Source organism: uncultured Umboniibacter sp. (genome assembly GCF_947497555.1).
Classification (GTDB): Bacteria; Pseudomonadota; Gammaproteobacteria; order Pseudomonadales; family DSM-25080; genus Umboniibacter.
Genome location: NZ_CANMGY010000013.1, coordinates 1 through 57474, shown reverse-complemented (window position 1 = coordinate 57474; position 57474 = coordinate 1). Strand labels below are relative to the sequence as shown.

The following is a 57474-nucleotide window of genomic DNA, read 5'->3' as shown; positions in this document are numbered from 1 at the left end:
CGATGGTGCCTGCAGAGGAAACCCGGGACCGGGAGGTTGGGGAGCGGTTTTACGCTTTGGGCAGCACGAAAAGAAGTTACATGGCGGTGCGCGCGAAACGACGAATAATCGTATGGAACTAACCGCTGCGATTGAAGGCTTGAACGCGCTGAATGAACAATGCGCGGTGCAACTTTATACCGATTCCCAATATGTCCGTAAAGGCGTTTTGGAGTGGCTGGAAGGCTGGAAGAAACGCGGCTGGAAGACGGCTGCAAAGCAGCCGGTTAAGAATAAAGATCTTTGGCAACTGCTCGATGAGGCCATTCAACGGCACGACATTGAGTGGCACTGGGTGAAGGGACATTCGGGTAATGAAGGGAATGAATTAGCCGATGAACTCGCCAATCTTGGCACTGACGAAGTGATGGGGAAATAGTAACGTGCGGCAGATAATACTCGATACAGAAACTACTGGCTTTGATCCTAAACAAGGCGATCGTCTTGTTGAGATTGGCTGCGTAGAGATGGTGGACAGAAAGATTACCGGCAAGACTTATCACCAGTACGTTAATCCTCAGCGCGACGTGCCCGAAGATGCTATCGCCATTCATGGACTCACGAATGAATTCCTAGAAGATAAGCCAATATTTTCTCAGGTTGCGGATGATTTCTTCAACTTCGTTAAAGGTGCGGAATTAATTATTCACAATGCACCGTTCGACTTAGGCTTTTTAGATTTTGAACTAAATGTGTTGAATAGGGGATACCCTAATTTAGCAAGTGTCTGTTCGATAATTGATACGCTGGTCATGGCACGAGAGATGCGACCAGGGCAACGAAATACATTGGATGCTTTGGCCAAAGAATACCCCACCTACTCGGTGAATCGTGACCTTCACGGAGCACTGTTAGACTCAGAGATTCTTGCCTACGTCTACCTGGCGATGACCGGCGGACAAAAGTCATTAGAGCTAGCTTCCAGTGATGGCTCTTCGTCTGACTCGCTAATGCAAGTCACTCCGATTGACCGGGATCAGAAGCATTTAGCTCTTCCGGTTCATCGACTTACTCCCGTTGAGCGCCAAGCTCACTATGACCGTTTAGAGGCAATTAAAAAGGCCTCTGGTGGGATAGTGGTATTTGAAGATCTGGGCTCTGCGTGAGTACCTCGCTAGTAGGCAGTGAGCAGTACCTGCATGTCATCAGCAGCTAACCGGTTAGGATTTGCCCGGTAGTTAGTATGGCTGGCGAGGTAACGAATTATCTTATCGATGGGTAAGAACGCCTGAATCGCTCTTCCGTTTGGTCATTTAGCGTTTTTTACCGCAAAATTGTGTCTGTTGCTGATAATCGGACTGAAATCATAATTTTCGGGTTTGCTTTAGATGCGGCTCTCGCGCCGACTCGGTTTTGTGTTATAAATGTAGAACAATAAGAGAACTGTTTTGCGGAGGGCAATGTGCCTCAGAATTTCCAAATCGCGTCACTCGCACTAGTGAAGGAACAAATGCTCGCTACCTTACATGGAGCGGCCAATCACCTCGATGAGTGGATTGAAGATGACAGTTTGACTGAATCCTTAGAGTTGGCGATGAATGAGCTTTCTCAGTTGGCTGGAACGGCAATAATTCTGTCGCTGGATGGTTTAGCAAGCTTTTACGGTGTTGCGCATACGGCGCTCGCTAACGGTTCTTTGGCGGCTTCGTCGGATGCTAAGAAAGCGGATTACGCCACATTGATTCTAAAAACCGAACGCTACCTCAATTTTCTAGAGGAAGATGGGCTTGCCGCGCCTGAGGTTCTCCATGCAGACATTTTGAAGCTTGAGCGGTTGGCGAACGAGAAACCTAGTGACATTTTTCAATGGCGGGACGACCTCCTAAATGCGGTAGAGCTCAACGAATATCAGTATGATGACGCAGCGCTCAGACGCTTTCGTACAATGTTTCAAACCGGATTACTCGCGTTGTTAAGCGATGAGCCGGGCAGAGCGGTTCTGCTTATGGATCGAGCTGCACAGCGTTTACGGAAAGGAGCTGTTGACGCCGATGAGCTTCTTTGGCAGATGGCTTCGCAGCTTATCGCCACTTACGATACTGACATCGTTCCGACGGTTGCTAAACGTCAGTTAACTTATTTAGATAGATATCTTGCTGCTCGAATCCGGGGGAGCGGTGAGTTAAATGCTTATAACCGTGCGCTAGGGGCTGTTTGTTGGTCATCCTCGGTTCAGCGTGCATCAGGTATTAGTTTGGAAAGCTACCCATACAACGCCGTCGCCAATTTTAGTTGGGCTGATTTAGCCAATGCGCGAGCAAAGTTAGAGGGTATTGCTGCGGATACGTTAACGTCGGTAGCGGAATTAGTTCGTGAAGACTTACGACAATCTCGTGAGCTGTTGGAGCTGATGTCGAGTGACGATCATTGCCGGGATAATGCTCGAATTGATCAGCTCGTTGGACAATTCAAAGGTGTAGCGAATACTCTTGAGATTATTTCACTTGGATCGTTAGCCGTGTTGCTTAGAAATCAAGCGCACAGTCTAGTGGAAGCCAGTGCGGGCACCTCTTTAAGCAATACACTACTCGAGGATACTGCCGATTGCTTGCTTTATGTAGAGTCGTGTCTAGAGACCATTAATAGTTCCGACGGCGATTCACTCGACATCTTTAACGACGAACGTCGTAAGTCTATCATTGCAGAAAACCTATTCCAGAGCGCGCGAGAGCTAGCGCTTGACGAAGCGAAGACTATGGTGGGAGCGTTAAAACTCTCACTTAACGAATTTGTTGAGAGTGGTTTCGACGTTAGTGTCGTTAATGACGCAACTGAACAACTCAGCTGTATCGCGGGTATTATGAATGCACTGAATCTGTCGCGGCCCTTAGCAGTCGTTCAGTCGGCCCAGTCGTTCGTTTCCGAGAAGGTACTTAGTGATCATCTTGATGGTGCAATTGAACCAATGCTAGAAACGTTTGCAGATGCGTTGATTGGTCTGGAATATTTCTTGGATCGTGTTTCTTTCGATGAAAATACCGACGAAGGTATTTTAGATATGGCATCAGAAAGTTTAAAGGCAGTGGGCTATTAATGTGAAAACTAATCGCTGGATAGTAACGGACGGCCACCACGTTTTTACTCAGAACAATTTATTCTATACCTCTAAAGTGCCCATGATCGTGGGTGATGAAATTTTGATTCGCGAAGATCATGGCGTTAATTGGTATGTTTTGGTGCCGCACGAGCCTATTAGCGGAGAAAACCTTCGAGAGTTGTTATTAAGTTACTCACTTGAAGATCAGCAATACCTCAGCGCGGCAGCGGAAGTTGCTAATTGGTATAAAGATCACAGCTATTGTCCACGATGCGGTCACCGAACTCGTCGTTTAAACACCGAGCTGGCAATGGTGTGTGATAAGTGCCGCTATCGAAGTTATCCAAGGCTATCACCCTGTGTTATCGTCCTAGTGGAAGACGGTGATCGAATACTTTTGGCGCACCACCACCGCAGTAATAATCCGGTTTATACGGTTTTAGCTGGGTTTGTTGAAGTAGGGGAGTCTGCTGAACAAGCAGTGGTTCGTGAAGTTAAGGAAGAGGCTGGTGTTCACGTCAACAATATTCGTTATTTGGGCAGTCAATCTTGGCCATTCCCAGGGCAAATGATGCTTGCTTATCTCGTCAGCTACGAATCGGGTGAATTAAATCGTGATGAAGATGAACTGAGTGATCTTCGCTGGTTCAGTAAAGACGATTTACCAATATTGCCACCACGGGGTACCATCTCTGAATCTATGATCTCCCAATGGCTAGCTTCTCGCTAGTGCTCTCGCCAACCGCAGAGTAACCACAGCGCAGAGCTTCAATGATACAATTCGAGCGCTTCGACCAGCGAGATTTGGATACCTCGCTGGTATCCAAATCCACTTAGGCTTAAATAAGCAAACCACCATCAACATTCAACGCTAGCCCTGTGGTGTAGCTAGAAGCATCCGAAGCCAAGTAGAGTAGAGCTGGAGCCATTTCGTCCGGCTGTGCAGCACGTCCCATAGGAATACCTTTCAGGGCCTCTGGCTGCTCGGTGAGTGCACCGGCAAATTTGGTGGCGGTAAGGCCGGGTAATAACGCATTTACGCGGACTTTGTCTTTGACACACTCCTTTGCAAACGCTTCGGTCATATTCACTACACCTGCTTTAGTGATAGAGTAAACACCTTGCCAAAGACCTGGTGACTTGGCGTTGATACTGGCTACATTCACGATACTGCCGCCGCCATTCGCTGACATGAGTTTGACTGCATTGGCGGTCATATAAAAATAACCCTTTAGATTAACCTCAACGATTTTATCAAAAGCCGATTCCGGAGTGTCTTCGATCGGACCGAAGTAGGGGTTCGTTGCGGCATTGTTTATGAGGATGTCTAGGCGACCGTGATGTGAACTGAGCCATTCAAACGCTGCAGTGATATCCTCCATCTTACCGACATGAAGTTCTCGCGCTTCGGCACTGCCTCCCGCTGCGGTAATGTCGGCAACGACTTTTTCACAATCTGCTACTTTTCGGCTGCTAACGATAACGTGGGCACCATGTTGAGCAAATAACTTAGCGGTGGCTTCACCAATTCCGCGGCTAGCTCCGGTGACGAGAGCAATTTTTCCCGAGAGGTCAAAGGTGGTGGTCATTTTTATGATAACTCCTGAGTGATTATTATAATTTCGTTGCAATAGTTTACTGTAGCTTCACTGTGATAGCGAACGAGAAAAACCGCAATTGAATTGCTAGTCGAAGGGCCTAGCGTGAGGCATAATATGGCTAATTATTGGAGGATTAAGACTTGGAATTCTTAGCAGAGTACGGATTGTTTTTAGCCGAGGCAGTCACGGTGGTAGTAGCTATCGCCGTGGTTATCGGCCTTATCGCCAACACTGGCGCACGGAAAAGTAGTAAGAAGGGAGAGATTACCGTCACGGATTTGAATAGTCATTTTGACGAGCTCGAGGAAGCTGTTTTCGCTGCAACAGCCAATGATGAGCAGATTAAACGCCGTGAGAAAGAATTAAAGAAGACAAAGAGCTCTGAGAAGAAAACGGCCAAGCAGGCTGCCAAGGCGGCCAAGCAGGCGGCGAAAAAAGATACTCAAGAAGGTGATTCAAATTCAGCAATCACCACTAAAGCCAAGCGCTATGTCATTGACTTCGATGGTGACGTCAAGGCCTCGGCTGTGGAGAACCTCCGTGAAGAGGTCTCGGCAGTACTCATTGCGGCGGAACCTAGCGACGAGGTTGTTGTAAGATTAGAAAGCCCTGGGGGAATGGTTCATGCCTATGGTCTTGCTGCTGCTCAGTTAGAACGAATCAAGGCTAATAACTTGCAACTCACTATCTGTGTCGATCAAGTCGCCGCAAGCGGTGGCTATATGATGGCCTGTTTGGCGGATCGGATTGTGGCCTCTCCATTTGCACTGCTTGGTTCTATCGGTGTAGTAGCTCAGGTACCCAATATTCACCGGCTATTGAAGAAAAATCATGTTGATGTGGAGCTACACACCGCGGGTAAATTCAAGCGAACATTGACCATGCTTGGTGAAAACACCGATGAGGGCAGAGAAAAATTTCAGGAGGAGTTGGAAGAAGTTCACCGGCTATTTCGAGATATGGTAGCCGAAGCTCGTCCTAAGCTGGATATCGATTCGGTAGCGACAGGCGAGGCTTGGTATGGCAAGCGCGCACTGGAACTCAATCTAGTTGATGAATTACAAACATCAGACGACTACCTTTTTAACGGGCGTAAGAGCTTTGACCAGTATCTTGTGCAGTGGTCCCGTAAGAAAACCGTCGCTGACAAAGTAGGTTTAGCTGCTCAGGCAGCGTTAACAGCGAGTTACGATAAATTGCTAGGGCTTGCTCATCGGCGCGACTTCTAACGCTAATCAACTGTCTCAGTTGAGTAAATCCAAAGGGGGGCTGTACGGCTCCTTTTTTGTACCCGTCAGCTAAGGCTTTGAGCCGAGGATAGCCGGATGGATTGACATAGCAACTGATCTCTTAATTCGTTTTTTAATTTGCTTATTACTTCACTAGTCATTGCTTTCAATCGTCACTTAGTGACTCACCCTATGAGACCAGTTTAATCGCGCCGCAATGAGTCCTTCGGCGATAGAGGGTTACTCAAATTAAATATGACCAAGTAGCTGGATACTAGGAAGGTTAGAATCGCCGCGCTCTGTACAGTAATTGACGCGGCCTCAGAAAGGAGACCAGCATTAATTGCTACAAAGACCACTAGTAGCGAGAATTCGCTAATTTGCCCTAAACGGATACCTAGATCCCAGGCTAATCGATTTGATTCCGACTGTTTTCGCAGTAAGGTTCTAAAGGTGATGGGTTTAATTACCAGAACAATAATCGCGAGAAGACTACTGACTAACCAGACTTGCTCCAACAGGGCGAAATTATATCCTGCTCCCAGCGCGAAGAAGAACGTAACCAGGAAGAAATCTCTAAGCGGTTTCAGGCTTAATGCGATGTATTGCGAAATGGGTGAACTCGCTAGGCTTACTCCTGCGAAAAATGCACCGATCTCCCGGGACAAGCCAATTAGCTCACTAACTTCAGCCACGCCTAGGCACCAACCAATACTTAGCAGGAAAATATACTCCTGAAAACGGTCGAACTTGGCGAGTAGAGGTAGCAGAATGTAGCGAACCGCGATAAGCGAACCACCGGCAACTAGTGGAATCATTGCCAGGATGTAAAGGGCTGCGGCGAAGGCATTATCCGTGCTGTCTGTGCCCTGCAGGAGACTTATTAGAATGATGGCAATAATATCTTGGACGAGCAGAATACCCACAAGTAGCTCACCAATATGGCGGTGGTGAAGGGCAGTGGTGGGCAGCAGTTTGATGCCAATGATAGTGGAAGAAAACATACAGCATGCGCCAATTATTAGCGCATCCGTAAGTGTGAATGAGAAACTGTAAGCGAGAGCCGCGCCTAAGCCAGCAAAGACAATTGAGCTAAGGATGACGACGATGGTGGATTTACGCAAGGTTGCTAACAGTGCGCTGGGCTGCATATCTAGGCCAAGAAGAAAGAGAAGGAAGATAATCCCAATATTACTAATTTGGCGCAGTAATTCTAAGTCGGAGACAAAGGAAAAACCGAATGGGCCGAGTAGCATGCCAACCAGAATATAGGCAACAATAAGTGGTTGTTTACCCCAGAGAGCTAGGGTCGCCACCACAGCAGCACTTGAAAAGATAATGAAAAAACTTTGAAAAATATCGGTCACGTAAATCTCCTTTCAACGAATAAATAGTGGCGGAGTAGCGTGAATTACGCAAGCGAACAACCTTAAAGTTGTCGCCTACGTGCAGAGATTCATTGACGGATGACTAAGCGCCGATTTTTTCCTTAAAGTGATAGCTATCAATTCGGGCTGCAAGAAGACGTTCTACTTCTTCTTGTTGGTCTTTATTGTTTACAAGAAAGGTTGATATCCCGCACTGGGATAGATAGCCCACTTGATCGACGATAAAATTACCCGAAACAATGATTTCCCCAGTAAAACCTAGGTAGCGGAGTTGTTTGCTGATGCTGAACACTTTGCCGTCAGTGAACACTGGGACTTCAATGATCACCGAACTCGGCGCATTCGCCACTAATGCAATAAGATCTGTATTTTCGTCGATTGCTGCACTTGCACTACTTCGTTGTGCAAATTCTGTGGATATAAGAATATTGGTGTTAGGCATGAGTCCGGCCCTCCGAACTCGTTATATCGTTATTTGTATAGGCGGCAGTTTTAAATGGAGCGTGACCAATACGATGGTAGGTATGAGAAAATCTTTCACCCTCTAACCGGTTTTCTAGGAACACATTGAGTAGTTTCTGCAGCACGCTCGTGATATCTTCCTGGGCAAAAGAAGGACCTAGGATTTTACCGATGGTGGCCGCTTCGTAACCGGCATTTCCACCTAGAGATATTTGGTAAAATTCTTTGCCTTTCTTATCTACCCCAAGAATACCAATATCACCAATATGATGATGGCCGCAGGCATTCATACAGCCAGATATATTGAGGTCAAGATCGCCAAGATCATAGAGATAATCATAGTTATCGAAGGTTGTTTGAATATCGTGAGCGACTGGAATTGACTTAGCGTTAGCTAACGCACAAAAGTCCCCACCAGGACAGCAAATGATGTCGGTCAGAGTGTTGATATTAGGTGTTGCGAAACCGGCAGTTAACAGGACCTGATAGAGTTCATAAAGTTGATTTACTGAAACGTCCGCCAGCACAATATTTTGCTCGTGGGTCATGCGAGCTTCAGAGAAACTATACTTATCGGCTAAGTCCGCCACAAGATCTAGCTGATCCGCTGTTAGATCGCCCGGTGGCGTTCCGGTCTTTTTCAGCGAAAGCGTTACGGCTCGATAGCCAGCAACTCGGTGCCGACTGACATTGCGTCCCAACCAGAGGCCAAAATTCGTATCGGCCTCTTGTTGCGGATATAACTGGGCTTGAGCATCAAGTTCATCGATGCCACGCTTATAGTTCGGCTCACTAAAATAGGATTCAAGTTCGCTTAATTTTTTGGCCACGTGCTGCTCGTCGTAGCTTCCTACTACGGGAAGCTTTGCTAGTACCGCTTCTCTGAACGCCTCCACGCCCATGGCTTTAACCAAAATTTTAATGCGCGCCTTGTATTTATTGTCTCGCCTCCCGTTAAGGTTATAGACGGTTAAAATAGCCTCAAGGTAATTAAGCAATTGACTAAGCGGTACCCAATTGAAGACGGATTGTCCAACGATCGGGGTTCGGCCTAAGCCTCCACCGACAAAAATTTCTACTCCTAGTTCACCGGAATTATTATGTGCCAGCTGAAGGCCAATATCATGGAAGCGGATAGCAGCTCTATCGGATTCGGTACCTGAGACGGCAATTTTAAATTTTCGCGGTAAGAACGCATACTCAGGATGCATAGTGCTCCATTGACGGATGAGTTCACAGAGTGGCCTCGGATCAGCTAATTCGTCACTTGCAACACCGGCGAAGGCATCAGTTGTTGTATTTCGAATACAGTTGCCAGATGTTTGAATTGCATGCATCTCAACCTTCGCTAGCTCAGCTAAAATATCCGGTACATCCTTGAGTTCTGGCCAGTTGAGCTGGATGTTTTGACGCGTCGTAACGTGTACATAGGAGCGGTCGTAGCGCCTACTGACATCCGCTAGACAGCGTAGTTGGCGGCTGTTAATCATTCCGTATGGAACAGCCACTCTTAGCATGGGTGCGTGACGTTGGATGTAGAGTCCGTTCTGTAGACGAAGTGGTAGGAATGCCTCTTCGGAGAGCTCACCCGCTAAATATCGCGAGGTCTGGTCTCGAAATTGACTAACTCGTTGGTCAACCACTGATTGGTCGAAGGCTTGGTACACATACATTTTCAGTCACTCCCTGAAGTACTGATTACTGCAGCTAACCTAACAGTTTTTAGTTATTTCAAAAAGAACAGTAAATTCATACTCTTATTACCTATAGTTATATCCACTCGAGAGCCGGCCTCAAGCCAGCTAGAATGGGTGTTTCTACGGGTTGTCGGTGGTGTTAAGTAGTGGGTATACTATAAATAGCCGAGGCTGTTATGGATCGGTCAATTTAATTGATTTTCATAACATGGGGATTTTCGAAGTGACAGAATTAACAAATAGCTCAAATGATGCAAAAGTAGATGCCGCTGCCGCAGTAATTTTAATTGCGATTTTCGTAACTGCGGCTATCGTTTGGTTACAAGGTTTAGCATAGATGCTAGCTTGGTTCGCTTACTGGTGAACCTAAACTTCTCGAATAGTTTGCTTTAGGTACTTATTTTATGAGTTCAGAGTCGTCAAATATGGAATTACATAGCAGTTCAATTTATTGGCTAGGTCGCCTAGCCACCCAGATGCAAGAAGCCTTTAATGGTGCCGTTGCTCAATATGGGGTGAGTTGGGCTCAGTGGATGGTATTGAATGCAGTCTACTACCAACGAGCCAAAACTCCGGCGCAAATTGCCCAACACATTGGTGTTGATCGATCGGCAATAACACGCTTGGTTGATCGATTGGAGGCCAAGGGGTTAGTGGAAAGAAGTCGCGAGAATGCTGATAGACGTTCAATCAATATTGAACTGACGACGAAAGGCAAGAATTTGATCCCAACGCTATTGGAATCAGCCAAGTCGCATGAAAAGCAGTTCATTGAATTGTTAGATGAGCGTGAGAAATCGAATTTCTTCCGCGGACTAAGCGTTCTGCTTGCAGCGACAGGAAATGACGATACTCCGTTTCATTAAGTTGCCCGGTCTAACTCAAGAAAGCATTCAGTTCAGCACCATGTTGACGATGACGACTAACGTTACGACGAAGCCTACGGTTAGTATTAGGCCCATTACAATGAAGGGTAGTGGGCTACTCCCCTGAAAATCTTCCTCAAGCACTTTACTTGATTGCACACCAAAAAATGCAGCGCCGGTGCTCTTAGCTATGCGTAACCACTTTCGCCAGCCTTTATTATTGACTTTGCTGTTCATAAATAACCCCTTAACATTTGTTGTTTTTATCGCCTCAGCTTTGGCGTAGAATACGCCCAAATTGCTGGAGAATTTCAACCATGTCTAATGTAACCGTAACCCCATCAGCTCACGACTATCTCGCAGATCTATTAAGTAAGCAAGATGTTGAGGGTGTAGGAGTGCGCATGTTTGTTCAAGCTCCGGGTACGCCGTCTGCAGAAACCTGTATCGCCTATTGTCGTCCTGGTGAAGAGCAAGAGGGTGATGTAGAGATGCCGCTAGAGCGCTTCAGCATGTGGTTTGACCAGCGCTCGCTCCCATTTCTAGAAGACGCCATGGTTGATTTCGCTGAAGACCGCATGGGTGGACAGCTAACTATTAAAGCGCCAAACGCTAAGATGCCGCGTGTTAGTGATGACAGCCCGCTTGAAGATCGGATTAATTATGTCCTATACAACGAGGTCAATCCGGGCCTAGCGTCCCACGGTGGCCAGGTCTCTCTGCGAGAAGTTGACACAGAAGGCTTCGCCATTCTTGAGTTTGGAGGTGGTTGTCAGGGCTGTGGCATGGTTGACGTGACCTTACAGCAAGGCGTCGAGAAGACACTACTTGAAAATATTCCAGAACTGAAAGGCGTTAAGGATTCAACCGATCACTCAGATACGTCGAACGCATACTTCAAGTAAGTCTTCTTCCTGCGACGCTTGGTGACTAAGTCCACTCGCGTCAGCCCTATCTAAAAAGGCCCGATATAGTTATCGGGCCTTTTTTGTTGTCGCTAAAGATTGATGCATTTAGCGCGCCGATTGCGAGTCTGAAAGCTTAAGATCGAGTTCGCGCTGGGAGAACGTTACGCAGTTTGTCGGCCATCTCGCGAAGGCAACTCTCAGTAGTTTCCCAGTTAATACACGCATCGGTGATGGATACGCCATATTCAAGCTGAGCACGGTCGGAATTAATCTTCTGGTTGCCACTGTGCAGATTTGATTCGATCATCATCCCCATTATTGAAGTGTTACCTTCAGCAATCTGGTTACAGACGTTATCGAGCACGAGTGGCTGAAGATTGTGATCCTTGCTTGAGTTAGCGTGACTGCAATCAATCATCAGATTGGGAGTAATCCCGGCGCCACTTAGCTCCTGCTCGCACACCTGAACGGAGACTGAATCATAATTAGGTTTACCATTTCCGCCTCGTAATACAATGTGAGCATAGCCGTTGCCTCGAGTCCGGATGATGGCAACCTGACCTTCCTTGTTAATACCCAAGAAGCGATGTGGGTTTGCCGACGACTGTAAAGCATTTATAGCAACTTCTAAGCCGCCATCGGTACCGTTTTTGAAACCAACAGGAGAAGATAAGCCACTTGCCATTTCACGGTGAGTTTGTGATTCAGTGGTGCGCGCGCCAATGGCTGACCAAGCGATCAGATCTTGAAGATACTGAGGCGAAATGGGATCAAGTGCTTCGGTAGCCGTTCCGATACCAAGTTCGAGAACATCCATCAATAATTTACGTCCGGTGTGTAGGCCCTCTTCAATTGCAAAAGAGTCATCTAGATGTGGATCATTGATTAAGCCCTTCCAGCCAACGGTGGTACGTGGCTTTTCGAAATAGACGCGCATGACAATAAATAAAGTATCACTTAATTCATCCGCCAATGCCTTTAGACGCTTAGCGTAGTCCATTGCAGCCTCAGTATCATGAATTGAGCAAGGTCCAACTACTAGTAAGACGCGGTGGTCTTTACCATCAAGAATGTTGCGAATGGTATTTCGCGCTTCGGTTACTACTTTCTCAGCGCGTTCTGACAGCGGAAGCTCAGCAATAAGCTTTGCGGGAGAAAGAAGTACGTCTTGGCTTTCAACGTTGATATTGTCGATTGTTGCTAAACTCATTTTCACTTACCACGCAGTTCGATTAGTCGTTATTCGTTTAGGCATAATAGCTAGCGAACCCTCAGTCTTAAAGGGAAACTTACTTTTACCTTGGATAACTAAAGATTATAGATGACTACTGACGCTATAGGGTGGTGATGCGGGTGAATAATTCGGATTTCAAAAGCGCTATTGTTGCCTGATTGAGAGTTCCAGTAGTAAAGAATTCAGCGGGCTCTACTTTTTCCTGGATGGGTGTTAGATCGCTCACTCGCCGAGCAATTGCATTACCAGAGTCCACGAAGTCGAGTTGCTGAGAAAAATAGGCTTCGAGCTCCTCCTTTAGCAATGGGAAGTGCGTACAGGCCAGTACGATAGTATCCGCCGAGGGAGGGATACTAGCGCTAGGGAGAAGCTTTCGGAGTTCCGTAGTATCGACGGCTCCACCCGATAGTTTAGACTCCGCCATCTCAACTAAACGATTAGCCCCGATACGGGTAATTGTGCAGTCCGAGGCGTATTGTTGAATGAGTTCATCAAGGTAGGGCGAGGCGATGGTTCTCTCAGTTGCCAGCACGATAATTTCTCTACTTTTAGAGATGCGTGCTGCGGGCTTGATGGCGGGAACCACTCCGACTACTGGAATACTGAGCGCAGCCCTAAGCTGAGGTAGCGTGTGAGTGCTAGCAGTATTACAGGCGACCACTAACAGCGATGCGTTAACCCTCTTTACCATTGCAGGAATGATTGCAAGGAGGCGGCTGCAAATGTCGTTGGCGCTCTTGGCGCCATACGGTAGCCAAGCGTGGTCGGCGAACTGATGGACGCTAAGATCGGGTCGTAACATTTGTATTTCTCGGCGAATGCTTAATCCTCCGAGACCTGAATCAAAAATTAGTACAGACACACTTTGTTTCCATGCTTAATCTAGCTTATTGTTGTCTTAGAATGGCTATAACACAAGGATTTGAACGTGAAAATTCGCAAGAGCTATCGAGGTCGAATGTTCGGTCTGATTATTGTACTCATTACCGTGAGTGTCATGGTGATGTTGTTCACTCTTTTTACGTTATTCCGAAGCGTTGCCTACCAGAACCAATATATCCTATCTAGCTACGTCGATAATCAGGCTTTACTATTTGAGCGGATGCTTCTTGAACAACCCGATTGGCAGATCGAAGAGCCGCTAACCGTTATGCGAAGGGTTTACTCGCAATTCGACAGACAGACACTGCCGCTCAACGAAACAACCGGAGTGTTCGAAGTTATTGTACAAACGGATGATGAAATTCATTGGCTAATGGGCGGCGGCACTGTGGTCTCAAGCGCCGCGTATTTACTGGAAGATAAGGTAACTTTGGCCGCGTTAAACGGGGCACAGGGTGTGGTTGTTTTGGATGATGGCTTTACGGAACCGCAAGTGAAGGCCTTTTCTGGGCTGCCGGAGTGGGGCGTAGCGTTCATATTAACGGTGTCTATGAACGAACTCCGTGAACCCTTCGTTAGTGCGGCAATTCGAGCTGTCTTAGCAGCGATAATCTTGACGTCCATCGGTGGCTGGTTTTTCTATCGCATTAGTCGCCCGATTATCGTCGATCTGGAAGAGAATGAGCTTAAATATCGAACCCTCTTTGATAACGCCAATGAGGGTGTGCTGCTATTATCCCCAGAAATTGTTGATTGTAATGACCGTGCCGCGATGATCTTTGGGTTAACTAAATGGGAACTCCTCGGGAGAAACCTTGACAGTTTCTCCGTGATTAATCAGGCCTATCAACAGCCCCGTGATTTCATAACTCGTGCGGAAAATGGTGAAGCCCAGTATTTTTTATGGTTAGTTCGGGATAGCCGCGGCTCGGAGCATGAACTCGAAGTCATGATGCGCAAAGTTGAACTTGATGAACAGGATCGACTTTTAGTCACCTTGGTAGATATCACCGACCGCCGCCGCGCCGAAAAGGACCTTCGGGTAGCGGAAAAGGCAATTCGAGATGGCCGGGACCATCTTGCGCACGTTGCGCGCCTTAATACCATGGGAGAGATGGCGGCCGGTATTGCCCATGAAATTAATCAACCACTCTCTGCTATTACCACCTATGCGCAGGCGAGTGAGAAGCTCTTACAGAGGCCTGAGCTCGACCGGGAGATGATGGAGGAGGCGTTTACACAGATTGCTAAACAGGCGAGGCGAGCAGGTGAGGTTATTCGTCGCCTTCGTGATTTCGTTAACAAGAGTGGCACCAATCTTCAGCTTTGGGCTCCTGAAGACATTGTGGCGGAATCCGTGGCGCTAGGTATGGTCGATGCACGGAAGTATGACATTCCAGTTGTTACCGATCTTCAGGTTGGTATTGCGCCTATCCAAGTTGACGCCGTTCAGGTTCAGCAGGTATTGATTAATTTGATTCGTAATGCGCTGGAAGCCGTTGCGGCATTCCGACAGTCCGACGGCCAGGTGGATGTGATACTGTTTGCCGAAGAAAGGGGCGTCATCATCCAAATTGGTGATAACGGTCCTGGTTTGAGCGACGAGGCACTTCAGCGTGTTTTCCATCCCTTTTTTACCACCAAGGCATCGGGCATGGGAATTGGTTTATCTATTAGCCACTCGATTGTTCAAGCTCACAAAGGTACGATGAGAGTCTTTAATAAAGATGAAGGTGGGGCGGTTTTTGAAGTGTGTCTACCTTACGCAAAAACTTCAGCATAGTTTCGCTGAGATATTATAGATAAAAAAAGATGTTCCACTAGAAGGTTTTACCAAAGGGAAATAAGGCATGAGCGAACAAGCATTAGATGTTGTAATTTACGTTGTTGATGACGACGAAGCAGTACGCGGCTCAATTAGTTTTCTTATGAAGGCTAATGGTTATCGCTGTCAGACATTTGTTGACGCACAGGATTTCTTGGCCAACGCGGCGTTAGCTAAGCCGGCGGTGGGTATATTCGATATTCGTATGCCTGGTATGAGTGGTCTAGAGCTCTTTGATGAACTTAAAACCCGAGATCAACTCCTACCGGTTGTATTTGTAACGGGGCACGGAGATGTTCCAATGGCAGTCGAAGCCATCAAGAACGGAGCGCTGGACTTCATTCTTAAACCCTTCGATGATCAAGAGTTGCTCTCGCATATTGAGGACGCAGTTGAAAGCATGACTGCTAGCCGCGAGCGACAGGTTCTCAAGGAAACGGCGCTAGAGCGACTATCAAAGTTGACTGATCGCGAATCTCAAGTTATGGAGATGGTGGTGGCCGGCAACGCAAATAAGGTGATTGCCTATGACCTAGAGGTAAGTCAACGTACCGTTGAAATTCATCGCGCTAACGTTATGCAGAAAATGGGCTGTCGTTCATTAGCACAGCTGGTTAGAATGGTAATGATCGCTCGCAGCGAAATCTAAGCTTAGTCCTTATTCGCTGGCGGCTGAAGAGCTGCCAGTAAATACTTAGGTGCTTCGCTCTCAAACAGTTGTCTGCCGCCTTTTTTATAGGCGAAGGCTAAAGTCTGATGAGCTTTATCAGCGTCACCCTGTTCAAGAAGTGATTGCCCAAGTCTTAGTAATACGAAGGGGTTGTAGTTAATACCAGGGCAATGGAGTGCTGAGTTTAGTGCTTCCTTCGCTGGCCGAAACCTACCAGCCTTAAAGTAAGTGTCTCCCAAAGCGGTAAGCACCCAACCTGACTCCTTATAATCTGTTTGCGGTTTCGGTAGCTTGTTCCAAGCGCGATAAAATACACGCAATGCTCGTTCCCACTGCTTTTGATCGTAGAGCTCATAGCCTTCGGAGCACAACACCTTGATAGATTCCGTTAATTCCTTGCTTAGTTCGTCCATGATGCCCTTTTTAAGCGTATAATCTGTAGATTGATCAGAATTGGAGCTTTTATGCTGACCACCACTATCTTAATCGGTTTTATCCTAGCAACAAGTATTATTGTAGTACTAGCAATTTATGCGCTCAAGCTTACAAAGCAGGTAAAGCAAGTTGAGACTGAACAGGCAGTCAAACTTCAGGATATTGAACAGCGAGCTGAAGCGGCAATGGACGAAGTTGCCTTGGGTATTACCGTGCTGGCCAGAGCTTGTCTTCAGGACGAGCTTTCCACAACCGAAGCGTGCTTACGAATTTGTCATTCGATGGACCAGTTGCAACTGAGTTCATTATACCGAAGTATTCACCCTGCTATTTATGAAGTGTCTGATCGCGCACAGAGTTTCCCCATTCTGGCTGATTACAAGGCACTCACGCCAAAGGAGCAGTTCAAACTCGACCGCCAACGTGATGAGCTTGAGCAAGAGTATGAAGAGGCTGTAAAGCGGACAATGGGCGCTCTGTCGACTTTTGAACGCCCGAAATTTGAAGACGCCGCTGCCTAGCGGCGTTCTAGGATAACGCCAGCTTCCATATGATCAGTATACGGAAATTGATCGAATAGCGCGGCGCGCTTGATAACGTGAGTTTGTGTCAATTGCTGAAGGTTCTCGACCAGCGTAGTAGGGTTACAGCTAATATAAATGATACGCTCGAAGCGCTGACAAAGCTCAGTGGTGTCTGGATCCATACCGGCACGGGGTGGATCGACGAAGATCGTCGATACATCGTAGTCGTCGAGATCTATCTCTTTTAAGCGCTTAAACTCGCGGTCTCTATTCCACGCCTGCGTAAATTCCTCCGCCGATAATCGGGCAACGCTAAGATTTGCTACGCCATTCGACTCAGCATTCAGCTGAGCGGCGCGAATGGAAGTCTTTGCCATCTCCGTGGCCAAGACTTTTCGGTAGTGTGGCGCCAGTGCCACAGAGAAATTACCGTTGCCGCAATACAACTCTAAAAGATCTTGGTTAGTCTGTTGTGCAGACTGAGCGATAGCCCATTCGAGCATCTTCTGACAGACGGCTGCGTTGGGTTGGCTAAATCCACCTTCGTTCTGTCGATAGTGCAGGGCGTTGCGATTCACCGTTAGCACTTCGTCAACCCAATCGCGGCTAATAATCACCTTTTGTTTGCGCGAGCGTCCAATAATAGCGATGGCATAGCGGGCCTCCAATTCCTTCGCGAATGCTATCCACTCCTCGCTCAGCGGGCGGTGGTAGATAAAGGTCACGAGCATATCCCCCGATAGCGTTGCGAGAAACTCAATATGAAAAAGCCGCTTGGCGAGCAGTTCACTAGCGTTCACTTCGGCCAATAGCTTTGGCATTAAGGTATTGATTTCCTGAGAGGCAACGGGGAAATGATCAACAAATATAGGAGTTTTATTATCACCGCGCTTGAACATGGCATAGTGCGCGCCATCGTCAGTGTGCCAAATTCTAAACTCGGCGCGCATACGATAGAACTCTGGCGCGGACTCGTAAGTGTCAAGAGTACCGCCATAGAACGGACTGAGCATGGCAGTTAGGCGGTCAATTTTTTCCGCAAAGAGAGCTTGATAGTTTTCGGGTTGGGTGAAATTCACGCGGTTACCTAGATGCTGAGTTGATTGCGCGAATTATAGTTGATCTTATGCTTGGATATCGAGCCGATTTTTGTCACGACTATGCCAAAGTTGCAGGCTTTCTGCCCTAGCGGCCTCATAATCGGTGTGGTGGTAGGCCATCAGCACGGCAGTCATTGTTTCTAAGATCGTCAATACACCGTTTTCAGCCTCAGGGCTGGTTAGTTCGTCATTACGCCAGACGTCGCAAAGCACCTTAACGGTGGGGGTGGTGGGTGGGAGTCTGGAGCTAGATTGGCGGCTCATCGTGAACTCATAGGCTTTATCGACTTGGGTGATAAAAAGTTGGGTATTCGCAGTAGGACGAATTTCAGCTTCGCCACCGGCCCCTTTAAAGACGAGACTGCCAGTTCGACCGAGACGAATAGAGGCCTGTTGGTGAAGCGGTGAGTAGCGGGGGTGGAATACTGACATGAGCTGTAGTCTAGCTGCAAAGGGAGCGCAGAGACGCAGGACGCTATTCAGCGGCGATCTAAGCCCAAGTTCGAATCTAAGCGCGAGCATGCGTTCGAGCTTTGGAGCCCAGTCGCGCAGTGGCAGGTACGTTGGATTATTCAAGCTAGGGGTTTTTGCCTCGAGTAAACCGAGCTCTCGATACACCGCTTCAGTGTAATATCGACCCGGTGTATGTCCGGGCCCACCATGGACCAATATCCGATAGGACTGACTCAGCGCTAGCTGCGCTAGAATATACCAGTTGCTCTCATCTCGTTTTCCCGAATAGCTTGACCAGCTAATATCGATTTCAGCGCTAGCTTTAGATTGCGCCGGCGCCGAATGAGCTTCGATTGCTCTAACAAAGCCGATGAGTTCGTCCTCGCATTCTTCCTTCACGCGCATCAGCATGAGGAAAGCACCAATCTGAGTATCCGTTACCTCGTCATTGAGAATGGCCGTCATGGCGCTAAATGCTTGCTGCTCGCTAAGATCTTTACGGCCCTTCTGACCTTTACCGATTTGACGAATAAATTCCGCGAAAGGGTGCTCGGTAGTTGTCATAGGCAGTTTTCTGGCTTTGGGAGTCCCGCGATTTTGCTGATGTACTTTGCCGGACTACCTGGAAACAGCTTAAGTAGCGCGATACTTGAGGCGAGCTCATCATGACCCTCGCGCTTGAGAAACTTAATAAAAGCGCGCATGGAGGGTGAGGTTTCGAATTGCTGATGGAATGAGCGAGCAGCGTGGATAGCGATAGTATGACTTTCAGTGAGCTGGATGTTCTCCTCTCGAGCAAGCTCAATGGCAAGCTCTGAGGTCCACTGGTCAAGCTTGCACAGAAAGCCCTCGGAATCTCGCGTTACGTCAGTTAAGGCCATGTGATGACTCGAGTGTGTTGGACACTTAATTGTACTAATTCGGCCGAAGAGCTCATTCCACAACTAGGCGACAAGGCTCTTGCCTGACAGGCGCTCGCAGAGGCTAAGAGTTTGCAGTCTGGCTTGTAGCTAGAGGCCAATGTAACGGCCTGACCCATCAATACAATCGTATCGTTCTGGCCGGCGGCAGCTTTCACAAGCGGAGCGTTCGCTGTTGAGTAAAGTAAATGAAGGCTAGACATCAGAGCACCCACACATTCTTAAAGCTGTTCATCAGTTCATTTAAGGTACCTTCAGGTACTTCCTTAACTGCTATGACCGAATTATCGGGTAGTTGATTGCTACACACATAGATATCTTCGAGGTCGAAGAGCTCAAGGAGCTGGAGTTTCGCTGCCGCAGACTTAGCGAATATTGGTCGCTGATCCGGGGCTAACGCCAGCGCGCTGTCGTTAAGCAGAAGCAGTGCCGCATCGCGATCAAAATTTAGGGCAGCTATCAGTAAGTCAATGCGCTCCTGAGCGATCGGGCTTGCATAGGGGTCCGACGTGAAGCAAATTAGTATATCCCTCATTAGAACCTCACAACTCGATCTGAGTTAGTTTCAGCTTCAATTAAGGAGCCCAGGCCAACAACACTAAACCCCGGCGCTACGGAGGAGGAGCCTTTATCATGGCGGATGGCTTCGTTGGCATTTAATACACCGCGTCGAGTTGCCGAGGCTATGCAGACATTGAGCTCAGAGTTACCTTGCGTGGCAATCTGCCGCCAAAGACTGGCTGCGTCGTGTTCATCTCTGGGAGTAACCGCGGCGTTGAGAGCTGTGATGGTAGCTTCACCCCAAAAGAATACTTGCTCTAAGGTGTGGCCAGCGTCTACAACAGCTTGAGCGAACGCTAATGCATCGTGATGCATTTCGCTGAGTTGGGGTGCACAGGTGATAACAAGCGAAAATTTCATGGTATGAAAAAAGGCGGCTCTCGCCGCCTCATCATTTTAGTCGTCGTTCATTGCACCAAGTAAGTGCAGAAGGTGAACAAAGATTTGGTAGATGCTTAGGTACAAGCTGACGGTAGCCATGATGTAGTTAGTCTCGCCGCCATTGATGATTCGCGATGTGTCATACAGGATGAAGCCAGAGAACAACAATACGGAAGCACCTGAAATAGCCAAAGAGAAGACTGATACGTTAACGCCCATCAATGACGCCACTAGGCCGCCCAATGACGCAACTACGATGACCATTAGGCCAACGAACAGAAATCCACCCATGAATGAGAAGTCCTTCTTAGACGTCAGCACATAAGCTGATAGTGTCAAGAAGATAAATGCGGTACCACCCAGTGCCTGCAGAACGATCTGCGCGCCGCCGGCTACCCCTAGATAGGCACTAATTGTCGGCCCAAGAGAAGCTCCAAGTAAGCCCGTAAATAGGAATACCACGCCGAGACCTGCCGATGAGTTAGCCGTGCGTGGAAGCACAAACCAAACTAGTAAGATTGCCGCAATCATCATCATGAGTGCAGCACCTCGACCTAGGCCGATCGCCATTGCGCCGCCAGCACAAATAGCTGAAAACGCCAAGGTCATGCTAAGCAGCATGTAGGTGTTGCGAAGCACCTTGTTGGTCGCTAGCGCGGAAGGCTGAGCGTAATTCGAAATCTGATCTTGCATAGTCGTAGCTCCTAAAGCTAATTATGTTTCCTAGTTCCTATTATGCGGTCACGAGTAGCCAATTTAAAGAGTTTTTCGCGTGAATAACCGAAGTCGATCCGGTGGTTGGTAAACAACCGCTCAGTTCGCGCTTAATCGAGGTCATGCAGTCAGTAAACTGGTTATTGGATAAGTATAGACTGTCATGGCTGGCTTGAGGCCTTTGGATGAACGGTGACTATAGGTCTAAAGAGCGATAGCGGGCTAATTGAGGTAATATTGATTTACTCGGGGCGCAAAAAAGGGACCTTAAAAGGTCCCTTTGAATATGGCGGAGAGATAGGGATTCGAACCCTAGGACGGCTACTAACCGTCGCCGGTTTTCAAGACCGGTGCTTTCGACCACTCAGCCATCTCTCCAAGCACGCCGACATTATAACGGGCGTTTTTTCCTTGGCAAGAACTATTGAATAAATGATGTGCTAGTCAAAGGAAAAGTACTTAACAATTTTCAGGTATAAAAAAGGGACCTTAAAAAGGTCCCTTTGAATATGGCGGAGAGATAGGGATTCGAACCCTAGGACGGCTACTAACCGTCGCCGGTTTTCAAGACCGGTGCTTTCGACCACTCAGCCATCTCTCCGAACACGCTGGCTATTATAGCGAGCGTTTTCTTCTAGGCAAGTACTTTTTAAAATATATTTTAAAATCAGTGGCTTACGAGCCAAAGCCACTGATTTTTAACGAAGTTACTGATTGCGAGGATCGTTAGCAGGACGCTTTAATACTCGTTTTTCTCGCTGTGGAACTTCGGTAGCTTGTGCACCTTGTTGGTAACTAACTTCGGAAAGTGTTGTTACCTGAGTCTCGACAGTTCGCGCGTTTTCGCGAGGATCGTTCTGTGGGCGAGCCAACTTGCGAGGAGAGCGAGTAGCAACTTCAATCGGTGCTGCAACTTCATTGGTTACTTCCGCTTCAGCCGGTGCTGCAACGTCAGCGGTTACTTCCGCTTCAGTCGGTGCTGCAACGTCAGCGGTTAGTTCCGCTTCAGCCGGTGCTGCAACTTCAGTTGGTGCTTCAACTTCAGCTGGTGCTGCAACTTCAGCTGGTACTGCAACGTCAGCCGGTGCTGCAACTTCAGCTGGTGCTGCAACGTCAGCTGGTGCTTCGACGTCAGCTGGTGCTGCAACGTCAGCGGGTGCTGCAACGTCAGTGGTTACTTCCGCTTCAGCCGGTGCTGCAACGTCAGTGGTTACTTCAACTTTAGCCGGTGCTGCAACTTCAGCAACTGTTTCAACGTTAGCTGGCGCGGTAACTTCAACTAGCGCTTCGGTGTTTGCTGTGTTGTTCGAAGTTGCCGCTGTATCTACCACGTTTACATCGCTATCAGTTGAAGTGGTCTCAGGAGCCTGAGTATCATTTTGCTCCTTAGTAGCGTGCTCTTTGCGCGGTGCGCGCGGCGGCTTAGGAGCCGTCAAATCATTTACCGGCAGTTCCTTAGTGTTACGTGGGCGTGCATCAATACGTCCATTACGCTCACGTGTCGTCTTTTCACTCTTATCAGTGACAATTGCAATTTCAGCAACCTCAAAGGTTGGAGCTGGGGCTTTCGCTGCTTCAGGCTTTTGGTTTTCTACCTGTTGCGCCGGTTTGTTGGTGGCGGGTTGCTCAGCCGCCACTACCGAGTTTTCCGCTACTGCTGGGGACGTAGCTGGCGCGTTAGAACGATTGCGTTGACGATTACGTGGGCGCTTGTTCTGTGGTCGCTTAGCTGGACGCGAGCTATTACTCTCGGTGCTAGGCTTGGAGTCAGTTGCACTGCTATCTGCACCCATCACTGTAGTGACTTCAGGTGGTTGCTCTTTAGAATGATCACGACGATTTCGATGGCCGCGGCGCTTGTTGTTACGAGAGCCTTCGTTGCGGTTGTTGCGATTTCGATCGTTAGGACGAGCAGGGCGGCCGGAATGACGCTGGTTACGGCTACGGGAATCGCGCTTCGGCTCTTCTTTCGGTTCCTCTTCACCTTTAAACCAGGCTAGGATTCTAGCGAATAGACCCTTTGATTCCGTATTAACCTTTGGTGTCTGCTTGCTTCCTTGGCGACCTTTCGGTTTATTAGATGCTTTTTTCTCTTCAAGCGTTTGACGTGAGGGTGGTTTGGAAGTTGGCACAACGTTCTTGACGGCCGGTGAGTCGATATCTGCCATGCTCACTTCAGTCGGTTCAGCGGCGGCAAGCGTTTGCGTAGCTTCATCGCTAAGACCGATGCTTAAACTCAGTGCTCCCGCTTCAGAATCCGACTCGCGCAATCTCAGCACTTCGAAATGAGGGGTAACGAGTTCTTGGTTAGGCACGATGACAACGCGTGAATTGTGGCGAGACTCGATATCAGAAATTGCCTTACGTTTCTCGTTTAGAAGGAAGGTGGCAACTTCAACAGGGGTTACGGCACGAATTTCAGCTGAATGCTCTTTCTGTGCTTCTTCTTCGATAAGGCGAAGAATCGATAGAGCGAGCGACTTGGTGGCACGGATTGTACCGACACCGGAACAGCGAGGACATACGTGTCCCATTGTTTCGCCAAGTGACGGGCGGAGGCGCTGACGAGACATCTCCATAAGGCCAAAGCGTGAGATCTTGCCATATTGAGTGCGGGCGCGATCAACCGTAAGCGCTTCGCGAACTCGGTTTTCAACGGCGCGCTGGTGTTTAGCGGCACTCATGTCGATGAAGTCGATGACAATCAATCCGCCGATATCACGCAGGCGTAACTGGCGCGCAATCTCGTCAGCAGCTTCAAGGTTGGTATTCGCAGCGGTCTCTTCAATATCTGAGCCGCGGGTAGCGCGAGCGGAGTTAATATCGATTGAAACGAGTGCTTCAGTTTGATCGATAACAATAGAACCGCCCGATGGCAATGAAACTTCACGCTGGAACGCGGTTTCAATCTGGCTTTCAATCTGGAAGCGATTAAATAGTGGGATTGGATCGTCGTAAAGCTTGATCTTATGGCGAGAATTCGGCATCACTTGGTTAACAAATAGTGATGCTAGGTCGAATGCTTCCTTATTATCGATCAGCACTTCGCCAATATCGTTGCGAAGGTAGTCGCGAATCGTACGAAGGATTACATTGCTCTCACGGAAGAGGAAGTGAGGCGCTTTTGCTGCGTCGGCTTCTTGCTTAATGGAACTCCAAACTTGGGAAAGATAGTCCAGGTCCCACTGAAGTTCGTCAGAAGTTCGTCCTACACCTGCGGTACGAACGATAACGCCCATGCCATCTGGAGAAGAGATGTTAGACATGGCGTCACGAAGCTGAGCTCGTTCTTCGCCCTCAATGCGTCGTGAGATACCACCGGCGCGCGGGTTATTTGGCATCAACACAAGGTAACGGCCAGCTAAGCTGATAAAGGTTGTCAGTGCGGCGCCTTTATTACCGCGCTCTTCTTTATCAACCTGAACTATCACCTCGGTGCCTTCGCGAACGAGATCTTTTATCTTGCCACGGCCAGATTCACCTTGGCTCTGCTTGCTAAAGTACTCGCGGGAAATCTCTTTGAGGGGCAAGAAGCCGTGACGCTCAGCACCGTACTCGACGAATGCGGCTTCGAGACTCGGTTCTACACGAGTGATTTTGCCTTTATAGATGTTAGATTTTTTTTGCTCGCGAGTACGATTTTCAATATCCAAATCGAACAGACGTTGACCGTCTACGAGAGCTACGCGCAATTCCTCTTGCTGCGTAGCGTTGATTAGCATTCTTTTCATGCGTTTTATTGCTCACTTTATGAGTGGCGATATCGCGACGAATGCCCGGCTAGGGGTGTTAACCAGCATGACTGCGCTCTTAGGGGCAGGTAGGGTCAACGAATTCTGAATTAACAGAATGATCCAGTTTTTATCATCAGCTTTAGTACGACTGACGTGTCATCTTAAACCAAAACGCTTCTGCCTAAGTTTCTAAGCAGCTGCTTGCCGTTGGAATTTCTCGGCAAACTTACGTTGAAGTGTGAATCTGTAATTACGCCCAGCCTGGGACGTTTCGGCGTTTTCGCCTTTACTTAACATGCAAACTGCCTCGGCAATTTACCTAAAAATTTTATCTTCGAGCCTAGATCATTAAAAACCGTTAAGGGATCTAGCTACCACCTCAAAGTGTATTCCCGTTATCCCACCTGTCTTTGAGGTTGATTATTACGGGGCGCATATTTCAGCGACTCGCGACTATAACATCTAATTCAGTCATTTGGAAGTGCGGTGGATGGCATCGTTGGCTAAGAACTTAAGTTGAACGTGTTCCTTATCTATCTGATAAACTAGCCGTATGACTGATAAAGTAATTAGTGACACTGTTCAATTTGTCACCATTGATGAAAATCGGGCGGGACAGCGCCTCGATAACTTCCTTATTGCCGTTCTTAAAGGTGTGCCTAAGAGTCGAATCTATCGGATTCTTCGCAAGGGTGAAGTTCGCGTGAATAAAAAGCGAGTTAAGCCTGAGTATCGTCTTGCGAGTGACGATTTAGTGCGCATTCCCCCTATTCGTTTAAGTGAGAAGGTTGAGGCGGTTGCAAGTTCGGGCCTCCTTGCCGCTATTGAGAGCGCTATTATCTTTGAGAGCGACACATTGATGGTGGTTAATAAGCCCTCGGGGATAGCTGTTCACGGGGGCTCGGGTATCTCACTGGGTTTGATTGAGGCGCTGCGACAACTTCGACCTGAGCAAAAGTTCCTAGAGTTGGTTCATCGTCTAGATAGAGATACTAGCGGATTGATAATGGTTGCTAAGAAGCGCTCTATGTTGGTTTGGCTTCATAAACAGCTTCAGCAGGATGGCGTCGATAAGCGCTATCTAGCCTTGGTTGAAGGGCAGTGGTCGAAGCGAAAGCTTAAGGTTGATGCGCCACTCGAAAAGAATAATCTTCAGTCGGGAGAACGCATGGTTCGCGTGAGCCCGTCAGGTAAGGCCTCGTTGACAAAGTTTCAACTCATTGAGAGTTTGGCTGGTGCAAGCTTAATTGAAGCTAAGCCCGTTACCGGTAGGACACACCAAATCCGTGTACATACTCAATATGCAGGACACGCCATTGCCTGTGACCCTAAGTACGGCAGTGATGAGTTTGCTAAGTTTATGAAGACCAAGGGGCTTAATCGTTTGTTCCTGCATGCCTGGCGTTTAGTTATTACTTTACCTGATGGTGAGCAGAAAATATTCGAAGCACCCCTTGATGAGCGTCTCAATGGCGTTGTGGCGAATTTAAGAAGCGCCTCATAATGATTGTTGTTTACGATTGGGATGGCACCTTAAGTGATAGTCTTGATGCCATTGTTCAGGCTCTGACTGATGCTTCCGATGTCTGCAACTTACCGCGCCTAGAGTCTACTGTGTATCGATCTATTATTGGGATGAACTTGCCCGCTGCGTGCGAAGCTTTATATCCAGCGGAATCAGTTGCTTCGCGAGAGCGCTACGCGGAGGGCTATCGACGGTGCTTCGGTCTTGATAGCGCAACACGTTTGTATGATGGGGCTGCCCAACACTTGGCGGAGATAGCTAAGATTGCGGGAGTTCAATTAGCGGTCGCGACCGGTAAGAGTCGCGAAGGGCTCGATTTTGCGCTAGAAAGTCTAGGTTATGGCAATAGATTCGTGGCAACAAAAACTTCGTCGGATGCGCCTTCAAAGCCGTCGCCGGAGATGTTACTGCAGTTGCGCTCCGAGCTTGAGGACGGTGACGTGGTAATGATAGGCGATAGCGTGCTCGATGTTGGCATGGGCGTCGCGGCCGGGGCATACACGATAGGTGTAACCTGGGGTGTTGGATCACGTGAGCAACTCTTGGCGGCAGGTGCTCGAAGTGTGGTGAATAGTTATGATGAGCTTAGTCAACTGCTAAGGCAGCACTTCAACGCAACTAAAAGCTTTGATTCAGCGTGTTAGTCTAATTAGTCAGTGGGTTGATCCCAATTGCGCGCAGAGCTCTTGCTAACGCGATGAGAGGAAGTCCCTGAATTGCGGTAGGGTCGCTTGCTTCAATTTCCTCGAATATTAGAGGTCCTAGCGATTCAGTTTTAAAACTTCCTGCGCATAATAGCGGTTCATCAAGTTGAATGTAGCGGCGAAGCTCTGAGTCTGAGCTGTCAGCGCGAAATCTAACGCGAGATTCGCTTAAATGTTCTACGACTTTACCATTACTACATAGCGTGAAAGCGGTGTGAAAAGTTACCCATTTGCCGCGACTGGCCAAAAGTTGTTGAAGGGCCTTTTCTTTGGTATGAGGTTTGCGTAGCAATTCACCTTCGCAGGTTGCAACTTGATCGCTGCCGAGAATCCAGTGGTCTTCTTCTGCCGAGGGAATAGACGTCGCTTTGAGTGTTGCGAGTCTGGACGCTCTATTTGCGGGGGGTTCATTAGCGATTACAGTTTCGTCAGTTCGTGGACTCTCGCAGCTAAACGTTACGCCAATTTGACTTAATAGTGCCTTGCGACTGAAAGAAGTCGATGCAAGCGTAAGTTTGTATGTCATAATAGGGTTACCGTTAAATTTAAGTGGTTGAAGGGATATTAAGGGGTTTACCTTAGTCGTCAAGTAGATTTCCCTTTGACTTGTTCGTTGACTATCAATAGAATGCCGCGCCTATGTCAGAGGAACAATTGAACCGACAGCTACCCGACCATGTTGATGGTCGAAAGATGGCTGATCATGATGTTTGTTTAGAAGGTTTTGTCCCCGTGGCAAAATTAGAGCGCCTCGATACGATGACTCGCGAAGCGGGTGATTTACTTCCGGTAACGGCAACGTTCCGACGTAATGAAGCCCGTCACCGCTGGTTACATCTTGAAATGCGTTCTGAGCTAACGATAGAATGTCAGCGATGTCTTGAGGGTTATCGTTACCCGATTGAGGTAGATTGCGAGGTCATGCTCGTTCGCGATGATGAAATTGCGAAAATCGTCCCACGACATGTCGAGCCAGTAGTGCTCGACGACGATGCGGTAAGTATTTGGGAGGTTCTCTCTGATGAGATCCTACTAGTGCTTCCGCAAGTGAGTCAGCATGACGTCGAGCACTGCCAAGGTAGTGCGTCGTTTGAACTTGGCCCCGGGAAGGCCGACGCAAGTGTTGAGCTTGATGTTGAAAACCCATTTAGTGTTTTGGCGAAGTTAAAGAAGTGATTCTTAAATTTCGTTAGAATTGAAGTCACAACGATTTTTGGAGCTATGACCAATGGCTGTTCAGAAGAGTAAGAAAACACGTTCACGTCGCGGTATGCGTCGTTCACATGATGCACTAACAGGTAATGCATTATCAGTTGATTCAGTAACTGGCGAGAAGCACCTTCGTCATCACGTATCAGCTGACGGTTTCTACCGTGGTCGTAAAGTTGTAGACACTGACGGCGAATAAGCTGTTAGTTAATGCGCTTAGCGATTGATGTGATGAGCGGGGATTTCGGTCCCCGCACATCTGTTCCAGCTTGTATGACAGCCCTGGAACGTTTTCCTTTCCTAGCCCTCGACCTCGTGGGTGATCCTCAGGCTATTCAAGCCTATACCAGCTCGCTTTATCAACATCGTTTTCGAATTGTCGCTGCAACGAATACCATTACCCAAAATGCGTCAATTGGCGAAGCACTTCGTGGCGCTCAAGATAGCTCGATGCGTGTCGCCCTTGAACAAGTTTCAAATGGTGCAGCTGATGGCGCCGTCAGTGCCGGAAATACCGCTGCCTTAGTGGCATTAAGTTGCAAATTGATTGGCTGTATTGAAGGGATTAAACGCCCTGCAATCTGCGCACAGCTTCCGCGCAGAGATGGCTGTTTCTTTTTGCTAGATTGTGGTGCTAACCTTACCGTTACTGCGGATCAACTGCACGAATTCGCTGTAATGGGCGACGCCTTGGCGCGAGGGGTAGGCAGTGTCGAGGCTCCTCGAGTGGCGTTGCTTAATGTTGGTAGCGAAGAATCTAAAGGGAATTCAGTAGTTCGTGGTGCAGCAGATAAAATTAACGCCAATACAGCGATTTGCTTCGATGGTTTCATTGAGGGGCACCAATTATTCGATTCGTCTGTTGATGTCATCGTTTGTGATGGTTTTGTGGGTAATGTGGCACTGAAAACAACGGAAGGCTTGGCGCTTCATCTTCGCGATAGAGTGAGTATGTCGGTTTCTAGAGGCTGGCGCCGACTGTTTACACCGCTCACTAAATTACTACTTCGTAAGGTTGTTAATTGGTTGAATCCAAGGCGTTATAATGGCGCGAGCTTACTTGGCCTATCGAAAGTCGTGGTGAAAAGTCACGGTTCCGCAAATGTAGAAGCCTTTTACGCGGCAATTGATTGCGCTATCCGGGAGGTTAACGCAAAATTACCCCAGCAAATTGAGTTGCAGATTAATCTGCAGCCAAGTGATGCTAATAAAGTATGAAACTATAGAGGTTTTAATAACCCATGAATAACGCAGCATTAGCTTTTGTCTTTCCAGGGCAGGGCTCTCAGAAAATTGGTATGCTAGCAGAGTTAGCAGAGCAATATAGTACAGTTAATGAAACCTTCGCTGAGGCGAGTGCCATCCTAGGCTACGACCTTTGGACACTTTGCCAGCAGGGTGATCAAGATGCCATTAATCAAACTGCAGTGACCCAGCCTTTATTACTAACGGCTTCGATTGCAGCATTTCGAGTCTGGCAACAGCAAAGTTCAACGGTTCCAGCTTACGTGGCTGGTCACAGTTTAGGAGAGTGGTCGGCGCTAGTTGCCGCTGATGTTGTTGACTTTGCGGACGCGGTAAAGTTGGTTCAGCGTCGTGGTGAGCTTATGCAAGAAGCCGTTCCAGCGGGTGAAGGCGGCATGGCAGCAATTCTCGGCCTAAGTGACGAACAGGTGATAGCGGTTTGTGCCGAAGCTGGCGCACATGCAGTGAACTTTAACTGTCCCGGTCAGGTAGTTATCGCAGGTTCAGCCTCTGCGGTAGAGGCTGCTGTAGAGGGGGCAAAGAACGCAGGCGCTAAACGAGCGATACCGTTGGCAGTGAGTGCTCCATTTCACACTCCTATGATGAAACCGGCGGCGGACGCGCTCGCGCTAGATATTTCAGCAATCAGCTTCCGCGCTCCGAGTATTCCTGTCGTTCACAACGTTACCGCGGAGACTGAATCGTCGGCCGAGGCCATCAAGCAATTGATGATTGAGCAGGTCTACTCGGCGGTTAAGTGGACTCAATCGGTAGAGTTTATGATTAACGCTGGTATAGAAATAACGATTGAGTGTGGAACTGGTAAGGTTCTTTGTGGTCTCAATAAAAAGGTATCTCGTAGCTTGCAAGTTGCATCGCTCGAGGATTTAGCTGGCTTGGAAAAAGCACTAGGATTGGTAAATTAATATGTCAGAGAATAAAGTCGCGCTGGTTACCGGCGCTAGCAGAGGAATTGGCAAAGCCATTGCAACAGCGCTTGGTGAAGCAGGTTTTACTGTCATCGGTACTGCAACCTCAGAATCAGGTGCGGAGGCTATTAGTGCCCGGTTTGCAAGTGAAGGCGTTACTGGTTGTGGCATGATGCTTAATGTAACAAGCCCTGAGCAAATTGATTCGACGATCAAACAAATTACCGCTGATTTTGGTGCGCCAACGGTGTTAGTTAACAATGCTGGCATTACCAAAGACAACATTATGTTGCGCATGAAAGAAGATGAGTGGAACGATGTAATCAATACCAACTTGTCTTCGGTCTATCGGGTTACTAAAGCCTGTCTGCGCGGTATGACTAAGGCGCGCTGGGGGCGCATCATTAATATTGGTTCGGTCGTGGGACAGATGGGTAACGTTGGTCAAGCTAACTATTGTGCCACGAAAGCGGGGGTTGAGGGTTTTTCGCGCTCAGTCGCTAAGGAGCTCGGTTCGCGTGGCGTTACTGCCAATACCGTGGCGCCAGGTTTTATTCAGACGGATATGACTGACGAACTCACCGAGGAACATAAGGCTATGATGTTGTCTAATGTTCCTGCCGGGCGTCTAGGTCAACCCGAAGAAATTGCTGCGGTGGTGGCGTTTTTGGCGAGCGATGCGGCGGCTTACATCACTGGCGAAACCATTCATGTCAACGGCGGCATGTACATGTAGGGTGTTTGTAGTCACATTTTTTGGGGTTTTTCACTGGAATCTGTCCACAATCACAGGTAATATCTCGACCTATATTTTATAAGCACGTAAATATCGTGCAACATTAACCTCTATCGGAGAAGATGGATATTATGAGCAGCATCGTAGATCGCGTTGTAAAAATCGTAGCAGAGCAACTTAACGTTAAAGAAGATGAAGTCACACTGGACGCATCTTTTGTTGAAGACCTCGGCGCAGATTCACTAGACACTGTTGAGTTGGTAATGGCTCTTGAAGAAGAGTTCGATACTGAAATCCCAGATGACGAAGCAGAAAAAATCACTACAGTTAAGTTGGCAGTTGATTACATCAACACAAACCTAGACGACTAATATCGTCTCTGTAGAAAAAGAAGCCGCGCTAGTTTCCTAGTTGCGGCTTTTTTTTATGCTAAATTAGGTAATAATTTACAGTTTTTGGAGTAATCATGTCGAAGCGACGTGTAGTAGTAACTGGAGTAGGGGGCTTAACCCCTCTCGGTAATGATATCGCCACTACTTGGGCAAACCTGCTGGCTGGAAAAAGCGGCATTGCACCGCTTACTCAGTTCGACACGAATCCCTTTACCACCCATTTCGGTGGTTCGATTAAAGATTTCGATGTGTCACCCTATCTTTCGCCCAAGGACGCTCGAAAGATGGATATCTTCATGCAATATGGTATTGCGGCAGCCGTTCAAGCAGTGAATGATTCGGGATTAGACTTCGAGACTGAAAATAGTGAACGCTGCGGGGCTGCAATAGGCTCCGGCATTGGTGGCATTGGTTATATTGAATCGGCGCGTCAAATAATTGATGCTAAAGGTCCACGTAGAATGAGCCCGTTCTTCGTCCCGGGATCTATTATTAATATGATCGCCGGTAATGTAGCAATTCAATATGGTTTAAAGGGGCCCAATATAGCGATCACAACAGCCTGTACAACGGGTACCCATAATATCGGCTTTGCCGCACGGATGATTGAGTATGGTGATGCGGATGTAATGATTGCCGGTGGCGGTGAAATGGCTACCACCGAAGTCGGGCTAGGCGGTTTTGCCGCTGCAAGAGCGCTATCTACGCGCAACGATAATCCTCAGGCTGCTAGTCGGCCTTGGGATCGTGATCGCGATGGCTTTGTCCTTTCTGACGGTGCTGGGATGTTGATTTTAGAGGAGTTAGAGCACGCGAAGTCCCGTGGCGCTAACATCTATGCTGAACTTTCCGGTTTTGGTATGAGCGACGATGCATTTCATATTACGTCGCCACCAAGCGATGGCGCTGGCGCCGCTCAGTCAATGAGAATGGCACTTAACAACGGCCGATTGAATACCGATGAACTTCACTACATCAACGCTCATGGAACTTCTACGCCGGCAGGTGATGTTGCCGAGTGTTTAGCGGTTAAGTCAGTGCTTGGTAACCAAGCTCCTCATGTCGCAGTGAGCTCTACTAAATCGATGATCGGCCACCTCTTAGGGGCGGCTGGTGCCGTGGAGGCCATCTTCAGCGTATTGGCAATTCGGGATCAAGTTGCACCTCCCACCATTAATTTGGACAATCCAGATGAGGGTTGCGACCTCAATTTTGTGCCGCATATCAGCCAGGAGCGCGTCATTAATTCAGCGCTCTCTAATTCATTTGGCTTTGGCGGAACAAACGGTTCTCTTCTCTTTACGCGGTATCTGGGTGACTAAATTTTGGATAGATGGGGTTGAGAACGGGGCGATTCCCTATGATAACCGTTCACTGATGTACGGAGAGGGGGTGTTCGAAACACTGCGAATAGTTGATGGCAGTATTCCGCTGCTCGCAGCGCATTGGCGGCGGGTAAGACGGGCTGCGGCTCAACTTGGCATAGCCATAAGCATTGAATCCGCCGAAGGTTTTCTTCAATCAATCGATTTATCATCGCTTCGATGGCTGCGCTTGCAGTGGTCTCCATGCTCAGCGGGTAGAGGATATGGAGCTCGGAATAATACTGCCCAGTGTCAGCTGCTTGCCTGGGGTGGAACGGATCTAACTAACGCGCCCGGTTTGGTGAAGTTAGTAAGCTTGACGACTCGTCTTTCCCCGCGCACATTCTCAAGTGGCTTGAAGATGGTTAGCGCGGCGGATTACAGCGCAGCAGCCAGTGAATTAGATAAGCTCGCTCAGCACCAACACCTGGCCGATGGACTATTGCTGAATGCGGAGGGTAATGTAATAGAAACTACCCGCAGTAACGTGTTCTTCCTCGGCAGCGAGGGTATTGTCACCCCATGCCTGAAAGAATATGGTGTATCTGGTGTGATGCGCTCGGTAGTCATTGACTTAGCGAAGGCGAAAGATTGGCCGCTATCGATAAGACCTGTGAACCAGCAGGAACTCGGGAGCTTTCACAGTGCTTACCTAAGCAATGCATTGATGGGATGTATTCCCGTGGCGCAGATTGACGAGTACCGCTATCAAAGCAATAATCGCTATGACTTACAATCACTCACGAGAGAACTTGGATTTAATAATGACTAAGAAGATTCTGCTTGGATTCGTATTATCCTCACTGCTCGTGATGGTATCTGCCTTGGTTGTAGATAGTCATTGGCAATCACAGTGGGCCGATAATACGTTGGCCGAAGATCGAGTTTACAATATAGCCGCGGGTCGATCTCAGCGCGCTATCTTGAGTGATTTGTCGACCATGGGGTTAATTCCAGAATCTATTTGGTTCCAGCGCTGGATTAACTTTAAAGGCATTGATTCAGTTCAGTCAGGCGAGTATCAACTGAACGCAGGTGAGAGCGCTGAGCAGATTTGGAGCCGATTGGCTATCGGTGATGTTAAGCGCTATCAGATCACTATTATCGAAGGCATGAGTATTAGAGAGATCATGGTTCTGTTGCAGAGTCAGGATACGCTTATCGATGATATTACTGGTGGTTCACCAACTGAATTAGCTCAGCAGTTAAATATCGATACGGCGTCAGCTGAAGGCTGGCTGGCACCTTCGACCTATTACTACCATCGAGGCGATAGTGTCTTGAGCGTGTTACGGCGAGCAAAGAGTCTTATGAATCAATGGCTCAGCGACGCATGGGAAAATCGGAGCGATCGGGCCGCGGTAACGACCGCGTACGAAGCTTTGATTTTGGCATCGATTATTGAAAAGGAGACCGGCGTTGCAGCAGAGCGACCCGAAATCTCTGCCGTGTTCACTTCCCGTCTGAATTTGGGGATGCGATTACAAACTGACCCTACGGTGATTTATGGCATGGGAGACCGTTTCGATGGCGATATTCGTCGGCGCGATCTACGTGAAGCTACGCCTTGGAACACCTACGTCATTCGAGGCCTACCACCAACACCTATCGCAAGTCCTAGCAGAGAAGCCGTCATCGCTGCGGTTAACCCTGGCGACGGTGATTATTTATATTTCGTTGCGAAGGGCGACGGTAGCCATTACTTTAGTCGTACGCTTGAGGAACATAATAAAGCGGTACGTGAATATCAGCTCAAGGGACGTTAACAGTGAGTAGCGGACAGTTTATTACCATCGAAGGCGGGGAAGGAGTAGGAAAGTCCTCTAATCATCGCTTTATTGCGGATTTTCTCCGAGCCCGAGGCCTCGAAGTTGTCGAGACTCGTGAGCCGGGAGGCACACCGCTTGCTGAAGAGATTCGCTCTCTATTACTTACCAAGCGTTCAGAAGTGATGAGTTCTGCTACAGAGTTGCTATTAATGTTTGCCGCTCGAGCCCAACATATTGAACACGTTATTCGGCCTGCCCTTGCGAGAGGCGCGTGGGTTCTATGCGATCGTTTTACCGACGCTACATATGCCTATCAAGGCGTGGCACGCGGTTTGGGCACGGAATTTATCGTTGAGTTAGAGCAGTCGGTACAGGGTGATTTGCGCCCTGATCTTGTTGTACTGTTAGACTTGGATCCGCGTGTAGGTATGGCTCGAGCTCAAAATCGAGGTGAGACTGATCGCATTGAACAGGAGAATATTGAGTTCTTTGATAGGGTTCGACGCGGCTACTTGGACCGAGCCGAGACTAACCCAGAGCGCTTTCTAATTGTCGATGCAGCGGTCACACTTGAACAAGTTCAGCAACAAATTGCCGCAGGGCTGACTCGGATTTTAGGCTCGGTATCAATATGAAGGATTCGCTAGCTCACTGCCCGTGGATAGCCTCCTCTGTTGACGATATTAAACGTCGTGGGAGCGACGGGAGTCTTGCCCATGCACTACTACTGGCAAGTCCAGCGGGTATTGGCAGTGAACTTTGGGCGGATACGGTCGCACAAGCGCTACTTTGTCAAAGAGAACAATGGGACCAGCAATGTCAGTGCCAGAGCTGTAATTGGTTTGCAGCGGGCAGTCATCCGGATTTTAAGGCAGTTCAGACTGAGGAAAAGTCTGCTGTGATTAAGGTTGCCCAGATTCAAACGATAGTTGATTTTGTGGTGAAGACCTCACAGTGCGGTACCAAAGTGATTCTTATTAAAGATTCTGAACGCATGAACTTAAGTTCATCCAACGCACTTTTGAAGACCTTAGAGGAACCTCAGGGTAGCTGTTATATTCTTTTGCACACGACCAACCCGGGTAGATTGTTACCCACCATTCGCAGTCGGACGCAGTTGCAGCAGCTCGATCTTCCTTCAAAAGCTCAGGCTGTCGAGTTTTTAGCGGCTCGGGGAATTGAGGATCTTCCAAAACTTTTCGCAAAGCGTGCACTGCGCGCACCGGTACAAGTTGCCGAACTCTTGGAATCTGAAGACTATTTGGATAGAAAGAGTTGGTTGTTAGCCCTAGCAGAGAAACAAACTATTGATGTGCTTCGCGCTGCGAAGAAGTTCTCGTCTACCAAGATGGATGATTGTATTTATTGGTGGATCGGGTATGTTCAAGAGGCAATACGGCATATCGATACACCGAGTCATGATTGGTTTACTTTTCTAGCGCGATTAAACACGCTCTATGATCGTTTACTATCCGGAGCGAATCCCAACGCTCAGCTGACACTCGAAACGCTATTAATGGACTGGTATCGGATCAGTCGTAAGTTCGATTTTCATTTGGAAGAAGATGTTTCAATAAAAAGGTTAAGTGAATGAGTAATGCAGGATCGGGTGGTTTCCTAAATCACAAATTCCAAGATGGCGCCTCGCTATACGCGGCCTATATGCCATTTGTAGAGGATGGGGCGGTTTTCATAGCCACTCATCGTCAATTCAATATGGGTGATGAAGTCTTTCTAGCCTTAAGTTTTCTAGATGATCCACAGAAGTTCGGTGTGACCGGTAAAGTAGTTTGGCTAACCCCTAGAGGGGCACAAACGGGAAAGCCCGCGGGTGCAGGGTTTCAGTTTCTCGAAGATGACCAGAATGTTAAGCAACATATCGAACAGCTATTGACGGGAACATTGTCGTCGGCACGGCCAACGCATACGCTATAAAATGAGATTAATAGATTCACACTGCCACTTAAATCGTCTGCACATCAGTGCTTCAGAGGCTATCTCTGATGCTCGTTCTCGAGGCGTTACGGGAATGATGTGTATTGGCGTAGATGAAGAAACGATGCCCGAAGTCCTCCACATCGCAGAGCGTGAGCAATCGGTCTGGGCCTCGGTAGGTATTCATCCCTTATCCGTTTCAGAGGATAACAATCGTGAACAGCTATTAGCTTGGTTAGCTCACGATAAGGTGGTCGCGATCGGCGAAACGGGTTTGGATTATCACTATCAGAAGGAGCCGGAGCAGCTCGCAAGTCAACGTGATAGCTTCAGTTGGCATCTACGGCAATCGAAGGCACTACAAAAGCCCGTCGTTATTCATACTCGCGCTGCTGAAGACGATACGCTGGCGCTCATTAATGAACACGGTTGCCCAACAGCGGGTGGCATTTTGCATTGTTTTACCGAGCGTTGGGAAATGGCAAAAGCAGCGTTAGACTTCGGCTACCACATTTCAATCTCTGGAATTGTTACCTTCGGGTCAGCTTCTGAGCTCCGAGAGGTAACGCGAAAAATACCGTTGGATAGATTGTTGATTGAAACCGATGCGCCGTGGCTGACTCCTGCTCCTAACCGAGGCAAGCCTAATCTACCTGGTTATGTTCGAGATGTTGCCGAATATATTGCGGAGCTACGCGGTATCTCCGTCGAGGCACTGGCAGAACAGACAGCGGAGAACTTCACCCAGCTTATGAAGCTATGAATCATCCAATCTAATAGCTAATGAACCTATGACTTAATGAACTAATTTTCATGACTCCCGAACGTTTTGCATTCTTCAATCGTTTAATCGACCATCGACAGCTTGATTTAACGCTTGTGAATGATGGAATCCACAAGCAGCAGAATCTGTCCGCTATTCTTCGTACCTGTGATGCAGTGGGTGTTGCCCGAATACATCGTGTCTTTGATCACCGCAGCGCAAAAACCTTCCGCGGCACTGCGGCGGGTAGCCACAAGTGGGTAGATGTCGTCACCCACGAGACTTCTTCCGAGGCTATCGCTCCGCTTCGGGAGCAGGGCTTTCAAATCATCGCAGCACATCTAAGCGAACAGTCAGTTGATTTCAAAGCGATTGACTACACCAGACCGACCGCAATTGTCATGGGTAACGAGAAGTTTGGGGTGAGCGACGAAGCGCTTGCTCTGTGTGATCATGTTATAACAATCCCAATGATTGGGGCGGTGGAATCTCTCAATGTTTCAGTCGCGGCAGCGTTAATACTCTATGAGGCAATGCGCCAACGGGAGCACACAGATTCCTATGGGGTAAGACAAATGGGGCAAAGTGAGGCAGAGAAGTTGCTATTCGAAGTGACTCAGCCCCGATTAATGCGCTACTGTAGGGAAAAGAAGATTGCTTACCCTGAGTTGGATGAAAAGGGCGAATTGCGCTTTCCAGAACAGTGGATCGCTGCCCTACGGGCCAAAAAATAAATATTACAGTTTCTTGCATCCAAAACGTGACCTAGAGCGTCAATATTAATAACTCAAATACGAAAGAGAACTTTACTATGACCAACGCACTATTGAAGCATCTTGCAATCGCCGGTTTGGCGGGAGCGGTGAGCTTTCCAGCAATGGCTAAGGCGCCGATTTCAATCACGTTTGTAACCGATGAAATTGTTGAAGGAAAGCAGAGTAAGGAATCGGAAGCTGAAACGGAGTTCGATGCAGAGTCAGAACTCGAGCTTGAAGTGATTGAAGAGCGCGCGCCGACTGTTGAGTTTATCATTGATGATGGCAGTGGCGAAGGGAAGCGCGCTATTAGCTTCACCGTCAGTGATCATGAAGGTTCCGAGCGTGTCGTCATGGTTAACGAAGATGGCGAAGAAATCGAGATTTCTCGTAGTGAGGTGATTCGAGAGCGCGTTGATGAGCTACGTACTCGAATCGAAGAGGGTGAGAGCTTAACTCGAGAACTGAAAACACGTGAGTTTGAGACTGAGATTGAGATGGCGATGCGGGAACTCGAGCTAGCCGGTACCGAAGCAGAATCATTGGATCCAGAACAATTTCATTCTTGGCTTGTGGTGAGAGAGCAGCAAAAATCGGAAGAATACTTCTGGACAGAGGTGTTAATTCCCATCACTGCAATTATTTCGGTTTTCGGTATGCCAGTATTCATCGTAGCGTTGGTTAGCTACTTCCGGTTCCGTCGCCGTCGTGAAGTGACTCATACTATTGGCGATATTGTTGCTAAGAACCCGACCCTAGATAATGAGCGCCTCGAAGAGATAAAGGGACTCCTGTCAGATACACCTGCAGCAACGAAGTCTGCTCGGGCAGTGGATCGCGACCTTCGTCGAGGCGCGATACTCACGGCAATTGGTGCAGGAATCTTGATTTATCAGCTATTTAACTGGAAGTTTGACTCGTTAATTATCGCGCTAGTGCCTTTATTCATTGGTATCGCGTATCTCTGGCTACATAAGATTTCACCGAAGTCCGCTGAGCAAGTTTAAAAGGAATTTAGATTATGGCGATCAGTGAGGAAGATCTGATCGCTCGAGTACAGAGTAAACAGTGTCAGCACGCCTTCGGTGAATTAGTTAAGATGTACCAAAGTGATGTGCGACAGCTACTGCGAAAATTAACAGGTGGCGATATGGCTACCGCCGATGATTTAGCTCAAGATACCTTTATTAAGGCGTTCAAGGGCGTTAAGAATTTTCGGAAAGAAGCAGGCTTTAAGACGTGGTTATTTCGTATTGCTTGGAATGTGTATCGAGATTATTATAGATCTAAGAAACGCAGACCAGAAGACTACGTTGAAGAAGTTCCAGAATCTGCAGTTGAATCGGACTTTAATGCACCGATGAAAAGCAAGGCTCTGGAGGCAGCATTGGATACTTTGTCGAGCGATCAACGCATGGCAATCTATTTATGTTTGCAACAGGAGATGACACAGCAGGAAGCAAGTACTATTATGGGTCTACCACTTGGTACAGTAAAATCTCATGTAAACCGTGGAAAGGCTAAGTTAGCGTCGCTACTAGCCGGATGGCAAAGAGAGGGTGAATATGGCTAAAGACATAGATGATAGATGGTTAGAGTCGCTGCTTAACGACAGTGATGATAGCAATCATTACATCCCAGACGACGGCTTCAGTGCCGGCGTAATGCATGCCATTGCCCAGGAGCAGATGGTGCGGTACCAAAAATGGCGTAAAGTGATTTTGGTACTATCGGCATTACTCGCTGCAGTCGCTGTTTTTTACGGCAGTTCAGGCTTCTCCGTCGGTGATTTCATTCAGCAAACCTTTGCTCGCTTTGATTTTATCGTGTTGATCCCAGCCGCAGCACTTTTAGCGGTCGCTATGTCAGCAGGGTGTACATTACTACTCCGTGATTAGATCGTTAACTGAACAGAATTAATCATGCAGAGAAGCCGACATAAGTCGGCTTTTTTTTGTTTCAAAAGTATTCAGCGCATAATCTTTTTATTTCTTCTTCAGCTATTAGAAAAAGATGGTCGTAAATACCCAATTTCGGTTAGCATGATCGCAGTTTTGGAGTAATTGTCTAAAATCTAGACACACACTCTCTGTATTGTAATTGGTGGACGCTACATGACCTTTAACTTCTCTACTTTTGCCAATCAAATCGCTGACGTCGATCGTTACTTTATTCGCTCGGAGTCGTCTGTTGCTCAGGATTTATTGCAGGTCACCAGTACCTTAACAAGTCAACCTGATCAGATTAAGGCTCACGCGTTACAACTTATTAAGCACATCCGTGAATCGTCTAAAAATACGATTGGGGTGGAAAGCATGTTACGCGAATATTCGCTCTCTGAGGCGGAAGGTATTTTACTAATGTGTCTGGCAGAATCACTCCTGCGTGTCCCGGATGGCCTCACGGCAGACCGATTGATCGCTGATAAAATTGTGGCAGGAGACTGGGGCGAATACGTGGGTAAGGGTGACTCATGGTTAATGAATGCTTCGTCATGGGGTTTATTCCTTACCGGCAAGTTTTTAAATCTTGGGAAACTGGATTCTGAGCGCGCTAAACGATCGCTCACTAGCACTATCCGACGAGTAGGTGAGCCCGTAATTCGCTCGTCAGTGAAAATCGCGATGGCAGTGATGGGGAAGCAATTCGTTTTAGGCGAGGATTTAGGGGAAGCCTTTAAAAAGGCCGCTCGATGGGAGAAGGAAGGCTACCGCTACTCCTATGACATGTTAGGTGAAGGCGCTCGTACGATGGCCGATGCCGACCGGTATTTTGCAGCCTACGCCGATGCAATTAGAAGCATCGCCAAAGCGGCTAAGGGAGCGGGTCCCATTAATGGTCCTGGAATCTCTATTAAATTATCTGCACTGCATCCTCGTTACCAATTTTCTCAGGATCAGAGAGTTCAACAGGAGTTATTTGAGCGACTTATGGAGCTTACCCTGTTAGCTCGGGACGCGGATATAAACCTTACGGTTGATGCTGAAGAAGCGGATCGCCTAGCGCTGTCGCTTCGCCTTATCGAAAGAGTTATGTCTGATCAACGATTAGGAGAGTGGGGCGGTTTCGGTTTAGCGGTACAGGCGTATCACAAAGCGACACCCGTTGTTCTTAATGTTATTCGCGAGCTCGCGCAATCTAATAATCGCAAGATGATGGTTCGATTGGTTAAGGGCGCCTATTGGGATTATGAGATTAAACATGCTCAAGAGGGCGGTCATCCGAATTTTCCGGTGTTTACACGTAAAGAGACAACGGACGTTAGCTACCAAGTCTGCGCGGCGCAGCTATTGGCAAGCCGCGATTGGATCTATCCACAATTCGCGACCCACAATGCCATCACCACTAGTCATATTCTAGCGATGACGGATGATCATACTGGCTTTGAGTTTCAGCGTCTCCATGGTATGGGCGAACACCTGTTTGAGGGGATGAAGAAGCAGGGTATTTATGACGGTCCGGTGCGTATTTATGCACCGGTTGGCGAGCACGAGCATCTTTTGGCCTATTTGGTTCGTCGTCTACTTGAGAACGGGGCGAACTCAAGCTTCGTGAATAAAATCTCTGACCCTTCAATTCCTGCTGAAGAGCTTATTGAAGATCCCGCGGAAAAGCTGCTTGCACACGATTCGTTAGCTCACCCGAAAATTGATTTACCGCAACGGATTCTCGGCGCTCGTAGTAATTCCGATGGTTGGAATCTCGAGTTGGCCACAGATCAAGCGGTTGCATATTCAGGCCTCGCTGAGGTCGATGCGGTGATTAAACGTCTCGCTGAAAACGAATTCTCAGGGAAGCCCTACGATATTGTTGACCCTTCAGATGTATCGGAGGCTATTGCCACCACCAAGCTTATGTCTACAGAAGATTGTCGCGCTGCATTGCAGAGCTTGTCCTATGAGTCCTGGGCGCAGTTAGGAAGCCCCGCTAGAGCGGTGATGCTCTTAAAACTGGCCGATTTATTAGAGGAAAATAAAGTCGAGTTGGCGGCGTTACTGATTCGTGAGGCAGGTAAATTAGCCACCGATGCCGATGCAGAGATTCGCGAAGCGATTGATTTTTGTCGTTACTATGCAATGGACGCCGATAAGTCCAGCGGCAGAAGTCCGCTTGGTAAAGTATTGTGCATCAGTCCTTGGAACTTCCCGCTAGCCATTTTCCTCGGTCAGGTAGCAGCCACCTTAGCCGCGGGCAACGCCGTGCTTGCTAAGCCTTCTGAGCAGGCGATGATGGTCGCTAAGCGAGCCGTAGAGCTAGCCTACGAAGCAGGTATTCCGTCAGAAGTCTTACAGCTCATTCCAACAGATGGAGCGACGGCAGGCGGCGCGCTACTTGAGGATACTGAAGTAGCAGGCATAGTGTTTACGGGTTCAACACGGACTGCTCAGCACATACAATCTACGGTAGCAAAGCGTGGTGGCAGAATGCCCGTAATCGTTGCTGAAACAGGTGGCCAGAATGCGATGATCGTCGATTCAACCGCGCTACCCGAGCAGGTTACTGACGACGTTATTCGTTCTGGATTTCAGAGTGCAGGTCAGCGTTGTTCAGCCCTGCGAGTATTACTCGTACAAGAGGATATTGCGGACGGTGTGATTGCAATGATTAGTGGCGCCATGAAGGAATTACAGATTGGTAATCCAATTCATCCTTCCATTGACGTAGGCCCGGTTATTGATGAAGCCGCGCTGGCGCGATTAAAGTCCCACGAAGCGCGAATGAAGGGCGCAGCTAAATTACTCTATCAATGTGAGCTACCTTCGGCGACTAAGTGTGGACTATTCTTCCCGCCAACCCTATACGAAATTGACTCCCTTGAGACGTTGACCGAAGAAGTCTTTGGCCCAGTTGTTCACGTGTTACGTTATAAGGCGGCCGACTTTGATAAGGTGTTTGAGCGAGTCAATAGCACCGGCTTCGGCCTTACCATGGGCATTCATAGCCGAATCGACTCCCATGTTAATATCGCGGTTCGGAAGTCGGGCGCTGGCAACGTGTATGTGAACCGAAATATCATTGGTGCAGTGGTTGGTGTTCAGCCGTTCGGTGGTTGCGGGCTTTCCGGAACGGGTCCTAAAGCCGGTGGTCCAAACTACCTATCTCGCTTCTTAGACTATGCGCCGCTGAAGTCACAGAAGTTCAAGTACAGTGGCACCGGGATCGAATCACCGCCTGTTCGTGACGCATGGCGAGACCTTAGTGTCGAACAACGCTGGGAGTTACTTCGCCAGGCAGAGGGCGAAGGCGTCATCGTCTATCACTGGGCTCATGATCTCGTGGCAAATAAAGAAGTAATGCCTGGCCCCACCGGGGAGTTAAATACGTTGGAGCTTCGCCCTCGCGCTACCGTTTGGATAGACCCTAACGTAAAGCATGAGCAGGCCCGAGGACTTATTTTGCTGGCGCTATTAGCTGGAAACCGCGTTGCAATGAGTAGCCACGCCGACATCCCGGCTCGATGGAGTTGTTTTGCTGAGCACGGCGCATTCGAGCTGGTTGATTTACCTAGTCGTGAGGCTCATTTGAAGTTACTGGCCTCAGGTCGGTTTAATGTCCTTGTGATGGCCCAAGATGACGAGCTCTTAGCCGCTACCGCAAAGGTAGATGGTGCTTTGCCGATTATCGTTGATTCATTTGATCAACATTTGGCATTGCAGCGATTTAGTCATGAGGTTACCGTAAGTGTTAACACTACAGCGGCCGGTGGTAATGCCGCGTTGATGGCTACCGTAGACTAAATATTTAGCGTTTACGGTCGTATTTAGCAGAGGGAGTTTACGTGCAGAAAATTGGCATTATGTCGTTGGGCGGGACCATTACCATGGGACAGAGCGGAGTAGATGGCGCTCTGCCGGACCTCAGTGCGGAAGATATCTGTGCGGCGTTGCCTCAGCTCGACGAGATTGCCGAGGTCCATTGCTGCACGATTCGCAAGGTAGGCTCACCGAGTTTAAAACTGTCAGACCTCTTTGATGTGATCGATCGAGTCAACGAGTGGCGCGCCGCGGGCATTAATAGCTTCGTCCTACTTCAAGGTACGGATACGTTGGAAGAGACGGCCTTTGGCCTGGACTTAATGCTAGGGCAAAGCGGTGTCAGTTTAGTTGTTACCGCCGCAATGCGAGATCCAAAGCAGCTAGGGGCTGATGGTTTCGCCAACCTGTTAGCGAGTGCTCGTGTTGCACTGCACCCTCGTACTGCAGAGATGGGCGTGGTGGTTGTCATTAATGACGAGATCCATGCGGCCCGATTGGTTGAGAAGCGACATTCGTTTAGTCTTCGCGCCTTTCAATCTCCCAATTTAGGGCCGGTAGGCTGGATTGTGGAATCAAAAGCTCGCTATGTGGCGGCGCCCAGCCGCTTGGATATCGACTACCAAGGCGGCAGAGCAAAGGTATCTATCCCGCTAGTTCGCTGTGTGTTTGATATGGATGACATCTTGGTGGCGGCGGTTGCTGCTACAGATGTTCCTGCCGTGGTTATCGAAGGTGTTGGCGGTGGTAATGTCAGTGCCAATATTAGCGGCGCTGTCGAAGCGATGGCACAAGAAAAATATGTCATCATTTGCTCGAGAACAGGCGGTGGTGAGGTCTTGGCGTCGAGTTATGGTGAGACCGGCTCAGCGGGCCCCCTTGTTCGCGCTGGCTGTATTAACGGTACCACGCTTGATGGTTTGAAGGCGCGCATGCTGTTGCTGGTTCTGCTGGCGGATGGCGCTGACGAGGTTCGTCTGCGGGAAATATTCCATCGAGTTGGCCAGCTTTATCTGCAATAGATGATGACAGGGCCGAAATTCAACAGGAGCTTAATGGCTCACAAGGCGTTTAGTGTGTTCTCAACCTTCTTTAGACCCATTCCGTCATGAATCTTGATGCGGTAGAGCAGTATGCCGGTTTAGCCGAGGCAGAAGAAAGCTTGTTTGTTGCGGGCTTAGCGCAGTGGCAGCCGCAATTATCGGGCACCATGGATTTGGTGATTGATGAGACGGGTCGTTGGATCCATGAGGGCGCTGAGATTAAACGCGCTAGGCTTGTCAATCTGTTCACCCGTATTCTTCGGCGAGAGGGCGACGATTATTTCCTACTGACTCCAGTAGAAAAGTGGCAAATCACAGTGATGAGCTACCCGTTATGGGTGTCGTTATTGGTCGAAGAGGATGACAACGTGTTTTTCGTACTCAGCTGCGGCAACAAATTGCCACTTAATCAGGATTGTCAGCCACGATTAGAGAGCGATTCAATAGTAGTTGATGTGGCGCCTAATATGACCGCTAAATTTCATCGTAACGCTTACTATGACCTCGCAGAGCGTTTGCAGGAAGACGATCAAGGTTACTTTATCGAGATCGGCAAGACGCAACTTCGCGTTCAAAGGTAGTTCGAAATTCGCACGTGGGCAGTTTTAAGCGGGTTAAGTGAATTAAACGGTAAGCATTCAACCAGCCGGTCTGCTTGCCTAGGCATAGCAACAGACTTTAGCTAACGCTTCTTGAGTAGAGTGATGAGCTTAGTGTGCGTGTTTGCGAAATGAAGTTAAATTGCGCGTTTGAGTAACTCTAGGCGACTACCATCACTCACGACATAGTGGAAATGATCGGTCCAGTCACCCAACACTACTCGTTGGAATTCACCAAGCTCATGTATCTTTGGTCGGTGTGTATGGCCGTGAAGGATAACTTGCGCGTTGGCTTCTAAGTGTAAGCTCTCCACCGCGGCAGCGTTCACATCCATAATATTATCTGCTTTGTTAGAATTGGACTGCTGACTCTGTTGGCGAAGATGAAGTGCGATGGCTTTGCGTTCAGCGAGTGGTTTCGCGAGCAATGCCTGTTGCCACTCATCACTGCGGCTGAGTTTTCGAAACGCTTGATACGCTTCGTCATCGGTACACAGTTCATCACCGTGGCAAAGTACCCAGTTTTCACCGGTGTCCTGTTCGATTAGGTATGGTGCTTTAATAATGGTCAAGCCTGCAGCTTTTGCCCAATGCTCACCCAGAAGGAAATCGCGATTACCGTGCATAAAGAAGGCGTGAATGTCGCGTTGTCTTAGTGCTAAGAGGTGCTGAGCTAATGCTGCAAGCCAAGGCGCGTCATCATCATCGCCAACCCAGGCTTCAAAAATATCGCCCAACAGGTAGAGCTCACATCCAGAGGGTAATTCATCCAGTAGCGTCAGCAATGCGCTATAGCGCTCATCCTGACTATCTAGGTGAAGATCTGAAATAAAGACACGATGCATGCGAACTCTCCTCAGCCGTTAAACGTTATTAAGCGATACTAGTACGCTCGATCACTACGGTCTCCTTCGGTACGTCTTGATGACCGCCGGTGCTGCCCGTTGCCACCTTCTTAATCTTCTCAACAACGTCAAGGCCGTCAGTCACTTTACCAAACACTGCGTAGCCCCAACCATGCGTATCCTTCGACTTATGGTTCAGGAACGCGTTGTCCGCAACGTTGATAAAGAACTGTGCGGTTGCTGAGTGAGGGTCCATCGTGCGCGCCATAGCAATGGTGCCAACATCATTCGTCAGGCCATTATCTGCTTCATTTTCAATAGGTTCTTCGGTAGCTTTCTGGCTCATATCGGCGTTGAAACCGCCGCCTTGAATCATGAAGTTGTCGATTACACGGTGGAAGATGGTGCCATTAAAAAAGCCAGACTCCACATAGGATAGGAAGTTAGCAACGGTTTTCGGTGCTTTTTCGGCATTAAGTTCTAGGGTGATGTCACCGTAGTTGGTGTGTAAAATCACAGACATTGATAAATTCCTTCGCTCTTTAGCTACAGCGTGGTTGAAAAGGGGGGTATAATACTCCTTTTAGAGAATGAGCGAAACCGCCATCAACACGCACCGAGTAAAGTGCGTGGTAATCACGTATCGAGACTAAAATGAGTACAGAAAAGACTGCTCCAACACATTTTATCCGCAAGATTCTGGCAGATGACCTTTCATCCGCAAAACACACGAAGATTGTGACGCGTTTTCCGCCCGAGCCAAACGGTTACCTTCATATCGGTCACGCCAAGTCGATTTGTCTAAACTTCGGTATGGCGAAGGAGTTTGGTGGGGAGTGCAATCTTCGCTTTGATGATACGAACCCTGAGAAAGAGAGCCAAGAGTTCATCGAATCGATTAGTCAGGACGTAAAGTGGCTGGGTTTTGATTGGGCGGGCGAGGTTCGTTACGCATCCAACTATTTCGATCAGCTCCACGAATGGGCCATTGAACTAATCAATAAAGGCCTCGCGTACGTCTGCGATTTAACTCCAGATGAGGCACGTGAGTATCGCGGAACACTTACGGCGCCGGGTAAGAACAGTCCTTATCGTGAGCGTTCTATTGACGAGAACTTAGCGCTATTCGCCCAAATGGGGGCTGGTGACTTCGATGAAGGTGCGAAGGTGTTACGTGCGAAGATCGATATGGCGAGCCCGAATATGAATTTGCGGGATCCTATCATTTATCGCATTCGTAAGGTCACCCATCACCAGACCGGCGATAAGTGGTGCATCTATCCAATGTACGACTTCACTCATGGATTGTCGGATGCCATTGAAGGTATTACTCACTCTATCTGTACGCTAGAGTTTGAAGATCACCGACCGCTCTACGATTGGTTTATTGCTAACGTCACCGTTCCTGCTGTGCCTCACCAGTATGAGTTCGCGCGACTGAATTTGAACTATACCGTCACCTCAAAGCGCAAACTCAAGAAGTTGGTAGACGATAAAGTGGTAAACGGCTGGGACGACCCTCGTATGCCTACCATCGCTGGTATGCGCCGCAGAGGCTTTACGCCTGAGTCACTTCGTCATTTCTGTGAAATGATCGGCGTGACCCGTCAAGATTCGGTTGTTGACGTTGCCATGCTTGAGTTTGCGATTCGCGACGATCTTGATAAAAGTGCGCCGCGCGCAATGTGTGTGCTGGATCCACTCGAGATTGAAATTACCAACTATGACGAGGCGAAGGTGGAGTGGCTAACACTACCAGGGCATCCGCAGCATGATGATTTTACCACGCGTTCAGTGCCATTTGGTCGTAACTTGGTTATTGATCGCGCCGACTTTAGAGAAGAGGCTAACAAGAAGTACAAGCGTTTAGTCTTAGGCAAGGAAGTTCGACTTCGCGGTGGCTATGTAGTCAAAGCCGACGAAGTGATCAAAGATGCCGATGGCCAGATTAGCAAAGTAATTTGTAGCTACGACCCCGAGACATTGGGGCAAAACCCTACTGATGGTCGAAAGGTTAAAGGTGTTATTCACTGGGTAAATCGTGACCACGGTAAGCGCGCGGAAGTTCGGATCTATGATCGCTTGTTCAATGAAGCGGCTCCTGACAAAGGCGAAGATATGATGGCCTCGCTTAACCCCGAGAGTTTAGTGACGGTTAAGGATGCATTTATTGAGCCGGGTTTAGCCGCGGCTTCTGCCGAAGCACGCTTCCAGTTCGAGCGCGAAGGATACTTTGTTGCTGACCGTTATGATCATTCCGAAGATCGCCCTGTTTTTAACAGAACGATTGGCTTACGAGACACCTGGGCAAAAGCAGGCGATAACGCCTAATCGTTAGGAAACGAATTGATGACTTTACACTTATACAATACTCAGGCCGGCGAAAAGCAGGTATTTGAACCGATCGACGCTAACCACATTAAGATGTACGTCTGTGGACCTACCGTTTACAACCGAGTTCATATTGGTAACGCGCGTCCAGTAGTGGTTTTTGATATGCTCTACCGGGTGTTGAAAGCGCTGTACCCGAAAGTAACGTATGCCCGCAATATTACCGATATCGACGATAAGATCATGGCAGCGGCCAAAGCGTCCGGTGAAGAAATTGGCGCAATTACTAGTCACTATGCACAGGCCTACGCGGAAGATATGGCGGAGCTAAAGGCACTCACACCAGATGTCGTTCCCTATGCAACGGAGCATGTCCCGGAAATGATTACGATGATTCGGGCACTGTTGGAGCGCAATCACGCCTACGAAGCCGAAGGTCACGTATTATTTGCCGTGCAGACTATGGAAGATTACGGCTCGCTGTCGAATCGTTCTCTGGACGATATGTTAGCCGGTGCGCGAGTTGAAGTGGCTGCCTATAAGCGTTATGCCGGTGATTTCGTGCTTTGGAAGCCATCTGCTGATGATGAGCCAGGTTGGGAGAGCCCGTGGGGACGTGGTCGTCCAGGCTGGCATATTGAGTGCTCAGCGATGATTGAGAAGCACCTTGGACGCACCATTGATATTCACGGTGGTGGCCGAGATCTTGTGTTCCCGCATCATGAGAATGAAATGGCGCAAAGCTGCTGTGCCCACGATGGCGATAGTTTCGTTAACTTTTGGATGCACAATGGCTACGTCAATATCGATGGCGAAAAGATGTCTAAGAGTTTAGGCAATTTCCGCATGGTGAATGAGCTGCTTAGTGAGTGGCAGGGCGAAGTGTTGCGCTTTGCCTTGCTATCCGCCCAGTATCGGAGTGAAGTTAACTTCTCACCTGAATCACTCGCCGCTGCCAAGCAGACCTTAGATACTTTTTATCTGGCCCTGAGAAAGCTACAGGATGTCGCAGCAGATTCGGTCGATGCTCAGGACTCAGTGATTTGGGATAGTCTTCTAGATGACCTGAATACGCCTAATGCAGTAGCCGCTTTGCACGGTTTGCTAAAACGCCTATCAGGCGCCGATCAAGCGACTCGTGCCGAGGTAAAAGGACAACTACTTGCTTCCGGCGAGCTGCTGGGCTTATTTGGTGATGATCCCGAAGCGTGGTTTAGTGCCGGCACTAACGCCGATGAAGGTGCAGAGATTGATGCATTGGTAGTCGCTCGTAATGAGGCCAAGGCGGCTAAAGATTGGGCGAAAGCCGATGCGGTTCGTGATGAACTCAATCAGCGCGGAATTATCCTCGAGGATGGACCTAACGGGACGACGTGGCGAAAGGCCTAAACAGTTGCTCAGGCGGGCCTTAAAGGGCTTGCCTGAGCCCGCCGACTGCTTTAGTCTGAAATTAAAATAATAAGTTGCAGGCGCTATGTTTTTTTCAGGGAGTAGGGCGCATTTTTTCCGCCCCTTAAATGGTAAGTACCGCGAAGTGGTTTCAGCATGCTTAGCGGGCCTATACCGACGTCAATTCACCTCTCTAGCCGATTACGGTCAAAGTCTGTCACGTCAGCAAGTTATTGATACCTTTGCTGATACCATCGCACGATCGGGCGCTCAATTCGAAGATGAAACAGAGCTCCTCGCCTCAGATCCCCGTAAGCTCGCTTTATGGATTTTTAACCAGCTTCGCGAGAACGCTTGGCTTGATGAGCGAGCCGACGCGGTCTCAATGACGGCAAGCTACGGTTTAAGTGTAGTAGGACGAAATTTCGCCCAGGCCTTTGTTGCCGACAATCCACTTCAGGTTCGTACCCATCATCGCAATACTCGAAATACGCGGAACGCTTTAAAGGCCTTCGTGGTAGGTCATGACGTTCATGATTTATTAGACGCCTGCGAGTACTCGGAGCGAATCATTGCCGACTTTAGCGATATTATTGTTGAACTAGAGCAGCGCAGAAACCAGCTAGTTGACCAAGTGAAAAATGAAGGTGAAGCAGATGTTGCTGCAGATAGTTTCTTTGATTTTCTCGAACGTCGCTTCGAGCCTGATTTAGCCGTTCGTCTCTCCGCCGATAGTGTCGAGCGCTATCGTGATGAAATTCTTCAGCTATTACGCAAATTTCGTGAGACCAAGAAAGTTACCCGTCTTCAGGTGGAGCGCGACTTGCGCGCCTTGAAGTTAGAAGGCTTTAGCGAACACGAGATTTGGTATGAGCAGCTGTTGCGGATGATAGAACAGCGTCTGCGCAACGCCTGTGATGTCATGTTGCCGGCTGTACGAGATGCGTTAACATCATTCACTCAACGCGCTGACGCAATTATTCGCCAGTTAACAAGCTTATCTAGCGGAGCTGTGCAGTCATCGAGTGATGCGCTGGCACAGTTGGGAAGAGTGCCAAACGCCAAGCGGGAGCGCATTCTGTCTCAACTCGCTGAGGAAATGGGTACGGTTGAGATTGGCTTTATTGATCCCGGGCAGGTGAAGCCACTTAAACGAAGGGCTACCGATGCCTTAGTGCAAACGGCTGAAGCGAAAATCGAAGTCTCCGATGAAGGCCAACGACTCATCCAGATTAGCGCGCTGCTAGATAAGGCGTTCGCAATGAGTCATCAACAGTTTGTAGAGGCATTACAGAACATTGTCGGTGATGAAGTGAGCACCACCGCTGATTGGAAGATTGATAAACCACTAGACCTTATGATGCTGGCAAATATTGTGGCTGCGGGTGCGGCGAGTGGGTCGGGCGACAGTGATTTTGAAGTTGCCTCGACGGGTGAAACCGAGCACGACGAATATTTTGATAGCCGTGATAAATTCACAATAAAAAGACGAGTGTCTTAGTATGAATACGTTCGAAACTACCGTAGAACAAAGCCTCGATATTGCTTTGGCACAATTCAAGATGGTACTGCAGCGACTGCTGAATTATGGCGTCATCTCCCGCGATGAATCCTCTGTTGAGGCAGAAATTTACGATCTCTTCGTGCGCTGTGAGCAAGAGCTTGCAGATTACTTAGGAGTTATGGATCTTCAACTACTCCACGATAGAGCCGGGCGCTTCGTTAGAGTGCTCCCTCCCGCCGCCGAGGCACCTGGACATGAGGCCGTCTCCAGCCCTTTTAAAACAGGGCTTCGTGTTGCCTTGTCGAACGAGGAAATTGAGCTGCTGTTAGTTCTTCGTGCTCAATATGAAATCGGTCTACGCGCCGGGGACATTAACGAGCAGGGTGGTGTTAATCAGACGATGGAAAGCTACTCGGTAGCGCTCTTTAATCTATTAGATCGCCGTTTACCTTCGTCATTGAATGAACGAAAAACGCTGTTTCGAAAATTACGCAAACTCCGTGTGATTTCCGTCAATCTTGATGAATTGGATGACCCGAATTGCTGGTTTGCTATTCGCCCAGCTATTACCACCTTTGTAACCGATTCGGTCCTATCTAGCTTAATGGCGTCGCTTAACGAGGTTGACGCGAATTCGACTGATGCCGCGGCTGCAGTTAGCGCAACTTCGCCAGTAGAAGCTGAAGTAGAGGCTGAAGTAGAAGTTGAAATAGAAGCTGAAGTAGAGGCTGAAGTAGAAACTGAAGTAGAAACTGAAGTAAAAACTGAAGTGGAAGCTGAAGTAGAAGCTGAAGTAGAAGCTGAAGTAGAAGCTGAAGTAGAAGCTGAAGTAGAAGCTGAAGTAGAAGCTGAAGTAGAAGCTAAAGTAGAGGCAGCGCCAGATTCAGCTGTGGTAGATCAGTACGCTAATAAGTCGATTTTTGGGTAGGGTGAGACTATGTATCTAAAGCAATTTATCTTTGTAAATTGGGGTAACCTACCGAATCAAATCTTCGACTTTGGGCCGTTAAATCTTCTTTCTGGAGGAAATGGTTCCGGTAAGACTACCGCGGCAGATGCAATTCAAACGCTAATGACGGCGGCGCATGACAACCTCTACAGCTTCAACCCTGGGCAAGACGAATCGACTCAGCGTACGCGAGGCAAGACAGTTCGTACCTTGGCTAGTTACTTTTTGGGTTGTGATGATGGCAGCTACTCTAGGCCACAGCGAACTGATGGCTACTTGGCCGCTAATTTTTGGCCTTCAGAGGGCGAAGAAGTTGAGCCTTTTGCGGTTGTACTTCACGGCCGCGCTCACCTAGAGCAGTCTGGCAGCCAGCGCGTAGCAAGATTGGATTCCCTGCAGTTTTTCTTGCTACGTGGACAGCAGCTCTCACTGGAAGACTTTGTCCATGACCATAAAATTAGTGATGGCGCTAAATTCGGCCAGCGTTTGGCTCAGCGCTATCCCTCTCATCTTATTGAACGCTACGACCGAAAAAAGTCCTATTTGGGTAGGCTTTATGGCGCATTGCGCGGCAAAGATGATGCGGTGAGTGATCGTGAGGCAATGCACTGTGCAAAGACCTTTGCCCGCTTTATGGCGTACAAGCCGGTCCGTTCAATTAATGATTTTGTGGCCAACGAGGTGCTAGAGAAGAAGGACCTCGCCGAGGCTATTCGCAACGTTTCCAGTTTGATGAAAACGATTCACGGCATGGAGTCGTCAGCAGGGGCAATTCGAGCCAGTACTGAGTTGTTAGAGAAGGCCCAGGGGCATGCTAGTTTCTTCATTAGTGAATGGCTAGCGACCAACGAGCTGCAATACACGGCAGCTCAATCACGTTACCTCAGTGATCAGCGCGACTACGTCCAAGCTAAGAAGGTTCAACAGCAAGTCCGAGCTAATATTCAGGACAATAGTGATAGTCGATCCACCTTAGAACAGCAACAGGCCTCTCTACGGCAACAGCTGATTTCACTTGAAGCACAAAAGCAGGGACTTTCCGGAGCCGATGCGGTCCGCCTGGAACAGGAACTTAAGAAGACAGAAGCTGATCTCGCACGGTGTGCTAAAGCGGCTCTCGAAGAGCAAACTAAGGTCGATTCTGCCCTTGCCATTGCGCGATTTTTGAGTGCTGGTGAGAATAAGATTTCCACCTTCGCAGAGAGCGATGCTTTAGTGGAAGTGGCACGGTCGGTTACTCAGAATTATCAGACCTTGGACCTCAGTGCAATAATGAGTGCCGATTGGATTGATGAAAGTCGTTTTGATGAGCTCGCTAAGTCAGCGATGGAAAACCAGCGCCTGTTGCGGCGCTTGACAGAGGTTGCCTCACCGACTGGGCTTGGCGGGACCTTCTATCAATCCTTGCAGGCGGAGCAAGCGAAACTTGCGGGCGAACATCAGTCCTTAACTAAGTCATGTCAAAGTTTGCAACAGCAGATTGATAGCCTTGAACAGAGTCGCAGTAGCTATCCACGTTATGTTAGTCATGCCTTGGCCGTCTTAGCGGAATCGCTACCTAGGGCAGATGCGCGCGTCATGTGCGACTATGTGAGCGTCGATGATGTTCGCTGGCAGAGCGCTATTGAAGGCTATCTTGGTGGTGCCCGCTTTAATATCATTGTTGACGAAGACTTTGAGGCCGAGGCCGCTGAGATTCTTCGCAAGCATCCTGATGTCGGACGCGGAGTGCGCGTTGTCCAAGGTAGAAAAGCCCGCGCTGATATGGCGAAACTTAGCCGAGTAGCGAGTGATAGTATTGTGCAGCTAATGCGCTTTGAACACGCCGCAGCGGAAGCCTTTATCACTGCTAGTTTTGCGAATGTCTTACAGGTTGATACCACTCGTGACTTGGGTAATGTTCGCCGAGGGCTAACTGCTAATGGCCTTGGTGCCGCCGGTTATGCAATTTTTAAATGTGGCCTGTCCGACCACGAGCTGGTATTCGGTAAAGGTGCTCGGGAACGTTCCAAACTCGCGAAGCGCGAGCAGCTTTCTAGTGAGTTGGAAAAATTAGGCCGAACTTCTACTCAACGGCAAATTATTGGTGATGCACTCAAGCAGCTAGCGAGTGTTCAGCCAGTAACCATTGGTGATGAACTATTAAATGTGGCCAATGCACTGCAGAGTTCAAATAGCCTTCGGAAGCAGATTTCACTACTTGAGGCTGGCGATCACGGTGAGCTAGACGTGCAATTAGCGCAGGTACTCAGCGATGAGCGATCGCTTGCTGAGGAACTTGGACAGTTGCAGATTGCGCTGGGTACCCTCAACAGCGAGCTTAGCCAAATTGAGCGTAAGATAGAGCGATCTAATCGACAGCAGTTAGAGACGGAAGCGCTGGTCGACGAAGCCGAGGCAAACCTTAGGGAACTCGCCGCTCGTTGGCCCGACTATGACCTTGAAAACGCAATTATTAGTGCCGATGAGCGCGCCAGCGAGGAGAGTGCTAAGTCACTTACCGAGCTCGCTACACAGAAGCGCGACGAGCTGGGTGCCTCGATTAATCAGTTGGAAAGTTGTTTGATTAAACATAATGCTACCCTTGATGAAGCTACGGCCATCCCGTTCATGCCGCAAAGCCGGCAGCTTAACAAAGCTCTATTCGATTGTGTGGTAGACACTCATACTTTAATTGACGTTGAGTACAATCGTCTCAAGAACAATGTTTTAGCCAAGAAGTACGAGCAGCTCAAACATTACAAAGAGAGCTTTGATAATACCTTTGTGACTCACCTCTGCCACTCTGTATACCAGTCTGTGAGTGATGGTGAGCGGGCGCTTGAGGATCTAAACGCTGAGCTTATTCATCACGCCTTTGGTGCGGACCGTGAGCGTTACAGTTTCGGCTGGGAGTGGGAGCCCGAATTTAAAGAGTACTGGGACTTTTTTGCCGAAGTTACCCGTGCGCCGTCCATTGAGGGGGCTACCAACAGTCTGTTTGACAGTCAATTATCTGCCAAGTACGGTCATGTCCGTGATCGCTTAATGGCGATGTTATTAGATGAAGACGAGCAGCGCGCGCTGAAGAACCTAGAGGATCTAACCGACTACCGTCGTTATCGCCGCTATGAGATCTATAAAACGCCAGAGGGTAAGAAGTCTATCGCCTTATCGGAGTATGGTACTGGTTCGGGTGGTCAGTTGGAGACACCGGCCTATATTATTCGAGCAGCAGCAATTACCTCAGCCTTCAAGTTCTCTGAAAGTGGCTCACACCTGCGCATGGTATTGGTTGATGAGGCATTTTCGAAGATGGATGAGCATCGCTCGCGCGAAGTTATTGACTACTTGACCAACCGCTTAGGATTGCAGTTGAGCTTCGTGATGCCAACCTCAAAGTCTGGACCGTTTATGGACTTAATTTCCAATCAATTCGTCTTCGCAAAAGTTCCAGTAGGAGCGAAGCGGGGGGAATTAGCAACGGGTGTTTTGGTAGATCGTCAGATCTTGAATCAAGAGCGAGTAGCCGAACTCTGGGAGAGTCATCGTCAACAGCTGCGTTCACAGGCAGAATTGGAATTCTTGGCAGAGCTCTAGGCACCGATAATCTATTACTAATTACTGATCTCTAAGTTCAAGAAATAACAAAGCCCAAGTGACATCACTCGGGCTTTGTTGCGTTAGGGTGATTCGCGTTTCTTAGCCAATCAACTTGCTTCGGAAACCAGCTAGCAGGACTAACTACTTAATGGCCTGAGTTCCAGCCGTTAAGGTTTGTGCAATCAGCGTATTGATCGTCATTGGACCCACGCCACCGGGCACCGGTGTAAGCGCCTTAACCCGCCCGTGTAGTGGAGCAAGTTCAATATCGCCCACGCCACCAGTATGATAGCCCGCATCGACGACAATGGCGCCATCCTTAATCCAGTCAGCTTTAATGAATTCTGGGATGCCTACCGCACCCACCACGAGGTCGGCTTGGCGAATGTGACTCTCTAGGTCTTTGGTGCGGGAGTGGCAAACAGTTACCGTACAGTTTGCATTCAGTAGCATGAGTGCCATGGGTTTGCCAAGAATAGGGCTTCGACCTACTACCACAGCATGAAGACCAGATAGATCAAGTTGGTACTTTTCTAGCAAGCGCATGATACCTGCAGGCGTAGCCGAGCCGTATGCCGATTCGCCCATTGCCATACGACCAAATCCTAAGCAGGTAACGCCATCTACGTCCTTGTCTAATGCGATACGGTCAAAGCACGCACGCTCATCAATCTGAGCAGGGACCGGGTGCTGTAATAAAATGCCGTGAACATTCTCGTCGCTATTGAGCTCATCGATTGTTGCGAGCAGTTCTTCGGTAGTGGTTTGCTCAGACATTTCAATTTTTCGTGAGTCCATACCAATGCGGCGACAGGCCTCTCCTTTCATACGCACATAAGTGGCAGAGGAGGGGTCTGCGCCCACCAAAATTGTGGCCAGAACCGGAGTAGCATTATTGGCGCGCGCTTTGAGGTTCGTGACTTCGGCACGAAATTCATCTTCGTAGCAACTGGCTTGGTATTTACCGTCTAGAATTAATGTATCCACAATGTGATTCCATGAGATTGATTTTGTATGGGGTTATCCTAACAAAAAATCCTTCTAAGGCTCTAAAGTGGTATTTTTTTCTGTTGAGGGGGATTTTCGTAAATTTTTCATTGACTTAGCACAGGGGGATTACTATTATTCGCACCGCTTGGACGATAACCCATTCGCTAAGTTCGGACACGGTGAAACACGCTTTCACAGGATTGACTCAATCCTTCCAGTAAAGAGTTTTCGGGGTATAGCGCAGCCTGGTAGCGCGCCTGCTTTGGGTGCAGGATGTCGGGAGTTCAAATCTCTCTACCCCGACCATTTTCATTGTTTGAACCTTCGGCGCCCGTAGCTCAGTTGGATAGAGCAGTGGCCTTCTAAGCCATTGGTCGCAGGTTCGAATCCTGCCGGGCGCGCCACTTTAGGTGTCTGGCATAGAAATATGGTGGGCGTAGCTCAGTTGGTAGAGCCCCAGGTTGTGATCCTGGTTGTCGTGGGTTCGAGCCCCATCGTCCACC

General features: G+C 48.6%; 56 protein-coding genes and 5 tRNA genes (1 of these 61 only partly in view). 40 read left to right on the top strand and 21 right to left on the bottom strand.

Annotated elements, in window-relative coordinates:
* The 4 genes from rnhA to nudC all read left to right on the top strand — a co-directional run.
* Positions 1-418: the 3' portion of a ribonuclease HI gene (gene rnhA, locus Q0698_RS12495; RefSeq protein ID WP_298637010.1), read on the top strand. 23 nt of this gene lie to the left of the window's left edge; only the last 418 of its 441 coding nucleotides appear in the window; its start codon lies beyond the left edge, outside the window; its stop codon occupies positions 416-418.
* Positions 419-422: 4 nt separating this feature from the next.
* Complete coding sequence (gene dnaQ / locus Q0698_RS12490) at positions 423-1145, top strand: DNA polymerase III subunit epsilon (protein ID WP_298637009.1); 723 nt, start codon at positions 423-425, stop codon at positions 1143-1145.
* A 296-nt stretch (positions 1146-1441) separates the two neighbouring features.
* Positions 1442-3073, top strand: coding sequence for a hypothetical protein (locus tag Q0698_RS12485; protein WP_298637008.1), 1632 nt, complete (start codon positions 1442-1444; stop codon positions 3071-3073).
* Position 3074: 1 nt separating this feature from the next.
* Entirely contained in the window at positions 3075-3806 is a 732-nt protein-coding gene (gene nudC, locus Q0698_RS12480; RefSeq protein ID WP_298637007.1) for an NAD(+) diphosphatase, read from the top strand.
* Positions 3807-3915: 109 nt separating this feature from the next.
* On the opposite strand, the gene Q0698_RS12475 is transcribed toward nudC, so the two are convergent.
* Complete coding sequence (locus Q0698_RS12475) at positions 3916-4665, bottom strand: SDR family oxidoreductase (RefSeq protein ID WP_298637006.1); 750 nt, start codon at positions 4663-4665, stop codon at positions 3916-3918.
* A 152-nt stretch (positions 4666-4817) separates the two neighbouring features.
* On the opposite strand from Q0698_RS12475, the gene sohB reads away from it, so the two are divergent.
* On the top strand, positions 4818-5906 hold the full coding sequence (sohB, locus tag Q0698_RS12470) for a protease SohB (RefSeq protein ID WP_298637004.1): 1089 nt from the start codon (positions 4818-4820) through the stop codon (positions 5904-5906).
* Positions 5907-6109: 203 nt separating this feature from the next.
* Here the strand turns inward: sohB and Q0698_RS12465 are convergent, their stop codons facing one another.
* From Q0698_RS12465 to Q0698_RS12455, 3 genes are all read right to left on the bottom strand, one after another.
* A complete protein-coding gene (locus tag Q0698_RS12465) occupies positions 6110-7273 on the bottom strand; it encodes a cation:proton antiporter (RefSeq protein WP_366140349.1) in 1164 nt (387 codons plus the stop codon).
* A 103-nt stretch (positions 7274-7376) separates the two neighbouring features.
* Positions 7377-7736 (bottom strand): DUF934 domain-containing protein, encoded by a 360-nt coding sequence (locus Q0698_RS12460; RefSeq protein WP_298637003.1) that lies wholly within the window; start codon positions 7734-7736, stop codon positions 7377-7379.
* Positions 7729-9429 carry a nitrite/sulfite reductase gene (locus tag Q0698_RS12455; protein ID WP_298637002.1) on the bottom strand — a complete coding sequence of 567 codons (1701 nt, stop codon included), beginning with the start codon at positions 9427-9429 and terminating at the stop codon, positions 7729-7731. The genes Q0698_RS12460 and Q0698_RS12455 overlap by 8 nt, the downstream gene beginning before the upstream one ends.
* 428 nt (positions 9430-9857) lie before the next feature.
* Between Q0698_RS12455 and Q0698_RS12450 the strand changes: the two genes are divergently transcribed.
* Positions 9858-10319, top strand: coding sequence for a MarR family transcriptional regulator (locus tag Q0698_RS12450; RefSeq protein WP_298637001.1), 462 nt, complete (start codon positions 9858-9860; stop codon positions 10317-10319).
* 27 nt (positions 10320-10346) lie between these two features.
* Here Q0698_RS12450 and Q0698_RS12445 read toward each other — a convergent pair whose 3' ends face one another.
* Positions 10347-10556 carry a DUF2970 domain-containing protein gene (locus tag Q0698_RS12445; RefSeq protein WP_298637000.1) on the bottom strand — a complete coding sequence of 70 codons (210 nt, stop codon included), beginning with the start codon at positions 10554-10556 and terminating at the stop codon, positions 10347-10349.
* 80 nt (positions 10557-10636) lie between these two features.
* Between Q0698_RS12445 and nfuA the strand changes: the two genes are divergently transcribed.
* Entirely contained in the window at positions 10637-11224 is a 588-nt protein-coding gene (gene nfuA / locus Q0698_RS12440) for a Fe-S biogenesis protein NfuA (protein ID WP_298636999.1), read from the top strand.
* 136 nt (positions 11225-11360) lie between these two features.
* On the opposite strand, the gene Q0698_RS12435 is transcribed toward nfuA, so the two are convergent.
* Positions 11361-12437, bottom strand: coding sequence for a 3-deoxy-7-phosphoheptulonate synthase (locus tag Q0698_RS12435; RefSeq protein ID WP_298636998.1), 1077 nt, complete (start codon positions 12435-12437; stop codon positions 11361-11363).
* A gap of 124 nt (positions 12438-12561) precedes the next feature.
* Complete coding sequence (gene murI / locus Q0698_RS12430) at positions 12562-13323, bottom strand: glutamate racemase (protein WP_298636997.1); 762 nt, start codon at positions 13321-13323, stop codon at positions 12562-12564.
* Between the two features lie 66 nt (positions 13324-13389).
* Between murI and Q0698_RS12425 the strand changes: the two genes are divergently transcribed.
* Together Q0698_RS12425 and Q0698_RS12420 are read left to right on the top strand one after the other, a co-directional pair.
* Complete coding sequence (locus Q0698_RS12425; protein WP_298636995.1) at positions 13390-15126, top strand: ATP-binding protein; 1737 nt, start codon at positions 13390-13392, stop codon at positions 15124-15126.
* Between the two features lie 67 nt (positions 15127-15193).
* Entirely contained in the window at positions 15194-15817 is a 624-nt protein-coding gene (locus Q0698_RS12420; RefSeq protein WP_298636994.1) for a response regulator, read from the top strand.
* 2 nt (positions 15818-15819) lie between these two features.
* Here the strand turns inward: Q0698_RS12420 and Q0698_RS12415 are convergent, their stop codons facing one another.
* Positions 15820-16251 (bottom strand): tetratricopeptide repeat protein, encoded by a 432-nt coding sequence (locus Q0698_RS12415; protein WP_298636993.1) that lies wholly within the window; start codon positions 16249-16251, stop codon positions 15820-15822.
* Positions 16252-16302: 51 nt separating this feature from the next.
* Between Q0698_RS12415 and Q0698_RS12410 the strand changes: the two genes are divergently transcribed.
* Complete coding sequence (locus tag Q0698_RS12410) at positions 16303-16794, top strand: DUF2489 domain-containing protein (protein ID WP_298636992.1); 492 nt, start codon at positions 16303-16305, stop codon at positions 16792-16794.
* On the opposite strand, the gene trmA is transcribed toward Q0698_RS12410, so the two are convergent.
* From trmA to rne, 9 genes are all read right to left on the bottom strand, one after another.
* Complete coding sequence (gene trmA, locus Q0698_RS12405; protein WP_298636991.1) at positions 16791-17876, bottom strand: tRNA (uridine(54)-C5)-methyltransferase TrmA; 1086 nt, start codon at positions 17874-17876, stop codon at positions 16791-16793. The two genes, Q0698_RS12410 and trmA, sit on opposite strands and share 4 nt — an antisense overlap.
* Positions 17877-17921: 45 nt before the next feature.
* Positions 17922-18914, bottom strand: coding sequence for a glycosyl transferase family protein (locus Q0698_RS12400; RefSeq protein WP_298636990.1), 993 nt, complete (start codon positions 18912-18914; stop codon positions 17922-17924).
* Positions 18911-19231, bottom strand: coding sequence for a TusE/DsrC/DsvC family sulfur relay protein (locus Q0698_RS12395; protein WP_298636989.1), 321 nt, complete (start codon positions 19229-19231; stop codon positions 18911-18913). Before Q0698_RS12395 ends, Q0698_RS12400 begins: the two co-directional genes overlap by 4 nt.
* Positions 19232-19472: 241 nt before the next feature.
* A complete protein-coding gene (locus Q0698_RS12390) occupies positions 19473-19805 on the bottom strand; it encodes a DsrE family protein (protein WP_298636988.1) in 333 nt (110 codons plus the stop codon).
* Positions 19805-20191 (bottom strand): sulfurtransferase complex subunit TusD, encoded by a 387-nt coding sequence (gene tusD / locus Q0698_RS12385; protein ID WP_298636987.1) that lies wholly within the window; start codon positions 20189-20191, stop codon positions 19805-19807. Before tusD ends, Q0698_RS12390 begins: the two co-directional genes overlap by 1 nt.
* Before the next feature lie 36 nt (positions 20192-20227).
* On the bottom strand, positions 20228-20905 hold the full coding sequence (locus tag Q0698_RS12380; RefSeq protein WP_298636986.1) for a Bax inhibitor-1/YccA family protein: 678 nt from the start codon (positions 20903-20905) through the stop codon (positions 20228-20230).
* Positions 20906-21213: 308 nt separating this feature from the next.
* Positions 21214-21304 (bottom strand) — tRNA-Ser (locus tag Q0698_RS12375).
* 132 nt (positions 21305-21436) lie between these two features.
* Positions 21437-21527: transfer RNA gene (locus tag Q0698_RS12370), tRNA-Ser, on the bottom strand.
* A 106-nt stretch (positions 21528-21633) separates the two neighbouring features.
* The gene (gene rne, locus Q0698_RS12365; protein WP_298636985.1) at positions 21634-24657 is read right to left on the bottom strand and encodes a ribonuclease E; all 3024 of its coding nucleotides are present in this window, start codon (positions 24655-24657) and stop codon (positions 21634-21636) included.
* Between the two features lie 556 nt (positions 24658-25213).
* Here rne and rluC point away from each other — a divergent pair.
* Both rluC and Q0698_RS12355 read left to right on the top strand, forming a co-directional pair.
* Positions 25214-26164, top strand: a complete 951-nt coding sequence (gene rluC, locus Q0698_RS12360; RefSeq protein WP_298636984.1) for a 23S rRNA pseudouridine(955/2504/2580) synthase RluC — start codon at positions 25214-25216, stop codon at positions 26162-26164.
* Entirely contained in the window at positions 26164-26829 is a 666-nt protein-coding gene (locus Q0698_RS12355) for an HAD-IA family hydrolase (RefSeq protein WP_298636983.1), read from the top strand. The genes rluC and Q0698_RS12355 overlap by 1 nt, the downstream gene beginning before the upstream one ends.
* 1 nt (position 26830) lies before the next feature.
* Here the strand turns inward: Q0698_RS12355 and Q0698_RS12350 are convergent, their stop codons facing one another.
* Positions 26831-27415, bottom strand: a complete 585-nt coding sequence (locus tag Q0698_RS12350; RefSeq protein ID WP_298636982.1) for a nucleoside triphosphate pyrophosphatase — start codon at positions 27413-27415, stop codon at positions 26831-26833.
* Between the two features lie 113 nt (positions 27416-27528).
* Between Q0698_RS12350 and Q0698_RS12345 the strand changes: the two genes are divergently transcribed.
* The 20 genes from Q0698_RS12345 to Q0698_RS12250 all read left to right on the top strand — a co-directional run bounded on the left by Q0698_RS12345 (position 27529) and on the right by Q0698_RS12250 (position 45363).
* Positions 27529-28065 carry a YceD family protein gene (locus tag Q0698_RS12345; protein WP_298636981.1) on the top strand — a complete coding sequence of 179 codons (537 nt, stop codon included), beginning with the start codon at positions 27529-27531 and terminating at the stop codon, positions 28063-28065.
* A gap of 52 nt (positions 28066-28117) precedes the next feature.
* Positions 28118-28297, top strand: a complete 180-nt coding sequence (rpmF, locus tag Q0698_RS12340; RefSeq protein ID WP_121876247.1) for a 50S ribosomal protein L32 — start codon at positions 28118-28120, stop codon at positions 28295-28297.
* A gap of 11 nt (positions 28298-28308) precedes the next feature.
* Complete coding sequence (gene plsX / locus Q0698_RS12335) at positions 28309-29316, top strand: phosphate acyltransferase PlsX (protein ID WP_298636979.1); 1008 nt, start codon at positions 28309-28311, stop codon at positions 29314-29316.
* Between the two features lie 23 nt (positions 29317-29339).
* Entirely contained in the window at positions 29340-30269 is a 930-nt protein-coding gene (fabD, locus tag Q0698_RS12330; protein WP_298636978.1) for an ACP S-malonyltransferase, read from the top strand.
* Position 30270: 1 nt separating this feature from the next.
* Positions 30271-31008 (top strand): 3-oxoacyl-ACP reductase FabG, encoded by a 738-nt coding sequence (fabG, locus tag Q0698_RS12325; protein ID WP_298636977.1) that lies wholly within the window; start codon positions 30271-30273, stop codon positions 31006-31008.
* Positions 31009-31139: 131 nt separating this feature from the next.
* Positions 31140-31379 (top strand): acyl carrier protein, encoded by a 240-nt coding sequence (gene acpP, locus Q0698_RS12320; protein ID WP_298636976.1) that lies wholly within the window; start codon positions 31140-31142, stop codon positions 31377-31379.
* A 95-nt stretch (positions 31380-31474) separates the two neighbouring features.
* Positions 31475-32722 carry a beta-ketoacyl-ACP synthase II gene (gene fabF / locus Q0698_RS12315; RefSeq protein ID WP_298636975.1) on the top strand — a complete coding sequence of 416 codons (1248 nt, stop codon included), beginning with the start codon at positions 31475-31477 and terminating at the stop codon, positions 32720-32722.
* Positions 32715-33536, top strand: a complete 822-nt coding sequence (locus tag Q0698_RS12310) for an aminotransferase class IV (RefSeq protein WP_298636974.1) — start codon at positions 32715-32717, stop codon at positions 33534-33536. Before fabF ends, Q0698_RS12310 begins: the two co-directional genes overlap by 8 nt.
* On the top strand, positions 33529-34530 hold the full coding sequence (gene mltG / locus Q0698_RS12305) for an endolytic transglycosylase MltG (RefSeq protein ID WP_298636972.1): 1002 nt from the start codon (positions 33529-33531) through the stop codon (positions 34528-34530). Before Q0698_RS12310 ends, mltG begins: the two co-directional genes overlap by 8 nt.
* A gap of 2 nt (positions 34531-34532) precedes the next feature.
* On the top strand, positions 34533-35168 hold the full coding sequence (gene tmk / locus Q0698_RS12300) for a dTMP kinase (RefSeq protein WP_298636970.1): 636 nt from the start codon (positions 34533-34535) through the stop codon (positions 35166-35168).
* On the top strand, positions 35165-36127 hold the full coding sequence (locus tag Q0698_RS12295; RefSeq protein WP_298636969.1) for a hypothetical protein: 963 nt from the start codon (positions 35165-35167) through the stop codon (positions 36125-36127). The genes tmk and Q0698_RS12295 overlap by 4 nt, the downstream gene beginning before the upstream one ends.
* Positions 36124-36468 carry a PilZ domain-containing protein gene (locus tag Q0698_RS12290; RefSeq protein WP_298636968.1) on the top strand — a complete coding sequence of 115 codons (345 nt, stop codon included), beginning with the start codon at positions 36124-36126 and terminating at the stop codon, positions 36466-36468. Before Q0698_RS12295 ends, Q0698_RS12290 begins: the two co-directional genes overlap by 4 nt.
* Position 36469: 1 nt before the next feature.
* Complete coding sequence (locus tag Q0698_RS12285; protein WP_298636967.1) at positions 36470-37231, top strand: TatD family hydrolase; 762 nt, start codon at positions 36470-36472, stop codon at positions 37229-37231.
* Positions 37232-37281: 50 nt separating this feature from the next.
* Entirely contained in the window at positions 37282-37965 is a 684-nt protein-coding gene (gene trmH / locus Q0698_RS12280; RefSeq protein WP_298636965.1) for a tRNA (guanosine(18)-2'-O)-methyltransferase TrmH, read from the top strand.
* A 77-nt stretch (positions 37966-38042) separates the two neighbouring features.
* Positions 38043-38993 (top strand): DUF6249 domain-containing protein, encoded by a 951-nt coding sequence (locus tag Q0698_RS12275; protein WP_298636964.1) that lies wholly within the window; start codon positions 38043-38045, stop codon positions 38991-38993.
* A 14-nt stretch (positions 38994-39007) separates the two neighbouring features.
* Positions 39008-39559: a sigma-70 family RNA polymerase sigma factor gene (locus tag Q0698_RS12270; RefSeq protein ID WP_298636963.1), complete on the top strand. Its 552-nt coding sequence runs from the start codon at positions 39008-39010 to the stop codon at positions 39557-39559.
* Positions 39552-39884 (top strand): hypothetical protein, encoded by a 333-nt coding sequence (locus Q0698_RS12265; RefSeq protein WP_298636961.1) that lies wholly within the window; start codon positions 39552-39554, stop codon positions 39882-39884. The genes Q0698_RS12270 and Q0698_RS12265 overlap by 8 nt, the downstream gene beginning before the upstream one ends.
* A 216-nt stretch (positions 39885-40100) precedes the next feature.
* Positions 40101-43724: a bifunctional proline dehydrogenase/L-glutamate gamma-semialdehyde dehydrogenase PutA gene (gene putA, locus Q0698_RS12260; protein ID WP_298636960.1), complete on the top strand. Its 3624-nt coding sequence runs from the start codon at positions 40101-40103 to the stop codon at positions 43722-43724.
* A 41-nt stretch (positions 43725-43765) separates the two neighbouring features.
* Positions 43766-44761, top strand: a complete 996-nt coding sequence (locus tag Q0698_RS12255; RefSeq protein ID WP_298636959.1) for an asparaginase — start codon at positions 43766-43768, stop codon at positions 44759-44761.
* Positions 44762-44847: 86 nt separating this feature from the next.
* The gene (locus Q0698_RS12250) at positions 44848-45363 is read left to right on the top strand and encodes a DUF1285 domain-containing protein (RefSeq protein ID WP_298636957.1); all 516 of its coding nucleotides are present in this window, start codon (positions 44848-44850) and stop codon (positions 45361-45363) included.
* Between the two features lie 155 nt (positions 45364-45518).
* Here the strand turns inward: Q0698_RS12250 and Q0698_RS12245 are convergent, their stop codons facing one another.
* Positions 45519-46226 carry a UDP-2,3-diacylglucosamine diphosphatase gene (locus Q0698_RS12245; protein WP_298636955.1) on the bottom strand — a complete coding sequence of 236 codons (708 nt, stop codon included), beginning with the start codon at positions 46224-46226 and terminating at the stop codon, positions 45519-45521.
* A 28-nt stretch (positions 46227-46254) separates the two neighbouring features.
* Positions 46255-46749, bottom strand: coding sequence for a peptidylprolyl isomerase (locus Q0698_RS12240; protein ID WP_298636954.1), 495 nt, complete (start codon positions 46747-46749; stop codon positions 46255-46257).
* 131 nt (positions 46750-46880) lie between these two features.
* Between Q0698_RS12240 and Q0698_RS12235 the strand changes: the two genes are divergently transcribed.
* The 5 genes from Q0698_RS12235 to Q0698_RS12215 all read left to right on the top strand — a co-directional run bounded on the left by Q0698_RS12235 (position 46881) and on the right by Q0698_RS12215 (position 55978).
* Positions 46881-48557, top strand: a complete 1677-nt coding sequence (locus Q0698_RS12235) for a glutamine--tRNA ligase/YqeY domain fusion protein (protein ID WP_298636953.1) — start codon at positions 46881-46883, stop codon at positions 48555-48557.
* An 18-nt stretch (positions 48558-48575) separates the two neighbouring features.
* Positions 48576-49946, top strand: coding sequence for a cysteine--tRNA ligase (gene cysS / locus Q0698_RS12230; RefSeq protein ID WP_298636952.1), 1371 nt, complete (start codon positions 48576-48578; stop codon positions 49944-49946).
* Between the two features lie 85 nt (positions 49947-50031).
* Positions 50032-51447 (top strand): Wadjet anti-phage system protein JetA family protein, encoded by a 1416-nt coding sequence (locus Q0698_RS12225; RefSeq protein WP_298636951.1) that lies wholly within the window; start codon positions 50032-50034, stop codon positions 51445-51447.
* A gap of 1 nt (position 51448) precedes the next feature.
* A complete protein-coding gene (locus Q0698_RS12220; protein WP_298636950.1) occupies positions 51449-52378 on the top strand; it encodes a DUF4194 domain-containing protein in 930 nt (309 codons plus the stop codon).
* A gap of 9 nt (positions 52379-52387) precedes the next feature.
* Positions 52388-55978, top strand: a complete 3591-nt coding sequence (locus tag Q0698_RS12215) for an SbcC/MukB-like Walker B domain-containing protein (RefSeq protein WP_298636949.1) — start codon at positions 52388-52390, stop codon at positions 55976-55978.
* 144 nt (positions 55979-56122) lie between these two features.
* Here Q0698_RS12215 and folD read toward each other — a convergent pair whose 3' ends face one another.
* Positions 56123-56968 (bottom strand): bifunctional methylenetetrahydrofolate dehydrogenase/methenyltetrahydrofolate cyclohydrolase FolD, encoded by an 846-nt coding sequence (folD, locus tag Q0698_RS12210; protein WP_298636948.1) that lies wholly within the window; start codon positions 56966-56968, stop codon positions 56123-56125.
* Positions 56969-57200: 232 nt separating this feature from the next.
* On the opposite strand from folD, the gene Q0698_RS12205 reads away from it, so the two are divergent.
* From Q0698_RS12205 to Q0698_RS12195, 3 genes are all read left to right on the top strand, one after another.
* A tRNA-Pro gene (locus Q0698_RS12205) sits at positions 57201-57277 on the top strand.
* A 21-nt stretch (positions 57278-57298) separates the two neighbouring features.
* A tRNA-Arg gene (locus Q0698_RS12200) sits at positions 57299-57375 on the top strand.
* A gap of 26 nt (positions 57376-57401) precedes the next feature.
* Positions 57402-57474: transfer RNA gene (locus Q0698_RS12195), tRNA-His, on the top strand.

Excerpts from the sequence above, each read along its gene's own strand:
- rluC (WP_298636984.1), top strand. The coding sequence starts at position 25,214 with ATGACTGATAAAGTAATTAGTGACACTGTTCAATTTGTCACCATTGAT.
- Q0698_RS12450 (WP_298637001.1), top strand. The coding sequence starts at position 9,858 with ATGAGTTCAGAGTCGTCAAATATGGAATTACATAGCAGTTCAATTTAT.
- putA (WP_298636960.1), top strand. The coding sequence starts at position 40,101 with ATGACCTTTAACTTCTCTACTTTTGCCAATCAAATCGCTGACGTCGAT.
- Q0698_RS12240 (WP_298636954.1), bottom strand. The coding sequence starts at position 46,749 with ATGTCTGTGATTTTACACACCAACTACGGTGACATCACCCTAGAACTT.
- Q0698_RS12265 (WP_298636961.1), top strand. The coding sequence starts at position 39,552 with ATGGCTAAAGACATAGATGATAGATGGTTAGAGTCGCTGCTTAACGAC.
- nfuA (WP_298636999.1), top strand. The coding sequence starts at position 10,637 with ATGTCTAATGTAACCGTAACCCCATCAGCTCACGACTATCTCGCAGAT.
- rpmF (WP_121876247.1), top strand. The coding sequence starts at position 28,118 with ATGGCTGTTCAGAAGAGTAAGAAAACACGTTCACGTCGCGGTATGCGT.
- Q0698_RS12400 (WP_298636990.1), bottom strand. The coding sequence starts at position 18,914 with ATGACAACTACCGAGCACCCTTTCGCGGAATTTATTCGTCAAATCGGT.
- Q0698_RS12215 (WP_298636949.1), top strand. The coding sequence starts at position 52,388 with ATGTATCTAAAGCAATTTATCTTTGTAAATTGGGGTAACCTACCGAAT.
- Q0698_RS12235 (WP_298636953.1), top strand. The coding sequence starts at position 46,881 with ATGAGTACAGAAAAGACTGCTCCAACACATTTTATCCGCAAGATTCTG.
- Q0698_RS12380 (WP_298636986.1), bottom strand. The coding sequence starts at position 20,905 with ATGCAAGATCAGATTTCGAATTACGCTCAGCCTTCCGCGCTAGCGACC.
- Q0698_RS12345 (WP_298636981.1), top strand. The coding sequence starts at position 27,529 with ATGTCAGAGGAACAATTGAACCGACAGCTACCCGACCATGTTGATGGT.
- fabG (WP_298636977.1), top strand. The coding sequence starts at position 30,271 with ATGTCAGAGAATAAAGTCGCGCTGGTTACCGGCGCTAGCAGAGGAATT.
- plsX (WP_298636979.1), top strand. The coding sequence starts at position 28,309 with ATGCGCTTAGCGATTGATGTGATGAGCGGGGATTTCGGTCCCCGCACA.
- cysS (WP_298636952.1), top strand. The coding sequence starts at position 48,576 with ATGACTTTACACTTATACAATACTCAGGCCGGCGAAAAGCAGGTATTT.
- Q0698_RS12455 (WP_298637002.1), bottom strand. The coding sequence starts at position 9,429 with ATGTATGTGTACCAAGCCTTCGACCAATCAGTGGTTGACCAACGAGTT.
- Q0698_RS12245 (WP_298636955.1), bottom strand. The coding sequence starts at position 46,226 with ATGCATCGTGTCTTTATTTCAGATCTTCACCTAGATAGTCAGGATGAG.
- Q0698_RS12390 (WP_298636988.1), bottom strand. The coding sequence starts at position 19,805 with ATGAGGGATATACTAATTTGCTTCACGTCGGACCCCTATGCAAGCCCG.
- mltG (WP_298636972.1), top strand. The coding sequence starts at position 33,529 with ATGACTAAGAAGATTCTGCTTGGATTCGTATTATCCTCACTGCTCGTG.
- acpP (WP_298636976.1), top strand. The coding sequence starts at position 31,140 with ATGAGCAGCATCGTAGATCGCGTTGTAAAAATCGTAGCAGAGCAACTT.
- tusD (WP_298636987.1), bottom strand. The coding sequence starts at position 20,191 with ATGAAATTTTCGCTTGTTATCACCTGTGCACCCCAACTCAGCGAAATG.
- Q0698_RS12290 (WP_298636968.1), top strand. The coding sequence starts at position 36,124 with ATGAGTAATGCAGGATCGGGTGGTTTCCTAAATCACAAATTCCAAGAT.
- Q0698_RS12415 (WP_298636993.1), bottom strand. The coding sequence starts at position 16,251 with ATGGACGAACTAAGCAAGGAATTAACGGAATCTATCAAGGTGTTGTGC.
- Q0698_RS12285 (WP_298636967.1), top strand. The coding sequence starts at position 36,470 with ATGAGATTAATAGATTCACACTGCCACTTAAATCGTCTGCACATCAGT.
- Q0698_RS12220 (WP_298636950.1), top strand. The coding sequence starts at position 51,449 with ATGAATACGTTCGAAACTACCGTAGAACAAAGCCTCGATATTGCTTTG.
- Q0698_RS12250 (WP_298636957.1), top strand. The coding sequence starts at position 44,848 with ATGAATCTTGATGCGGTAGAGCAGTATGCCGGTTTAGCCGAGGCAGAA.
- rne (WP_298636985.1), bottom strand. The coding sequence starts at position 24,657 with ATGAAAAGAATGCTAATCAACGCTACGCAGCAAGAGGAATTGCGCGTA.
- Q0698_RS12225 (WP_298636951.1), top strand. The coding sequence starts at position 50,032 with ATGTTTTTTTCAGGGAGTAGGGCGCATTTTTTCCGCCCCTTAAATGGT.
- Q0698_RS12270 (WP_298636963.1), top strand. The coding sequence starts at position 39,008 with ATGGCGATCAGTGAGGAAGATCTGATCGCTCGAGTACAGAGTAAACAG.
- Q0698_RS12350 (WP_298636982.1), bottom strand. The coding sequence starts at position 27,415 with ATGACATACAAACTTACGCTTGCATCGACTTCTTTCAGTCGCAAGGCA.
- Q0698_RS12435 (WP_298636998.1), bottom strand. The coding sequence starts at position 12,437 with ATGAGTTTAGCAACAATCGACAATATCAACGTTGAAAGCCAAGACGTA.
- Q0698_RS12410 (WP_298636992.1), top strand. The coding sequence starts at position 16,303 with ATGCTGACCACCACTATCTTAATCGGTTTTATCCTAGCAACAAGTATT.
- Q0698_RS12275 (WP_298636964.1), top strand. The coding sequence starts at position 38,043 with ATGACCAACGCACTATTGAAGCATCTTGCAATCGCCGGTTTGGCGGGA.
- Q0698_RS12420 (WP_298636994.1), top strand. The coding sequence starts at position 15,194 with ATGAGCGAACAAGCATTAGATGTTGTAATTTACGTTGTTGATGACGAC.
- Q0698_RS12460 (WP_298637003.1), bottom strand. The coding sequence starts at position 7,736 with ATGCCTAACACCAATATTCTTATATCCACAGAATTTGCACAACGAAGT.
- Q0698_RS12395 (WP_298636989.1), bottom strand. The coding sequence starts at position 19,231 with ATGGCCTTAACTGACGTAACGCGAGATTCCGAGGGCTTTCTGTGCAAG.
- Q0698_RS12295 (WP_298636969.1), top strand. The coding sequence starts at position 35,165 with ATGAAGGATTCGCTAGCTCACTGCCCGTGGATAGCCTCCTCTGTTGAC.
- Q0698_RS12475 (WP_298637006.1), bottom strand. The coding sequence starts at position 4,665 with ATGACCACCACCTTTGACCTCTCGGGAAAAATTGCTCTCGTCACCGGA.
- fabF (WP_298636975.1), top strand. The coding sequence starts at position 31,475 with ATGTCGAAGCGACGTGTAGTAGTAACTGGAGTAGGGGGCTTAACCCCT.
- Q0698_RS12355 (WP_298636983.1), top strand. The coding sequence starts at position 26,164 with ATGATTGTTGTTTACGATTGGGATGGCACCTTAAGTGATAGTCTTGAT.
- Q0698_RS12445 (WP_298637000.1), bottom strand. The coding sequence starts at position 10,556 with ATGAACAGCAAAGTCAATAATAAAGGCTGGCGAAAGTGGTTACGCATA.
- trmH (WP_298636965.1), top strand. The coding sequence starts at position 37,282 with ATGACTCCCGAACGTTTTGCATTCTTCAATCGTTTAATCGACCATCGA.
- fabD (WP_298636978.1), top strand. The coding sequence starts at position 29,340 with ATGAATAACGCAGCATTAGCTTTTGTCTTTCCAGGGCAGGGCTCTCAG.